This is a genomic window from Halomonas sp. DP8Y7-1 (assembly GCF_019801685.1).
Lineage (GTDB): Bacteria > Pseudomonadota > Gammaproteobacteria > Pseudomonadales > Halomonadaceae > Halomonas > Halomonas litopenaei_A.
In genome coordinates, this window is the sequence record NZ_JAHVIN010000005.1 from 115,343 (window position 1) to 173,013 (window position 57,671).

General features: G+C 63.3%; 47 protein-coding genes and 3 tRNA genes (2 of these 50 running past the window's edge). 38 read left to right on the forward strand and 12 right to left on the reverse strand.

From position 1 onward, the window contains the following. The 7 genes from KUV41_RS06000 to KUV41_RS06030 all read left to right on the forward strand — a co-directional run. Positions 1-467: the 3' portion of a regulatory protein RecX gene (locus KUV41_RS06000; protein WP_222484971.1), read on the forward strand. The gene continues 13 nt to the left of window position 1, outside the view; only the last 467 of its 480 coding nucleotides appear in the window; the start codon falls outside the window, past its left edge; it ends in the stop codon at positions 465-467. A 217-nt stretch (positions 468-684) separates the two neighbouring features. Then, positions 685-3,291, forward strand: a complete 2,607-nt coding sequence (alaS, locus tag KUV41_RS06005) for an alanine--tRNA ligase (protein ID WP_222483404.1) — start codon at positions 685-687, stop codon at positions 3,289-3,291. A 129-nt stretch (positions 3,292-3,420) separates the two neighbouring features. Beyond that, positions 3,421-4,671 carry an aspartate kinase gene (locus KUV41_RS06010; protein ID WP_206940185.1) on the forward strand — a complete coding sequence of 417 codons (1,251 nt, stop codon included), beginning with the start codon at positions 3,421-3,423 and terminating at the stop codon, positions 4,669-4,671. 192 nt (positions 4,672-4,863) lie between these two features. Further along, the gene (gene csrA / locus KUV41_RS06015) at positions 4,864-5,058 is read left to right on the forward strand and encodes a carbon storage regulator CsrA (RefSeq protein ID WP_206940183.1); all 195 of its coding nucleotides are present in this window, start codon (positions 4,864-4,866) and stop codon (positions 5,056-5,058) included. A gap of 85 nt (positions 5,059-5,143) precedes the next feature. Beyond that, positions 5,144-5,236: transfer RNA gene (locus KUV41_RS06020), tRNA-Ser, on the forward strand. Positions 5,237-5,330: 94 nt separating this feature from the next. Then, a tRNA-Arg gene (locus KUV41_RS06025) sits at positions 5,331-5,407 on the forward strand. 95 nt (positions 5,408-5,502) lie between these two features. Continuing rightward, positions 5,503-5,579, forward strand: a tRNA-Arg gene (locus tag KUV41_RS06030). A gap of 247 nt (positions 5,580-5,826) precedes the next feature. On the opposite strand, the gene KUV41_RS06035 is transcribed toward KUV41_RS06030, so the two are convergent. After that, on the reverse strand, positions 5,827-6,825 hold the full coding sequence (locus KUV41_RS06035) for a tRNA dihydrouridine synthase (protein WP_222484973.1): 999 nt from the start codon (positions 6,823-6,825) through the stop codon (positions 5,827-5,829). A 187-nt stretch (positions 6,826-7,012) separates the two neighbouring features. Here KUV41_RS06035 and KUV41_RS06040 point away from each other — a divergent pair, with 187 nt between their 5' ends. The 4 genes from KUV41_RS06040 to KUV41_RS06055 all read left to right on the forward strand — a co-directional run bounded on the left by KUV41_RS06040 (position 7,013) and on the right by KUV41_RS06055 (position 12,476). Next, on the forward strand, positions 7,013-7,255 hold the full coding sequence (locus KUV41_RS06040; protein WP_206940179.1) for an OadG family transporter subunit: 243 nt from the start codon (positions 7,013-7,015) through the stop codon (positions 7,253-7,255). A 128-nt stretch (positions 7,256-7,383) separates the two neighbouring features. Continuing rightward, on the forward strand, positions 7,384-9,207 hold the full coding sequence (gene oadA, locus KUV41_RS06045) for a sodium-extruding oxaloacetate decarboxylase subunit alpha (RefSeq protein WP_206940177.1): 1,824 nt from the start codon (positions 7,384-7,386) through the stop codon (positions 9,205-9,207). 9 nt (positions 9,208-9,216) lie between these two features. After that, positions 9,217-10,539: a sodium ion-translocating decarboxylase subunit beta gene (locus tag KUV41_RS06050; protein WP_206940175.1), complete on the forward strand. Its 1,323-nt coding sequence runs from the start codon at positions 9,217-9,219 to the stop codon at positions 10,537-10,539. A gap of 203 nt (positions 10,540-10,742) precedes the next feature. Beyond that, on the forward strand, positions 10,743-12,476 hold the full coding sequence (locus KUV41_RS06055) for a lysophospholipid acyltransferase family protein (protein WP_206940173.1): 1,734 nt from the start codon (positions 10,743-10,745) through the stop codon (positions 12,474-12,476). 184 nt (positions 12,477-12,660) lie between these two features. Here KUV41_RS06055 and KUV41_RS06060 read toward each other — a convergent pair whose 3' ends face one another. Then, positions 12,661-13,311, reverse strand: a complete 651-nt coding sequence (locus tag KUV41_RS06060) for an IMPACT family protein (RefSeq protein WP_222484975.1) — start codon at positions 13,309-13,311, stop codon at positions 12,661-12,663. Continuing rightward, entirely contained in the window at positions 13,311-13,784 is a 474-nt protein-coding gene (gene lexA, locus KUV41_RS06065) for a transcriptional repressor LexA (RefSeq protein ID WP_206940169.1), read from the reverse strand. Before lexA ends, KUV41_RS06060 begins: the two co-directional genes overlap by 1 nt. A gap of 281 nt (positions 13,785-14,065) precedes the next feature. Here lexA and ccmA point away from each other — a divergent pair, with 281 nt between their 5' ends. From ccmA to KUV41_RS06130, 13 genes are all read left to right on the forward strand, one after another. Then, positions 14,066-14,707: a cytochrome c biogenesis heme-transporting ATPase CcmA gene (ccmA, locus tag KUV41_RS06070; protein ID WP_222484977.1), complete on the forward strand. Its 642-nt coding sequence runs from the start codon at positions 14,066-14,068 to the stop codon at positions 14,705-14,707. Next, positions 14,704-15,438: a heme exporter protein CcmB gene (gene ccmB / locus KUV41_RS06075; protein WP_224908690.1), complete on the forward strand. Its 735-nt coding sequence runs from the start codon at positions 14,704-14,706 to the stop codon at positions 15,436-15,438. The genes ccmA and ccmB overlap by 4 nt, the downstream gene beginning before the upstream one ends. Positions 15,439-15,488: 50 nt before the next feature. Beyond that, positions 15,489-16,229, forward strand: coding sequence for a heme ABC transporter permease (locus tag KUV41_RS06080; RefSeq protein WP_206940165.1), 741 nt, complete (start codon positions 15,489-15,491; stop codon positions 16,227-16,229). After that, positions 16,229-16,438, forward strand: a complete 210-nt coding sequence (gene ccmD, locus KUV41_RS06085) for a heme exporter protein CcmD (RefSeq protein ID WP_206940163.1) — start codon at positions 16,229-16,231, stop codon at positions 16,436-16,438. Before KUV41_RS06080 ends, ccmD begins: the two co-directional genes overlap by 1 nt. Beyond that, positions 16,428-16,898: a cytochrome c maturation protein CcmE gene (gene ccmE, locus KUV41_RS06090; RefSeq protein WP_206940161.1), complete on the forward strand. Its 471-nt coding sequence runs from the start codon at positions 16,428-16,430 to the stop codon at positions 16,896-16,898. The genes ccmD and ccmE overlap by 11 nt, the downstream gene beginning before the upstream one ends. Before the next feature lie 30 nt (positions 16,899-16,928). Beyond that, positions 16,929-18,968 carry a heme lyase CcmF/NrfE family subunit gene (locus KUV41_RS06095; protein ID WP_315900556.1) on the forward strand — a complete coding sequence of 680 codons (2,040 nt, stop codon included), beginning with the start codon at positions 16,929-16,931 and terminating at the stop codon, positions 18,966-18,968. Beyond that, complete coding sequence (locus tag KUV41_RS06100; protein WP_206940160.1) at positions 18,965-19,513, forward strand: DsbE family thiol:disulfide interchange protein; 549 nt, start codon at positions 18,965-18,967, stop codon at positions 19,511-19,513. Before KUV41_RS06095 ends, KUV41_RS06100 begins: the two co-directional genes overlap by 4 nt. Beyond that, positions 19,504-20,001, forward strand: coding sequence for a cytochrome c-type biogenesis protein (locus KUV41_RS06105; RefSeq protein WP_222483410.1), 498 nt, complete (start codon positions 19,504-19,506; stop codon positions 19,999-20,001). Before KUV41_RS06100 ends, KUV41_RS06105 begins: the two co-directional genes overlap by 10 nt. Next, positions 19,998-21,218, forward strand: a complete 1,221-nt coding sequence (ccmI, locus tag KUV41_RS06110; RefSeq protein WP_222484979.1) for a c-type cytochrome biogenesis protein CcmI — start codon at positions 19,998-20,000, stop codon at positions 21,216-21,218. The genes KUV41_RS06105 and ccmI overlap by 4 nt, the downstream gene beginning before the upstream one ends. A gap of 3 nt (positions 21,219-21,221) precedes the next feature. Next, on the forward strand, positions 21,222-24,719 hold the full coding sequence (gene smc, locus KUV41_RS06115; protein WP_222484981.1) for a chromosome segregation protein SMC: 3,498 nt from the start codon (positions 21,222-21,224) through the stop codon (positions 24,717-24,719). 224 nt (positions 24,720-24,943) lie between these two features. Next, a complete protein-coding gene (zipA, locus tag KUV41_RS06120; RefSeq protein WP_222484983.1) occupies positions 24,944-26,965 on the forward strand; it encodes a cell division protein ZipA in 2,022 nt (673 codons plus the stop codon). A 248-nt stretch (positions 26,966-27,213) separates the two neighbouring features. Further along, positions 27,214-29,259, forward strand: coding sequence for an NAD-dependent DNA ligase LigA (gene ligA, locus KUV41_RS06125; protein WP_222484985.1), 2,046 nt, complete (start codon positions 27,214-27,216; stop codon positions 29,257-29,259). Next, a complete protein-coding gene (locus KUV41_RS06130) occupies positions 29,256-29,528 on the forward strand; it encodes a YheU family protein (RefSeq protein ID WP_222237084.1) in 273 nt (90 codons plus the stop codon). Before ligA ends, KUV41_RS06130 begins: the two co-directional genes overlap by 4 nt. A 73-nt stretch (positions 29,529-29,601) precedes the next feature. On the opposite strand, the gene mnmC is transcribed toward KUV41_RS06130, so the two are convergent. Both mnmC and KUV41_RS06140 read right to left on the reverse strand, forming a co-directional pair. Further along, positions 29,602-31,635: a bifunctional tRNA (5-methylaminomethyl-2-thiouridine)(34)-methyltransferase MnmD/FAD-dependent 5-carboxymethylaminomethyl-2-thiouridine(34) oxidoreductase MnmC gene (mnmC, locus tag KUV41_RS06135; RefSeq protein ID WP_222484987.1), complete on the reverse strand. Its 2,034-nt coding sequence runs from the start codon at positions 31,633-31,635 to the stop codon at positions 29,602-29,604. A 285-nt stretch (positions 31,636-31,920) separates the two neighbouring features. After that, entirely contained in the window at positions 31,921-32,220 is a 300-nt protein-coding gene (locus tag KUV41_RS06140) for a YciI family protein (protein WP_222484989.1), read from the reverse strand. A gap of 233 nt (positions 32,221-32,453) precedes the next feature. Here KUV41_RS06140 and KUV41_RS06145 point away from each other — a divergent pair, with 233 nt between their 5' ends. Together KUV41_RS06145 and KUV41_RS06150 are read left to right on the forward strand one after the other, a co-directional pair. Next, positions 32,454-33,392: a PHP domain-containing protein gene (locus tag KUV41_RS06145; protein ID WP_222484990.1), complete on the forward strand. Its 939-nt coding sequence runs from the start codon at positions 32,454-32,456 to the stop codon at positions 33,390-33,392. A gap of 134 nt (positions 33,393-33,526) precedes the next feature. Then, on the forward strand, positions 33,527-34,150 hold the full coding sequence (locus tag KUV41_RS06150) for an L-threonylcarbamoyladenylate synthase (RefSeq protein WP_206940141.1): 624 nt from the start codon (positions 33,527-33,529) through the stop codon (positions 34,148-34,150). Between the two features lie 56 nt (positions 34,151-34,206). Here the strand turns inward: KUV41_RS06150 and KUV41_RS06155 are convergent, their stop codons facing one another. After that, positions 34,207-35,145 (reverse strand): ion transporter, encoded by a 939-nt coding sequence (locus KUV41_RS06155; protein WP_315900571.1) that lies wholly within the window; start codon positions 35,143-35,145, stop codon positions 34,207-34,209. A 215-nt stretch (positions 35,146-35,360) separates the two neighbouring features. Next, the gene (locus KUV41_RS06160) at positions 35,361-36,257 is read right to left on the reverse strand and encodes an inorganic triphosphatase (RefSeq protein ID WP_222483416.1); all 897 of its coding nucleotides are present in this window, start codon (positions 36,255-36,257) and stop codon (positions 35,361-35,363) included. Between the two features lie 134 nt (positions 36,258-36,391). Here KUV41_RS06160 and KUV41_RS06165 point away from each other — a divergent pair, with 134 nt between their 5' ends. The 6 genes from KUV41_RS06165 (at position 36,392) to glrR (ending at position 44,302) form a co-directional block, all read left to right on the forward strand. After that, the gene (locus tag KUV41_RS06165) at positions 36,392-37,072 is read left to right on the forward strand and encodes a TIGR00153 family protein (protein ID WP_206940136.1); all 681 of its coding nucleotides are present in this window, start codon (positions 36,392-36,394) and stop codon (positions 37,070-37,072) included. Between the two features lie 83 nt (positions 37,073-37,155). Further along, complete coding sequence (locus KUV41_RS06170) at positions 37,156-38,421, forward strand: inorganic phosphate transporter (protein WP_206940134.1); 1,266 nt, start codon at positions 37,156-37,158, stop codon at positions 38,419-38,421. A 144-nt stretch (positions 38,422-38,565) separates the two neighbouring features. Beyond that, positions 38,566-39,876, forward strand: a complete 1,311-nt coding sequence (gene argA / locus KUV41_RS06175) for an amino-acid N-acetyltransferase (protein WP_206940132.1) — start codon at positions 38,566-38,568, stop codon at positions 39,874-39,876. An 892-nt stretch (positions 39,877-40,768) separates the two neighbouring features. After that, positions 40,769-42,313 carry a sensor histidine kinase gene (locus tag KUV41_RS06180; protein ID WP_224851862.1) on the forward strand — a complete coding sequence of 515 codons (1,545 nt, stop codon included), beginning with the start codon at positions 40,769-40,771 and terminating at the stop codon, positions 42,311-42,313. Further along, complete coding sequence (locus tag KUV41_RS06185) at positions 42,310-42,897, forward strand: hypothetical protein (RefSeq protein WP_224908694.1); 588 nt, start codon at positions 42,310-42,312, stop codon at positions 42,895-42,897. The genes KUV41_RS06180 and KUV41_RS06185 overlap by 4 nt, the downstream gene beginning before the upstream one ends. Positions 42,898-42,916: 19 nt before the next feature. After that, positions 42,917-44,302, forward strand: a complete 1,386-nt coding sequence (gene glrR / locus KUV41_RS06190; protein WP_206940128.1) for a two-component system response regulator GlrR — start codon at positions 42,917-42,919, stop codon at positions 44,300-44,302. An 81-nt stretch (positions 44,303-44,383) separates the two neighbouring features. Here glrR and xseA read toward each other — a convergent pair whose 3' ends face one another. Further along, complete coding sequence (xseA, locus tag KUV41_RS06195) at positions 44,384-45,775, reverse strand: exodeoxyribonuclease VII large subunit (protein ID WP_222484994.1); 1,392 nt, start codon at positions 45,773-45,775, stop codon at positions 44,384-44,386. 337 nt (positions 45,776-46,112) lie between these two features. Here xseA and KUV41_RS06200 point away from each other — a divergent pair, with 337 nt between their 5' ends. The 4 genes from KUV41_RS06200 to KUV41_RS06215 all read left to right on the forward strand — a co-directional run bounded on the left by KUV41_RS06200 (position 46,113) and on the right by KUV41_RS06215 (position 51,294). Continuing rightward, complete coding sequence (locus tag KUV41_RS06200; protein WP_222484996.1) at positions 46,113-47,849, forward strand: alkaline phosphatase D family protein; 1,737 nt, start codon at positions 46,113-46,115, stop codon at positions 47,847-47,849. A gap of 61 nt (positions 47,850-47,910) precedes the next feature. Then, positions 47,911-48,528: a hypothetical protein gene (locus KUV41_RS06205; protein WP_222161614.1), complete on the forward strand. Its 618-nt coding sequence runs from the start codon at positions 47,911-47,913 to the stop codon at positions 48,526-48,528. Next, positions 48,525-50,096, forward strand: coding sequence for a GMC oxidoreductase (locus KUV41_RS06210; RefSeq protein ID WP_222484998.1), 1,572 nt, complete (start codon positions 48,525-48,527; stop codon positions 50,094-50,096). The genes KUV41_RS06205 and KUV41_RS06210 overlap by 4 nt, the downstream gene beginning before the upstream one ends. A gap of 70 nt (positions 50,097-50,166) precedes the next feature. Next, complete coding sequence (locus KUV41_RS06215) at positions 50,167-51,294, forward strand: alpha/beta fold hydrolase (RefSeq protein ID WP_222485000.1); 1,128 nt, start codon at positions 50,167-50,169, stop codon at positions 51,292-51,294. Positions 51,295-51,321: 27 nt separating this feature from the next. On the opposite strand, the gene KUV41_RS06220 is transcribed toward KUV41_RS06215, so the two are convergent. The 4 genes from KUV41_RS06220 to KUV41_RS06235 all read right to left on the reverse strand — a co-directional run bounded on the left by KUV41_RS06220 (position 51,322) and on the right by KUV41_RS06235 (position 55,497). Beyond that, on the reverse strand, positions 51,322-52,392 hold the full coding sequence (locus tag KUV41_RS06220; protein ID WP_222485002.1) for an AbrB family transcriptional regulator: 1,071 nt from the start codon (positions 52,390-52,392) through the stop codon (positions 51,322-51,324). A 142-nt stretch (positions 52,393-52,534) separates the two neighbouring features. Beyond that, a complete protein-coding gene (locus KUV41_RS06225) occupies positions 52,535-54,040 on the reverse strand; it encodes a tripartite tricarboxylate transporter permease (RefSeq protein WP_222485004.1) in 1,506 nt (501 codons plus the stop codon). Positions 54,041-54,082: 42 nt separating this feature from the next. Then, the gene (locus KUV41_RS06230; protein ID WP_206940112.1) at positions 54,083-54,517 is read right to left on the reverse strand and encodes a tripartite tricarboxylate transporter TctB family protein; all 435 of its coding nucleotides are present in this window, start codon (positions 54,515-54,517) and stop codon (positions 54,083-54,085) included. Further along, positions 54,514-55,497, reverse strand: coding sequence for a Bug family tripartite tricarboxylate transporter substrate binding protein (locus tag KUV41_RS06235; RefSeq protein WP_222483424.1), 984 nt, complete (start codon positions 55,495-55,497; stop codon positions 54,514-54,516). The genes KUV41_RS06230 and KUV41_RS06235 overlap by 4 nt, the downstream gene beginning before the upstream one ends. Before the next feature lie 220 nt (positions 55,498-55,717). On the opposite strand from KUV41_RS06235, the gene KUV41_RS06240 reads away from it, so the two are divergent. Next, positions 55,718-56,383 carry a response regulator gene (locus KUV41_RS06240; RefSeq protein WP_206940108.1) on the forward strand — a complete coding sequence of 222 codons (666 nt, stop codon included), beginning with the start codon at positions 55,718-55,720 and terminating at the stop codon, positions 56,381-56,383. A 34-nt stretch (positions 56,384-56,417) separates the two neighbouring features. Then, positions 56,418-57,671, forward strand: partial view of a sensor histidine kinase gene (locus KUV41_RS06245; RefSeq protein WP_222485006.1) — the 5' portion only. It continues 228 nt past the right edge of the window; 1,254 of the gene's 1,482 nt are visible here — the first part of the coding sequence; its start codon is at positions 56,418-56,420; the stop codon falls past the right edge of the window.

Sequence of the window (57,671 nt, forward strand, 5' to 3'; positions counted from 1 at the left end):
GAACGGAGATGTCGCCACGGGAGCAGGCGGTCGAACTGCTCGCCCGGCGTGAATATGGTCGCCAAGAGCTGGCGACACGGTTGCTGAGCCGAGGGCACGAGCATGATGAGGTCGAAGCGCTGCTGGACGAACTGGCCGAGCAGGGCCTGCAGAGTGATCGTCGCTTCGCCGAGAGCTTTCTGCGTGGACGAGTGCTGCGCGGGCAGGGGCCGGTCAAGATGCTGGCGGAGTTGGGGCAGCGTGGGGTCGACCGGGAGTTGGCCAGAGACGCCCTGAGAGAGATAGAGCAGGAGGAGTCGGTGGACTGGTATCAACTGGCGACCGAGGCCCTCGAGCGTCGATTCGGCAGAGGGCCTGCAAGCGACCCGAAAGAGCGGGCAAGGCGAGAGCGCTTCCTGGCCGGGCGAGGGTTTGATTTTGATCACGTCCGCGAGGCACTGCGCGCCATGTCTGAGGCAGATACCTAGTATCGTTGAAGGCTCATATAAAGCGGTGTGGTTGTCCGCCCATCCCAGGGCTCGTGTGCAGGTGTTTTACGTGACCCACTTTAGTCGCTTGACAACTACGCTATAATGTCCTCTTTTGCGACGGCTCCGGGGTGTGGTGTCATGCCCGGTAGCTGCCGGCGTGCCACGCCAGCTGGCCGGCTCGACGCGCTCTATCGCTCATCGTCACGGGTATTTCATGAAAAGCGCAGATATCAGACAGGCCTTCCTGAGGTTCTTCGAGGAGCACGGTCACACTCGCGTGCCGTCCAGCTCCCTGGTGCCGGGCAACGACCCGACCCTGCTGTTCACCAATGCCGGCATGGTGCCGTTCAAGGATGTGTTCCTGGGGCGTGATCCCCGCGACTATGTCAGGGCCACATCCTCCCAGCGCTGTGTGCGTGCTGGAGGCAAGCACAATGACCTGGACAATGTCGGCTACACCGCTCGCCATCACACCTTTTTCGAGATGCTGGGCAACTTCAGTTTTGGCGATTACTTCAAGCGTGACGCCATCGGCTTTGCCTGGACCTTTCTGACCGACGTGCTGGGGCTGCCTAAGGAAAAGCTGTGGGTTACGGTGCACATCAGTGATGATGAGGCCGAGCGCATCTGGAAGGACGAGATCGGGATTGATCCCGAGCGCTTCTCCAAGCTGGATGAAGACAACTTCTGGCAGATGGGCGACACCGGTCCCTGCGGGCCCAGCTCCGAGATCTTCTACGACCATGGCCCTGAGGTGTGGGGTGGTCCTCCCGGCAGTCCGGAAGAGGATGGCGACCGTTACATCGAGATCTGGAACCTGGTGTTCATGCAGTTCGATCGTGACGCCAGCGGTGAAATGACCCCGCTGCCCAAGCCGTCCATCGACACCGGCATGGGCCTCGAGCGGATCGCCGCGGTCATGCAGGGCGTGCACTCCAACTACGAGATCGACCTGTTCCAGAATCTGCTCAAGGCCGCTGCAGAGGCTACCGGTACCGACGATCTGGCGTCTCCGTCGCTGCGGGTGATCGCCGATCACATCCGCTCCTGCGCCTTCCTGATCACTGATGGCGTGCTGCCTTCCAACGAGGGGCGCGGCTACGTCCTGCGCCGGATCATTCGTCGTGCCATCCGCCACGGGCATAAGCTCGGCGCTCAGGATGCATTCTTCCACAAGCTGGTGGCGGCCCTCGACAGCGAGATGGGCGAGGCCTATCCCGAGCTGCGCAAGGCCCGCGATCAGATCGAGCGCGTGCTGCTCAAGGAAGAAGAGCAGTTTGCACGCACCCTGGACCACGGGATGGGGCTGCTCGAGCAGGCGCTGACGCAACTGGATGGGGACACCCTGGCCGGTGAGACCGTGTTCAAGCTTTACGATACCTACGGTTTCCCCTACGACCTGACGGCAGACGTGTGTCGCGAGCGTGGCGTGACCCTCGATGAAGAGGGCTTCAACCGTGAGCTGGAGGCCCAGCGCGAGCGTGCCCGTGCCGCCAGCCAGTTTGGAGCCGACTACAGCGCCACTATCGAGCTGGATGGCGCGACCGAATTCACCGGTTATGACCGCCTCGACGACCAGGCGCGCGTGGTCGGGCTTTATGACAGCGAAGGCAATGCTCTGGAGCGGCTGACTCAGGAGCAGTCCGGCGTGGTGGTGCTGGATCGTACCCCGTTCTACGGAGAATCCGGCGGGCAGGTAGGGGATACCGGCTATCTGTCCTTTGGTTCGGGACGTTTCCTGGTCAAGGATACCCAGAAGCAGTCCGGCCACCACTTGCATCAGGGGATGCTGCTGGAGGGTGAGCTGGTCGTGGGCGCAGACGTCACGCCGCAGGTGGATTCCAGCCTGCGTGCCGCTACCGTGCGTAACCACTCGGCCACACACTTGCTGCACAAGGCGCTGCGCCTGGTGTTGGGCGAGCACGTTCAGCAGAAGGGCTCGCTGGTGACGCCCGAGCGCCTGCGCTTCGACTTCAGCCACTTTGAAGCGATGACCGCCGAGCAGCTCAAGGAAGTGGAGCGCCTGGTCAACGAGCAGGTGCTGGCCAATGCTCCGACCCGCGTCGAGACCATGACCCTCGATGAGGCGAAGGAGAAGGGGGCCGCGGCGCTGTTCGAAGCCAAGTACGCCGACAGCGTCCGCGTCCTGACCATCGGTGCCGACGATTTCTCGATAGAGCTGTGCGGCGGCACCCACGTGGCACGTAGTGGCGATATCGGCTGCTGCCATATCGTCGCGGAAAGCGGCATTGCCTCTGGCGTGCGTCGTATTGAAGCGATCACGGGAGAGGGGGCGCTGGCCCACTTCGCCGAGCAGGAGGCGCGCCTGTCGCGGGTGGCCGAGCGCCTCAAGGCCAAGCCCGAACAGCTGGAGGAGCGGGTCGAGAGCTTGGTGGAGCGTAATCGCGGCCTCGAGAAGGAGCTGGAGCGGCTCAAGGCCAAGCTGGCCAGCGCGGCAGGCAGCGACATGCTGGCCAAGGTGGTCGAGGTCAAGGGCGTCAAGGTCCTGTCCACCCGCCTGGAGGGCGTATCAGGCAAGGAACTCCGCGGCATGCTGGATCAGCTCAAGAACAAGCTGTCCTCAGGCATCGTGGTGCTCGGTGTGGCGGATGAGGCCACTGGCAAGGTCAGCTTGATTGCCGGTGTCACCGATGATCTGACCGCCAAGGTCAAGGCTGGCGAGCTCGTCAATCATGTCGCCAGTCAGGTCGGTGGCAAGGGCGGTGGCCGCGCGGATATGGCACAAGCAGGGGGGAGTGACGTTCAGGCGCTTCCTGGCGCACTGGAGAGTGTGCCCGCCTGGCTCGATGCCAGGTTGTAGCCCCTGCGGGGTCGTGGACTCGAGAGAGTCCACGGCCCTTTTTTCTGTCTGACACAGCGCTGTGCAGATACAGCTTCGCAGAGACAACAGTTTCATTCATTGGAATCCAACGAGCGAGGATGACGGCATATGGCACTATACGTACAGAAGTTTGGTGGGACGTCGGTCGGCTCGGTGGAGCGGATCAAGGCGGTCGCCGAGAAGGTCAAGGGCTTTAGAGACCAGGGCCATCAGGTCGTGGTGGTGGTATCTGCCATGAGTGGCGAGACCAATCGCCTGATCGGTCTGGCCAACGAGATCAACGACGAGCCTACCCCCCGCGAGATGGACATGCTGGTGTCCACCGGTGAGCAGGTGACCATTTCCCTGCTGGCCATGGCGCTACACAAGCTGGAAGTGCCCGCGACGTCCTACACCGGCTCGCAGGTTGGCATCATGACCGACAGCGCTCACACCAAGGCGCGTATCCAGCGTATCGAGACAGATGAGATGCGCGAGGATCTGGATGCCGGGCAGGTGGTGGTCGTTGCCGGCTTCCAGGGCGTCGATGCGGAAGGCAATATCACGACCCTCGGTCGTGGTGGTTCAGATACCACCGGTGTGGCGCTGGCGGCCGCGCTCAAGGCTGATGAGTGCCAGATCTATACCGATGTAGACGGTGTCTATACCACCGATCCCCGCGTCTGCAGCAAGGCCCAGCGCCTGGATGAGATCACCGTGGAAGAGATGCTGGAGCTCGCCAGCCTCGGTTCCAAGGTGCTGCAGATTCGCGCTGTCGAATTCGCCGGTAAGTACAATGTCCCGCTGCGTGTGCTGTCTAGCTTTGAAGACGGCCCCGGCACCCTGATCGTTGCAGACTCTGACCAAGACGAGGATTCCATGGAAGAACCGCTGATTTCCGGTATCGCCTTCACCGCCAATGAAGCCAAGCTGACCCTGCTGCACACTCCGGACGTGCCGGGCGTGGCCTCGCGCATCCTGGGTCCGATTGCCGATGCCAACATTGAAATCGACATGATCGTGCAGAACGTTGCGCCGGCGGGTGACTACACTGACTTCACCTTTACGGTCGCCAAGGGTGATTACAAGCAGACCATGCGCATCCTCGAGCAGCAGGTTATCCCTGATCTGGGCGGCGGTGAGTTGCGTGGAGACGATAACATCGCCAAGGTGTCACTGGTGGGTGTCGGTATGCGCTCTCACGCGGGGGTCGCTTCGAAGATGTTCCGCGTGCTGGCCGAGGAAAATATCAACATCCGCATGGTGTCCACCTCGGAAATCAAGATTTCCGTGGTGATTGACGAGAAGCAGATGGAGCTAGCGGTGCGCGCCCTGCACAAGGCATTTGGTCTCGATAAGGCAGACATCGAGAGCGAATAAATTCCTCGACGCGGCGCACACCATCTACGCTTTAAGGAGTCCCCGGTACCGCTACGGCGGTAGGGGGCTTCCCTTAAACGGCACAATCAGGTGTCATGAGTCGCTAGTGCTCGCCACCAAGAAAGAGGGCACGTCGTTCGGAGACGGGACGGCGTAGCGGCTCACGTAACAAGTCTGAGAAGGAGATCAGTCATGCTTATCCTGACACGCCGCGTCGGCGAAACTCTGATGATCGGTGACGATATCACCGTTACGGTTCTAGGAGTGAAGGGAAACCAGGTGCGTATCGGCGTCAATGCGCCGAAGGACGTTGCTGTACACCGCGAAGAGATCTATCAGCGCATTCAGCGTGAGAAAGCGGATGACGGTAGCGTTGATGACGAGTGACAGCGCAGAGACCTTGCGCAACTTTTTTTGTCACGGGCTGGACAAAGGCCTTAAGTCTCGGTAGGATACGCACCGTGCCGATGAGGGAGAGGTGGCCGAGTGGCTGAAGGCGCTCCCCTGCTAAGGGAGTATGGGGTTTATAGCCTCATCGAGGGTTCGAATCCCTCCCTCTCCGCCATTTGCCTGTCGTGAAGCGAGTAGCGGCAGTCAAAGGTCTTCATGGGTACTGACAAGAAGGCGTATCTGTCGTCTTGTTATCGTAAGTGTGAAACGCGCCCGTAGCTCAGCTGGATAGAGTACCTGACTACGAATCAGGTGGTCGGAGGTTCGAATCCTCCCGGGCGCGCCATACACTTGCACATCGTGGTTTGTGCTGTCCTGATGTCGCCAAGCGCTGCAGGAAAGAATGAGCACATGTCACCTGCAATACGATGTATTGCTCACGCGCCCGTAGCTCAGCTGGATAGAGTACCTGACTACGAATCAGGTGGTCGGAGGTTCGAATCCTCCCGGGCGCGCCAGAATTTCACCCGCTCTCTCCGGAGGGCGGGTTTTCTGTTTGTTACCGTGCTGCGACGGTTCTGCTTGAGTGTCCTGTTGAGCGCTTGTCGGTCGACGGTGACGTGCACTCGCCTCAGGAGCTAGTGGCAGCGGTCTACTCTCGCGTTTTTTCATGCTGACCGGCTTGCGGGCTCGCCGCCCGGTCGCGATCGTTTGGGCGTCCATCTCTCGATGGACGCCTTTTTTTATGCTCGGCACAAACGGGTGTCAGTCTGCGGCTATCGCCTGTGGTCTGGCGTTTAGTGCCGTGTGGCGGGCAGGCAAGCCGGATTCGGGGGTGTCAGCGGAGAGTCCGGCGATAAAGTCATCGAGATCGGTGATGCGTCTCAAGGCCTTGAAGCGGGCTGCGGACTCCTCGTCACGGGCTCTCATGTGGTTCATCCACTGCTTTAGTAGTGATACCACCACTTTCGCCGGGAGTATGCTACGCTGCATTGCAGCATATTCCATGAGCACTTGTGCGCGCTGTGCCCAGGTCGTGGCTGGAAGGCGTTCGCCGGTGAGCTGCCAATGTTTCAGGCGCGGGGCGAGGAGGGGGTCGGCGAGGGCGCCGCGGCCCAGCATGACGTCGGTGCAGTCCGACAGGGTGCGTGCCTTCCAGTAGTCTTCGAGGGTGAAGATGTCGCCGTTGGCCACGACCGGGATGCGCAGGCGTTGGCGGATCTTGCCGATCCATTCCCAGTGGGCCGGGGGGCGATAGCCTTCGTCGCGGGTTCTCGCATGGACGACCAGCTGTCTGGCGCCGGCGGCTTCCGCTGCCATGGCGCAGTCCAGGGCCAGGCGGCGGTGGGAGAATCCGAGCCGGATCTTGGCGGTCACCGGGATGTCCTCGCCGACGGCTTGATGCACTGCGGCGACAGCAGCGGCCAGTCGGTGAGGGTCGCGCATCAGCGACGCGCCGCCGTCGTGACGGTTGACCAGCTTGGCCGGGCAGCCAAAGTTGAGGTCCAGGCTGATGGCGCCCAGGCGCAGCGCTTGTCGCGCGTTGGCTGCCAGGGCGTCCGGGTCTGAGCCGAGCAATTGCAGGTGTACCGGGATGCGTGACGGCGTCGTGACGCCTTGCGTCGCCAGTTCAGGGCAGTGCTTGTAGAACACTCGGGGCGGCAGGCGTGCGTCAACGACGCGGACAAACTCGGTGACCGTCCAGTCGAAGCCCTGCTGTCGGGTCAGCAGGTCGCGGGTGTTGGCATCAATGACGCCCTCCATGGGCGCCAGCCCTATGCGACCTTCGTCCAACCTATGTCTATGTAGTAAATTAACAACCAAAACTGCTACCTTTAGACCATGGCTATACGCCGGGGGTGTGGCAGGGTATAGCAACAAAAAATATGCGCAAGCCGAATGATCTAGAAAGATCAAGGCAACTTAGTCGTCGTAAAGCGGAGGATCCCGCATGAACGAATCACAGCTTGTTAGCGAGGGTTTGTCCCTCATGGCCCTTGGGATGGGCTTCGTTTTTGTTTTTCTTACGGTTCTGGTGGTCACGACGACACTGATGTCGCGTGTCATCGGGCGCTTCTTCCCGGAGCCGGTAGCCGAGGCTTCCGCTCCCCGCTCAAGAGCGGCGCCGACGCAGGACGACACCCTGATGGCGGTAATCGCTGCTGCTGTTCACCGTCACCGCCAAAAGCGATGAGTCTGCCAGGCGCTGTCAGTGGGCTCGTCAAACCACGTTGTTGATGAGCTCCCTCGCACAGTGCCGGCGGCCGTGATTTTCGACGAAAGCGCTTGGTATCGACAAGCCATAATGATAAGGACTCGACCATGAGCGACACTGCACGCCCACTTGGCATCACCGATGTCGTGTTGAGAGACGCACACCAGTCTCTGTTTGCGACCCGTATGCGCATCGATGACATGCTGCCCATCGCCGAGAAGCTCGACAACATCGGCTTCTGGTCACTGGAATCGTGGGGTGGGGCCACCTTTGACGCTTGTATCCGCTATCTCGGTGAGGATCCGTGGGAGCGGATACGGGCGTTGAAGGAGGCCATGCCACGTACTCCACAGCAGATGTTGCTGCGTGGGCAGAATCTGCTCGGCTACCGTCATTACGCCGACGATGTGGTGGATCGCTTTGTCGAGCGCGCCAAGACCAATGGAGTGGACATTTTCCGTGTCTTCGACGCCATGAATGATCCGCGCAACCTCGAGCGTGCGATCAAGGCGGTGAAGGCCAACGACGGCCATGCCCAGGGCACGATCTCCTATACCAAGAGTCCGGTACACACCCTGGACAGCTGGGTAGAGCTGGCGCAGTCGATCGCTGACATGGGGGCCGACTCCCTGGCGATCAAGGACATGGCGGGCTTGCTGACGCCTTACGATGCCTATGAGCTGGTCACCAAGCTCAAGTCGGCGCTGGATATTCGCATTCACCTGCACTGTCACGCCACGACCGGTCTATCGTCGGCGACGGCCCTGAAGGCGGCTGAGGCGGGTGTCGATAACGTCGATACGGCCATTTCTTCCATGTCCATGACCTACGGTCACAGCCCCACTGAATCCTTGGTGGCCATGCTCAAGGGAACCGACCGCGATACCGGCCTTGATCTTGAAGCGCTCGAGGACATTGCGGCCTACTTCCGCGAAGTGCGCAAGAAGTACGCCGCATTTGAAGGTTCTCTCAAGGGCATTGACTCACGCATTCTGGTGGCTCAGGTGCCTGGTGGCATGCTGACCAACATGGAGAGCCAGCTGAAAGAGCAGGGTGCGGGTGACCGGCTCGACGATGTACTGAACGAGATTCCGCGGGTGCGCGAAGACCTGGGCTTCATTCCTCTGGTGACGCCTACCTCACAGATTGTGGGCACCCAGGCGGTCATGAACGTGATGATGGGGGAGCGGTACGCCTCTATCTCCAAGGAGGTGCAGGCACTGCTGAAAGGGGAGTACGGTGCCGCGCCTGCGCCCTTCGAGCGAGACCTGCAGCAGCGTGTGCTGGAGGGCGCCTCGCCGATGACCGAGCGTCCGGCGGATCGCCTTGAGGCGGAGATGCCGCGCCTGACCGAGGAGCTGCTTGCCAAGGCCAAGCAGGATGGCATTCGCCTGGCCGACGGGGAGCAGCAGGTCGATGATGTGCTGACCTATGCACTGTTCCCGCAGATCGGTCTCAAGTTCTTGAAAAACCGGGACAACCCAGACGCCTTTGAGCCTGCTCCCGAAGCCGAGACGGCGCCGGCCGCAACAGCGCCCGCGGCCAGTGCTCCGGCCAAGTCGGCGGCTCAGTCCGGTGGTTCAGACACCTACACCGTCACCGTCAATGGCACCGCCTATGTGGTCGAGGTTGCCGAAGGGGGAGATATTTCCCAGGTTCAGCCTGCAGCAGCGTCCGCTACGCCAGCTCCGGCGCCCGCCGCTGGCGGCGAGGCCTCATCCGGAGCCACGGTGCAGGCGCCGCTGGCGGGCAACATCTTCAAGGTCAACGTCAAACCCGGTGATAGCGTGGCGGAGGGCGACGTGGTGATCATCCTTGAAGCGATGAAGATGGAAACAGAGGTACGCGCTGCGTCGTCGGGAACCGTGTCCGATGTGAAGGTGGCTGAGGGTGACAGCGTCGCTGTCGGTGATGTACTGGTAGTGCTCTAAGGACGGGTCATGGAGAAGATACTGACGCTCTGGTACGGCTCCGGCCTGTATAACCTGACGCTCGGCCAGGCGGTGATGCTGGTGGTGGGTCTACTGCTGCTGTGGTTGGCCGTCGCCAAGAAGTTTGAGCCGCTGCTGCTGGTGCCGATTGGTTTTGGTGGGATTCTCGCCAATATTCCCGAGGCGGGTCTGGCGCTGTCCGCGGCAGAGCAGGCCGCTCATCTGGGTCGCCCTGAACTGCTGGCGCAGATGGCTCAAGCCTTGGGGATCAGCTTGCCCACCGGTGCTGAGCTGGATATCTGGCGCCACACCCTGTCTGACGCGCTGCACGGGGACATGTCCCCGGCGCTGATTCGCGCGGCCAACGATGTGGCCATGGACGGTGGCTATGCCCACGGCATGTTGTTCCAGTTCTACAACGTGGCGATTGCCTCAGGTATTGCGCCTCTGGTGATCTTCATGGGGGTGGGGGCGATGACCGATTTCGGCCCGCTCCTGGCCAACCCTCGCACCCTGTTTCTCGGTGCTGCGGCCCAGTTCGGAATCTTTGCCACCCTGTTGGGGGCAGTAGCGATGACGGCGATGGGGTGGATGGATTTCAGCCTCAATCAGGCCGCTGCCATCGGCATCATCGGCGGCGCCGATGGGCCGACGTCGATCTACGTGTCGAGCATTCTGGCGCCGGAACTGCTGGGTGCCATCGCCGTGGCCTCCTATTCCTACATGGCGCTGGTGCCGTTGATTCAGCCTCCGATCATGAAGGCGTTGACGACGCAAAAGGAGCGTAGCATCGCCATGACCCAGCTGCGCCCGGTGTCGAAGCTCGAGAAGATCGTGTTTCCTCTGGCGCTGTTGATTCTGGTGGTGCTGTTCTTGCCCGACGCTGCTCCCCTGTTGGGCATGTTCTGCTTCGGCAACCTGATGCGCGAATGTGGCGTCGTCGAGCGTCTGTCGGATACCGCACAGAATGCGCTGATCAACACGGTGACCATCTTTCTGGGGCTGTCGGTGGGCTCCAAGCTGATGGCCGACCGTTTCCTGGCAGTGGAAACCTTGGGCATCCTCGGTCTTGGTATGGTGGCCTTTGCCATTGGCACGGCGTGCGGGGTGCTGATGGCGAAGTTCATGAACCTGGTGAGCAAGCACCCGATCAATCCGTTGATCGGTTCTGCCGGCGTGTCGGCGGTACCCATGGCGGCGCGAGTGTCCAACAAGGTCGGGCTCGAGTCCAATCCTCACAACTTCCTGCTGATGCATGCCATGGGGCCAAACGTGGCAGGCGTCATTGGTTCCGCGGTGGCGGCTGGGGTGATGATCAAGTACCTCGGATAGGTTCCAGCACTACGCCATATGCCCAGGGTCGGCGTGACGTCTGATCCTGGCAGCCACATGCGGCGCCCCTGCTGAAAGGTGGGGGCGCCGCATGCTTTTGCCGTTCAGCTGCGTCGGGCACGTCATCCGCTCAACATCGAATCGCCACGCTTCTGTCATGCTCGCTTCCTAGTCTGACGTTCGACACGTCAGGGGGAATGCGCATGATCGATGTAGAGAAGGCTCTGCTGGCCAAGGCGCCGAAGGTCGGGGGCTGGCCTCGTTGGGGACGACAGCTGTTGATGTCCGGCCTCAAGCGTCTGGTACACGAGCGTGAGATCAATGCCTTCCTCAAGCAGCATCGGCGTGCCGGTGGGCTCGAGTTTATCGATGCGGTGCTTGATCACCTGAATTTCGGCTATTCGCTGTCGTCGCGAGATCGAGACAACATTCCGGTGGCCGGTCGGGTCGTCATCGTGGCCAATCATCCACTGGGCGCCCTTGATGGCCTTGCCCTGGTGCGCATGGTGGCGGACGTGAGGCCGGATGTAAAAATCATCGCCAACGACCTGCTGATGCAGCTGTCTCCCCTGGCGCCGCTGCTGTTGCCGGTGGACAACTTGTCTCGCCGCGGTTTCCGCAAGAGCCTGCAGGGTATCGTCGACGCCCTGGACGATGAGCAGGCAGTGATCGTGTTTCCCGCGGGGGAGGTCTCGCGGGCAGGTCCTGGAGGCATCCGGGATGGCAACTGGCTGTCCGGTTTCCTGCATGCGGCGCGGCGCACCAACGCGCCCATCCTGCCGGTGCATGTGGGCGGCAGAAACTCTCCGCTGTTCTACTCCCTGACGTCGCTGTACTCCCCGCTGGGGACCTTGCTGCTACCCAACGAGATGTTTCGCCAGCAGGGGCGCCATATCACGATCAAGATCGGCGGCGAAATTCCGCTGGCTCGGTTTGATCGAGACGACCTGGCGACTCAGGCGAAGCTGAAGCTGCTGCGCAAGCATATCTATCGGTTGGGCCGCGGCAAGAAGGGGGTCTTTGTCAGCGAGGCGGGGATCGCTCATCCCGAGAACCGCCAGCACCTGCGCGAAGAGCTGGCGCAGGCCGAGGTGCTGGGTAAGACCCCGGATGGCAAGCAGATTCTGTTGTTTGAGCACCAGCCAGATTCCGCCGTCATGCGGGAAATCGGACGGCTGCGGGAGATTGCCTTTCGCCGTGTCGGTGAAGGGACGGGCAAGAAGCGCGACCTGGACGAATACGACGAGCACTATCGTCATCTGGTGCTGTGGGATGACCGCGATCTGGAAATCGCCGGGGCTTACCGCTTGGGGGATGTGGGCCACATCCTCGACAGCATCGGCATCGAGGGGCTTTACAGTGCGACCATCTTTCACCTCGACCAGGCGCCCTGGGAGCAGTGGCGTCATGGGCTGGAACTGGGCCGCAGTTTCGTCCAGCCACGCTACTGGGGACGGCGCAGTCTAGATTACCTGTGGCATGGGTTAGGCGCCTATCTTCGCCACCATCCCGAGGTTCGCTGGATGTTTGGCCCCGTCACCATACCCAACCATTTGCCACCGCTGGCCAAGGACCTGCTGGTCAGCTACTACCGGCACTATCATGCCGATGGCGACAGCCTGATTCGGGCCAAGGCGGTCTGCCCACTGTCCCGCGCCGGGCGCGAAGAGGCGGATCGCCTGTTTGATGGCAATGATGTGGCAGAGGATTTCTTGCGCCTCAAGGCCGCGCTTCAGACCATGGGGGCGGGTGTGCCCGCACTCTACAAGCAGTATGTCGATGTCGCTGAGCCTGGCGGGGTGTCGTTCAAGGCCTTTGGCGTCGACACGGCGTTTGGCTACTGCATCGACGGCCTGGTGGTGGTGGATGTGGCGCGGCTCAAGGCGGACAAGCGCAAGCGCTACATCGGGGCTGCATCAGCCCCTGCCCATGCATAGGCGTGTCACCACCTTGGTGTGCCAACACGAGGTGTGCATAGGTTGGGTGTGCACGTATGACGGGCGCATGCGTGGGCAAATGGATAGGGCGAATGGATAGGGTGGATTGGCAGGGCGCGCCGACAGGGCGGATTGGCAGGGCGCGTCGACAGGGCATGAGCCAAACCGACGGACGGCAAGGGGCCTAGGCCGTGTCGTTTTGCTCGTTGTCCAGGTCGTCGTCCCGGGCAATGGCGATGCGTCCCTTGAGGCGGGTGCTCAACTCACTCAGGTCCACGGGCGCGTCAGTGGGCCAGCCCAGGGTCAGACTGACGCCTTCGGCCGCGTAGTCGACCGCGTCGACAGGAATGTGCCGGGACTCACACCACTGGCGCGCGTCGGCTTCGCCCGCAAAGTCGACCTGGATACGCACCTGGCGGCGCTCTACGCATTCGCGCCTGGGCAGTGTCTCCAGGGCCTTGACCAGGGCCTGGGTGTACGCCCGCGCCAGTCCGCCAGTGCCCAACTTGGTGCCGCCAAAGTAGCGAATCACCACCGCCGCGGTCTGGCCGATTCCGTCACCCTCCAGCGCCTGGAACATGGGACGTCCCGCGGTGCCGCCTGGCTCGCCGTCGTCGGAAAAGCCGATGTGGACCTGCTCGCCGGGAGGGCCAGCCAGATAGGCGCTGCAGTGGTGGCTGGCATTGGGGTGCTGGCGCCGGGCCTCGGCCAGCAGCACATTGAAAGCGTCCACATCAGGGGCGTGAGCCACCCAGGTGATGAAGCGGCTTTTTTCCACCTCAATTTCCGCCACGTGCCATTCGCCTGCCGCGAGATCCGGTATCGGGTAGCGCATCAGGCGACCAGTTCTGCCTGGCGAGCCACGCCCATCACCAGTCCAAGCACCCGAATGTCACTGTTTTTCAGGTAGATGGGCGGCATTGTCTCGTTGGCGGGCTGAAGCCGCACGCCATTCTTCTCGATGTACAGCTTTTTCAGGGTGACCTCCTGGTCATTGATCATCACCACCGCGGTTTCGCCGTTCTCGGCGCTTTCCTGGCGTTCGATAATGATCACATCGCCGTCGAAGATATTGCAATCGATCATCGAGTTGCCGCACACCTTCAGCGCGTAGGTGTTGCGACGCACCATGCGCGAAGGTACCTGCAGAGTCGCGTTGTCGAGGCAGGCTTCGATGGGCATCCCGGCGGAGACATGTCCCAGCAGGGGGATGTCCACCAGCGCATCGGGGGTGTCAATGGGCTCCCAGCTGTCGGCGATGGGCAGGTTGGGCAGGCGTTGAAGGAACTGGCAGGTCGCGATATCCATGGCACGGTGTCTCCCTGGTGGTAAGGGTCGGGCTGTCACGGGTACGGAAGTGCGGCGCGGGCTGGGCTCCGGCGGCGGGTCATACTGGATACTGTCGATTCATACAGTACACGAGAAAGATAGCAGGGCCTAGCGTTCGCGCAAGTGCCATGGATCAACGAAAGGTGCATTGGCTGTGCGATTGCGCTGGTACGAGGGGCCGGCTGTCTGGTTCGGATGTAGCAATCGGTGTAAAGTCTGTGCGTGTTTTCCCCCTCTCGGTCCTGGCAGTGGAGTGCCCTTTGCGTCTGTGTCTTGAAGCCCGACAACTGGCCTGTGAGCGCGACGGTCGCTGGCTGTTTCATGGGCTCGACCTCATTCTCGGGGCAGGCGACGTTCTGCGGATCGAGGGCCCCAACGGCAGCGGCAAGACGACGCTGCTGAAGGTGCTGTGCGGCCAGATCAGCGACGTGGAAGGGCAGGTGTTATGGGACGGCAGAGCGCTGTCCAAGGCACGCGCCGACTTGCTGGCCAATCTGCTCTACCTTGGCCACGCGCCGGGTATCAAGGCCCACCTGACGGCGATGGAAAATCTGCGCTGGTATCAGGCCTTGGCAGGTCGCCGATGTAGCGATCGCGAGCTTGGCGCAGCGCTGGCCGAGGTCGGCCTGGCGGGCTTCGAGGATGTGGTGGCCTCCCAGCTGTCCGCTGGACAGCAACGCCGAGTGACCTTGGCCCGCCTTGTGCTCAGTCGTCATCCACTGTGGATCCTGGATGAGCCTTTCACGGCCATTGACGTCGATGGCGTGTCGGCGCTGGAGCAGCGTCTGGTCGAGCACGCCGGCCGGGGCGGTGCCGTACTGGTCACCACCCATCATGCCCTGGCCAATGTGCCTGGTCTGCGCAGGCTGTCCCTGTCAGGCCCTGCCCGGGAGGTGGCATGAGCGCTTGTTCCACTGACGTCGAGCCCGCGGTGGTGGCGGTCAAGGAGGCCGGCGCGGGTCTGGGGATGGCGCTATGGGCGACCTTTCAGCGAGATCTCGTCGGCGTGGCCAGGCGTCCCGCTGACGCGCTGACCCCGCTGGTGTTCTTCGCCATGGTCATCACCTTGTTTCCCCTGGGAATTTCGCCGGAACCGGAGCGTCTGGCCTGGATAGCCCCCGGCGTGCTGTGGGTGGCGGCTTTGCTGTCCGCGCTGCTGTCGCTGGATGGATTGTTCCGCGCGGATTATGAAGACGGCACGCTGGAGCAGCTGTTGCTGGCTCCCCACCCGCTGTCACTGTTGGTGGTGGCGAAGGTGCTGGTGCACTGGCTGACCACAGGTCTGCCGCTGGCACTGATGGCCCCGTTGCTGGGAGTGCTGCTGGCCTTGCCCCAGGGCAGCTACCTGGCCTTGAGTGTCACCCTGGCCGTGGGCAGCGGCTGCATCAGCCTGATCGGGGCCATTGGCGCTGGATTGACGGTAGGGTTGGCCCGCGGAGGCATGCTGTTGTCGCTGTTGGTGCTGCCATTGTTCATGCCGGTCCTGATCTTCGGTACAGGAGCCATGGGGGCGGCGCTGTCGGGGGGCGAGTGGCTGCCTCACCTGGCGGTGATCGGCGCCATGCTGGCGCTGGCACTGGCCAGTGCACCGTTGGCGATTGCCGCGTCACTGCGCATCAGCGTGCATGGCTGATGCGCTGATGTCGGCGACACGATTTCACGCTTGATCGAGGTACAACGCTCATGTGGGCCTTCTTTCACAAACTGGGGTCGCCGCGCTGGTTCTACGGCATCGCGGCCAGGCTAGCACCATGGTGCTGGGGCCTGGCGCTGGCGTTGATTGTGGTGGGTAGCGTCTGGGGACTGGCGTTTGCGCCATCCGACTACCAGCAGGGCAACAGCTTTCGCATCATCTACGTCCACGTGCCGGCTGCGTTTCTGGCCCAGTCGATCTTTATCGCCTTGGCCGCGTCGGGCTTCGTGTTCATGGTCTGGAAGGTCAAGATCGCCGACATGGCCGCGGCGATGATGGCGCCCCTGGGCGCCGCCATGACCGCGATTGCGCTGCTGTCAGGCTCCGTCTGGGGCAAGCCGACCTGGGGCACCTGGTGGCAGTGGGACGCGCGCCTGACCTCAATGCTGATTCTGCTGTTCCTGTACGTGGGCGTGATGTTGATCCGGCGCGCCTTTCCGCGTCCACTAAGTGGCTCGAAGGCGGCCTCGGTGCTGGCCATGGTCGGGGTGATCAATATTCCGATCATCAAGTACTCGGTGGAGTGGTGGAACACGCTGCATCAGCCGGCCAGCTTCACCCTCACCGAACGGCCGGCCATGCCTACCGAGATGTGGCTACCGCTGTTGATCATGGTGCTGGGTTTCTATGCCTTTTTTGCCGCTTTCACCCTGACCCGTACGCGCACTGAAATTCTACGCCGCGAAGGCAGCAAGCGCTGGGTCAAGGAGCTGTTCAAGGAGGATGCGTGATGGCATTCGAATCATTGGCTGAGTTGTGGCAGATGGGCTCCCATGGCCCCTACGTCTGGACGGCCTGGGGTGCCACCCTGGGGGTGTTGCTGCTTAGCGTGTTGCTGGTATGCGGTGAAAGTCGTGACGTTCGGCGCACCCTGCGCCGTCGACTCAGGCGAGAAGGCGCCGCGGCGCTGAAGTCCACGGAGGGTCGCCATGAGGGCTAAGCGTCGAAATCGGATGTTGCTGGTGCTCGGGCTGGTCGCGCTGTGTGCGGTGGCGGTGGGGCTGACGCTGTATGCGTTGCGCTCCAATATCAATCTCTTCTTCAGTCCAGTGCAGATTGCCGCGGGAGAAGCTCCCGTCGACCGCCAGCTGCGGGCCGGAGGCATGGTCAAGGAAGGCAGCGTGCGGCGTGATAGCGACAGCCTGGACGTCAGCTTCGTGGTCACTGACTATGTCGACGACGTTGAAGTGCGCTACAGCGGCATTCTGCCGGACCTGTTTCGCGAAGGGCAGGGGGTCGTGGTGGTCGGTAAATTGACCGGTGATGGCATCATCGCTGCCGACAAGGTACTGGCGAAGCACGACGAGAACTACATGCCGCCCGAGGTTGCCGAGGCGCTTGAAAAGGCCGGCTATTCCCCCGCCGACTACAAGCAAGCCGCGCCGGGTTCCCCCCAGTGACGCACAGACCGGGCAGACCAAGGTGATGTCATGCTGATCAAGATGATCCCCGAGATCGGACACTATGCGCTGGTTATCGCGCTGTTGATGGCAGTGGTGCAAGCGGTGCTGCCTCTGGCGGGGGCTGCCACGCGACGTCCCTTGTGGATGGCGTATGCCAGGCCCATGGCGGCCGGCCAGCTGGCCTTTCTGCTGATCGCCTACGGCTGCCTGACAGCCAGCTACCTGCTGGATGACTTCAGCGTGGTCAACGTGGCCAACAACGCCAACTCATTGCTGCCCTGGTATTACAAGTTCAGCGCGGTGTGGGGCAACCACGAGGGCTCGGTCCTGCTGTGGAGCCTTATTCTGGGAATCTGGACCTTCGCGGTCGGTTGCTTCTCGGGACGCCTGCCGCCTGACATGGTGGCGCGGGTGCTGGGGGTGATGGGACTGGTCAGCGTCGGCTTTCTGGCCTTCGTGCTGATCACGTCCAACCCATTCGAGCGCTCGCTGCCCAATATTCCGGCGGACGGTGCAGACCTCAACCCGTTGCTGCAGGACGTCGGCCTGATCATTCATCCGCCGATGCTGTACATGGGCTATGTCGGTTTCAGCGTGGTCTTTGCCTTTGCCATTGCGGCCCTGCTGGGGGGGCGTCTCGACAGCGCCTGGACCCGTTGGGTGAGACCCTGGACCAACATCGCCTGGGCTTTCCTCACGGTCGGCATCGCCCTCGGCAGCTGGTGGGCGTACTACGAATTGGGCTGGGGCGGCTGGTGGTTCTGGGACCCGGTGGAAAATGCTTCCCTGCTGCCGTGGCTGGCCGGCACTGCGTTGATCCATTCGCTGGCGGTGACCGAAAAGCGCGGGACCTTCAAGAGCTGGACGGTATTGCTGGCGATCACCACCTTCTCGCTATCGTTGATGGGGACCTTTCTGGTCCGCTCCGGCGTTCTGACCTCGGTCCATGCCTTTGCCAATGATCCGTCGCGGGGACTGTTCATCCTGGTCCTGCTGGGTATCACCGTCGGCCTGTCGTTGCTGATCTTTGCCCTGCGTGCGCCGCGGGTCAGCCAGCCAGGCGGATTCAATTGGCTGTCTCGGGATGCGCTGTTGCTGGTCAACAATATCCTGCTGGTGGTGATGACGGTGACGGTGCTGCTCGGCACGGTCTATCCGCTGCTGCTGGATGCGCTGAACCTCGGCAAGATCAGCGTGGGGCCGCCTTACTTCAATGCCTTGTTCGTGCCGTTGACGGTATTGCTATGCGTGTTCATGGGGCTGGGGCCCAGCGCCCGCTGGAAGCGCATGAGTGGTCGCGAGCTGCTGTCGCGGCTGTGGCTGGCGGGAGCCGCGGCGCTGGTCATTGGTGTGCTGGCACCGCTCGCCTATACCGGGGTATGGAATCTCAAGGCGTCCATTGGCCTGGTGGCGGCCCTGTGGCTGGTGCTGTCGCTGGCACGGGACCTGTGGGACAAGACCTCCCGCGGCGCTTCCCGACGCCAGGCAGTGATGCGCCTGACGCCAGCTTACTGGGGTATGGTGCTGGGCCACCTAGGCCTCGCGGTCACGATTGTCGGTGTCGCTCTGGTCTCCAACTATTCGGTGGAGCGCAATGTGCGGATGAATGTCGGCGATAGCGTCGATGTCGCTGGCATCCGTTTCCACATGACCGCTCTGGATGAGCGCAGGGGGCCCAACTTCGTCTCCGATGCTGCGACCATCGAAGTGACCCGCCAAGGCGCCACGCGGAGCTTCGAGATGCATCCAGAAAAGCGCCTCTATATTGCCAGGGGGATGCCGATGACCCAGGTCGCGCTGCGTCCGGGACTGTTCCATGACCTGTATGTGGCCATGGGCGAAGAGCTCGACGATGGCAGCTGGGCGCTGCGGGTGCAGATCAAACCCTTTGTTCGCTGGCTGTGGCTGGGGGCGTTGCTGATGGCGGCAGGCGGCATGATGGCCGTGGCGGACCGTCGCTATCGACGCCAGCTCAGCACCCGTGCACCTGAGCGCGAGTCGAGCAGTACGGCCAGCTCCGGCGTGGTCAGCGCCAGTCAGGTCACCTCCAAGGATGTGCGGGCATGAAACGACGGCTACTACTATTGGTGCCACTGGTGCTGTTTCTGGTGTTGGGAGCCTTCCTGTATCAGGGGCTGTCGATCAACCCCTTCGACAGAGAGTCGGCGCTGATGGCGCGCGAGTTTCCCGCCTTCGAGCTGACCACGCTGGATAATCCCCAGCAACGCGTGGATGAAGGGGATATCAAGGGAGAGGTGACCTTGGTCAACGTCTGGGGCAGCTGGTGCCCCACCTGTCGCCAGGAAATGCCGCAGCTTCTGGACCTGGCGGACCGAGGCGTGCGCTTGATCGGTGTCGACTACAAGGAGACCGCTGCCAGCGATGCGGAAAAGCGTGCGCAGGGCCAGGCGTTCCTGACCCAGTTCGGTAACCCTTTTGCCTTCAACGTGTTTGATCCGCTGGGCAGCCTGGGCTTTGATCTCGGCGTTTACGGGGCTCCTGAGACGTTTCTGGTGGACGCAGACGGTATCATTCGTTACCACCACACCGGTTACATCACCGCTGATGACGTGGAGAGCATCATTATGCCGGAGGTGGAGAAATGGCGCTGAAGGCACCTTCGCAAGGGCACCCTTGGCTGGCCAGCGTGCTGCTGTTGACGGGCTGGCTACTGGCCCTGCAGGTCATGGCAGAAGCGATTGAAGTGCGTCGCTTTGAGAGTGCGGTGACGGAGCAGCGCTATCAGTCGCTGACGGCGACCTTGCGCTGCCCCAAGTGCGAGAACCAGGCCATTGGTGACTCCAACTCGCCGATTGCCGCGGACATGCGTGACAAGGTCTATGAACAGCTGAATGATGGCAGGTCTGACAAGGAAATTATCGACTTCATGGTCCAGCGGTTTGGCGACTACGTGCTCTACAACCCCCGGCTGGAAGGTCGCACCCTGCTGCTGTGGGGACTGCCTGGGGCGTTGGTGGTGGTCGGCGGGCTGGCGCTGTGGGCCATCATTCGCTCTCGCCGTCGGGTGAGTGTCCGGCAGCTGTCTGCCGAAGAGCAGGCCCGTCTGGACGAACTGATTGATCGAGAGAGACGCTCATGACGCTGCTGTGGCTCGCCTTTGCCCTGTTACTGTTACCGGCTGCCTGGCTGCTGATCCTGCCTCTGCGGCGAGCGGCGTCTCTGGAGCAACGTCAGCGCGAGCTGGAAGCCAACGACGGTGCGGCTGCCCAGAACGTGGCGGTGTATCGCCGGCGCCTGGCCTCGCTTGAAGCCGCCAGGTCTCGCGGCGACATTGACGCTACCCGTTTCGATGAGGATGTCAGCGAACTGAAGCGAGCGCTGCTCGACGATACCGAACGGCTAAAGCGGGCTCCGCTCAAGTCAGCGGGATCGGGCAAGCTGGCGATTCCCGTGGTGTTGCTACTGGTCATCGTGACCAGTGTGGCGTGGTACCAGCGCGAAGGTGCCGAAGGCGATCTGGTGCTTTATCACACCATCGAAGAGGTGCGTAACGACCCCGCGGCCAGCCTGGCGCTGATGCTGGAGCGCCTTGAGGCCCTGGCCGAGCGCCAGCCCGACAATCCCCGCGTGTGGCAAACCCTCTATCCCCTCTACCGAGATAGCGGCGCCTACCGCGAGGCCGGTCAGGCCATCGAGCGGGTGCTGGCGCTGGAAGGGCGCTCCCCCTGGTGGCTTGGTGAGCTGGCCAAGATGGAGTACTTCACCAACGAAGGGCGGTTGAACGAGCGTATCCTGGCGCTTTCACGAGAGGCCAGTCGTGAGGCGCCGAACCTGCCCTCCGCCATGTGGTTCCTGGGAGTCGAGGCCTTTCAGCAGGATGATTATCAGGCGGCCCTGGGGTACTGGCGCAGAGGACTTTCCGCCGCAGACGGCTCCCCCCTGGAGGAAGCCATGCGGCAGGGCGTGGCCCAGGCGGAGCAACGTCTCGCTCCGGCGGGTCAGCACGCCATTCGCATTCACCTGTCGCTGGCACAGGCGCTGAAGAGCGACCGGCTGCCCCCATCCACCACCGTGTTCGTGGTGGCCCGTGACAGCGACGGCAAGCTTCCTCCTCTGGCGATCCAGCGCCTGACCCTGGCCGAGCTGCCAGCGAGCATTACCCTGGATGCCGGTGATGCCATGTCGCCGATGGCCAGCCTGGAGGATGTCGACCAGGTACGCCTGTTGGCACGGGTCTCACCCAGCGGTCAGGCGCAGCCGCAGCCCGGTGACCTGATGGGACAGCGTGAAGGGGTTGCAGTGGGGGCCTCGGATCAGGATCCTGTCACGCTTGTCATCGATCAAGTGATTGAATAACCCATGCGTCTGACGTCGATCCGGCTGGCCGGCTTCAAGTCTTTTGTCGACCCGGTCACGGTGCCCTTCGACAGCAACATGACCGCGATTGTCGGTCCCAATGGCTGCGGCAAGTCGAACATCATCGATGCCGTGCGCTGGGTCATGGGGGAATCCTCGGCCAAGACCCTGCGCGGCGAGTCGATGACCGACGTCATCTTCAATGGCTCCACCGGGCGCAAACCCGTGGGCATGGCATCTATCGAACTGACGTTCGATAACCGTGACGGGACCATGGGGGGCGTCTACGCCCAGTACGCCGAAATATCGGTCAAGCGTCAGGTCACGCGTGACGCCCAGTCCAGTTACTTCTTCAACGGCCAGAAGTGCCGTCGCCGCGATATCGCCGATCTGTTCCTGGGGACCGGCCTTGGTCCCAGATCCTACGCCATCATCGGCCAGGGAATGATCTCGCGGCTGATCGAAGCTCGCCCCGAGGAGCTGCGTTCTACCCTCGAAGAGGCGGCCGGTATCTCCAAGTACAAGGAACGACGACGCGAGACGGAAAACCGCATGCGTCGGACCCAGGAAAACCTGGATCGTCTGGACGATATTCGGGAAGAGCTCGACAAGCAGCTCGAGCGACTCAAGCGACAGGCAGAAGCCGCCAAACGGTATCAGTCGCTCAAGCAGGAAGAGCATCGGGTCAAGGGGGAGCTGGCGCTGTTGCGGGGGCGTGCCCTGCGAGCCGCCCAGACCGAGCAGGACAGTCGAGTACGCGAGCTGGAAACCGCCGTCGAGCGCGAGGTGCTGGGCATGCGCCAGTGCGAGACCCGCCTGGAAGAGGCGCGTGCCGAGCACGACGGCCTGGCCTCTGAGCTGGACCAGCGTCAGGCGAGGTTCTACGAGACCACCACCGCCATCGCTAGATTGGAACAGGAGCTCGAGCATACCCGCACCCGGGATCAACAGCTCGCCCGAGATCTTGAGAGTGCCAGGCGCGAGCTAGGTGAGCTGGATCGCCTGGGGGAGACCGACAGCGAACGTCTGGCGGCCCTGGATGACCGGCTAGAGACACTGGGACCCGAGCAGGAAGAGTTGGCCGAACAACTGGCCGAGCTCGAGGCAGCGCTTGAGGAAGCCGAGCCCGCGGTAGAAGACGCCGATGCCGAGTGGGAAGCGTTCAACGAACGCTGGCGTGGTGACAGTCATGAGGCCGAGCGCACCCAGGATCGGCTGCGCGAACTCGAGGCGCGGCTGGAGCGAATCGCTGGCGATCAGACCAAGCGACGTCAGCAGCTGGGTGAGTTGCCCGACCTGTCCGAACTGAGTGCTCAGCGCGACGAAGTGCGTGCGCAGCTGTCCGAGCACGACGCCCGCGCCCAGGAGCTCGAGCAACGTCGAGAGAGTGTCAGTGAGCAGCGTGACGTCAGTCGCCGCCAGATCGCCGAGCATGATGCCTCCCGGGAGCAGGCTCGCTCACGCCACAGCGCCCTGACCGGCGAGATCGCCTCGCTGGAGGCATTGATCGAGGCCGCCCTGGCCGACCACGACGAAGGACTCGACCGCCATCTCGCCGCCTATCAGCTTGACCAGGCCCCGCGCCTGGGCGAGCAGTTGGTGGTCGAGCCCGGCTGGGAGGAGGTGGTGTCATGGGTGCTGGCGCCCTGGCTCAAGGCTCGGCTAGCGCCCGACAGCAGCCTGCGCAATGCCCTGGGCGAGCCCCTGGACGCGGAACTCGCCTTGCTGTCGCCTGCCTCCCCAGGGTCGCCTCCGGGCGATAGCCTGGCAGCCAAGGTGTCCGGAGCCGGTGCCGCGGCCAGCTGGCTGTCGCGAATTCGCTGCGTCGAGTCCCGTGACGCCGCTTGGCAGGCTCGGTCCCAGCTTGATCCCGGCGACAGCCTGATGTCGGCTGACGGTCTGTGGCTAGGACCTGACTGGGCGCGCCAGCGCGGTCACGGGGAAGGCCCTGACGCGTTGCTGGTCAGTCGCGCACGGCTGAGTGAGGCCAGCGAGTCGTTGGCGCAGGAAGCGCAGCGGTTGGAGGCGCTGGACGAGGCACGGGAAGGCGCCCAGCAGGCCATGGACCAGGCCGAGCACGAGCTTGAGCAGCTGCGTCTTGCCGAGCGCGAGCTCGACCAGCAGCGGCAGCAGCTGGCGGTTCAGGACAGCGGCCTGGCCAGCCGGCTGGAGCACCTTTCACGTCGGGGTGCGGAGATCCACGAAGAGCTGGAAGGACTCAGTGAGGCAGATGAAGAGGCGCGGCTCGCCATTGAGGAAATGCGCGAGCAGTGGCAAACGGCGATGGCCCGCCTCGAAGACGGCGCCAGCGTACGCGAGCGCCTCGAGCGCTCCCGCAGCGAGGCCCGCGAGCGTCTCGCCACGTTGCGTGCTCGCCAACGCCCGCTGGCCGAACGGGCTCAGCAACTGACGCTGGAGCACCAGCGGCTGACCACCGAAAGAGCCGGCCTGGCCGAGCAGCAGGGCCGTGCGGGGGATACCCGTGCACGCCTGGAAGAGCGTGTGGCAGAGCTTGAAGAGGCCCGCGAAGGCCTGCATGAGCCTGATGAAGAGCGTCGTGAGCAACTGGATGAGTTGCTGCATCGGCGTGAGCAGGAGGAGCGTCAGCTCAACGAGTCCCGGGCCAGAGCGGCCGCGCTGGTCGAGCGCCTGAGGGATGACGAGCAGGCGCGACAGTCTCATGAACGTAACCTGGACGGGGTGCGTGAGCGGCTGCAGGAAGCGCGCATGCAGGTGCAGGCGCTGGCGCTGAAGGCCGAGACCCAGGACGAACAGCTCAAGGAGCTGGGACACGATGCGGCGGCATTGACCGAGCAGCTCGACCCGAATGCCACCGAATCGGCCTGGCAGACCCGGTTGGAAGAGCTGGGTGAGAAGATCCGGCGGCTGGGTGCCATCAACCTGGCGGCCATCGAGGAGTACGAGCAGCAGGCCGAGCGGCGCGACTATCTGGAGGCGCAGCAGGCCGAGCTGAATGAAGCGTTGGAGACACTGGACAAGGCGATTCGGCGCATTGACCAGGAGACCCGTGCCCGTTTCCGCGATACCTTCGAGCGGGTCAACGCCGGGCTGCAGTCTCTTTTTCCTCGAGTCTTTGGGGGCGGAGCCGCATGGTTGACCCTGACAGGCGAGGATTTGCTGGAGACCGGCGTGGCGATCATGGCACGACCACCGGGCAAGAAGAACAGCACCATTCATTTGCTGTCAGGGGGAGAAAAAGCCCTCACCGCGCTGTCGATGGTATTTGCGATCTTCCAATTGAATCCGGCACCGTTCTGCATGCTGGATGAAGTGGATGCACCTCTGGACGATGCCAATGTTGGCCGCTATGCCAAGTTGGTGAAGGAGATGTCCGACAGCGTGCAGTTTATCTATATCACCCATAACAAGATCGCCATGGAAGCCGGGGAACGATTGATGGGTGTCACCATGCAGGAGCCCGGTGTCTCTCGTCTGGTGTCTGTTGGCGTTGACGAAGCTGCGGCTTTGGCAGAAGCATGATGCACTTTAAAGGCGGTTATAATAGGGTGTCCCAATAAGACCATGATGCTGCATGGCAAGGTAAGCAAAGGGAGTTGGAAGGGCGAATGCGAAGGGCATTGTCGAGAAGAGCGGAAAAAATCCGACGCTTGACAAACAAAAAAGTGGCCCTTTTTTTCGCAATCACGCTATGCTGTTGACGGACAACCATCAGGCATGGCGCCTTAGCAAAGGCATGACGACCCATGGAACTAAGAGAGTGGCTGATCATTCTGGGGCTGGCACTGGTGACCCTCATCGTTATCGATGGGGCGCGTCGCCTGCAGCGCCAACGTCGCACTCCCCGCCTGGATGAGGTGCAGGGAGACGTTCTCGATGACGCTGGCTTGGATCGAAGCCAGACACAGGAGGCCGCCGTTGCGGGCCATCCTGGCGTCAATGTGTCCGCCAGACGTGACACAGTAGACGGGGGCACTGATCTGGATGACCCCGAAGAGAGAGCGCGCGAGGAAGAAATCAATTGGGAGCTGCCCAACGGAGGGGCTCGGGTGATCAAGCCCGCGGATTTCTCCAGTGTGCAGCCCAAACCCAAGCTTGAGCGCCAGGAGCATCCTGGACCTTCTCGGGTATTGTCCGAATTCCGCTCCAGTCAGGCCCACCGTGGTAGGGCTGGGGTGACGACTGCTGAAGCGCCCGCGGCTGGTGTTGAAGAAAAAGCGCCTGCGGCCGGGGTGGATAGAACAGCGCCTGCGGCTGGGGTTGACTCTGAGGTTGAAAGGACAGCGCCTGCGGCTGGGGTGGATAGAACAGCGCCTGCGGCCGGGGTTGACGCCGAGGTTGAAACGACAGCGCCTGCGGCTGAGGTCGAGAAGAAAGCGCCCGCGGCGGGTGTTGAAGAGAAAGCGCCTGCGGCCGGGGTTGAAGAAAAAGCGCCTGCGGCTGAGGTTGAAGAAAAAGCCCCTGCGCCCGCTATTCCGAGCGAGGCCCCAGAAGCGTCAGAGGCTCCACCCGCCAACACCCCGAGCGTTGCCAAGACACCGGCGGCGCACGTGGACGCAGAAGCGGCTGGTCCGGCCGATGCTGGGGATCGTCGCGAGCCGGTGCTGTCTGCCACCGCTGACGATAGCGACACCACTGGTGAAGCTGGCGTCAAGGGTGCGGAAGAGCGCACTGCAAAACGCGACCCGAACGCCATGCACCTGGCTGCCGATCCTGAAGATCATGAAGACTTCGACGAAGATCAGTATCGCCTGGTCGACTTCGAGGGCATGGGTGACTCGCTCAAGGATCGCTCACGCCGCATGGGAAGCTCCATGCAGCGCTTTGGCGCCTCGTTGCAGAAGAGCGTCAGCGAGCGCCGCGAACGGCGTGAACAGCAGAAAGCGGAAAAGGCCCGCCTCAAGGCTGAGCAGAAAGCAGAAGCTGCCAAGCGCAAGGCCGAGCAGGATGCCGAAAACGCCGCCAAGCGGGAACGCGAGCAGGCAGAGCGACAGCACCTGGCCGCAGAGCGGGAAGCTGCGCTGAAGCAAGCCGAGCGCGAGCGGACAACAGCCGAGCGCGAGCGGACAACAGCCGAGCGCCAGCGGGCAACAGCCGAGCACGAGCAGACGCTTCAGGCCTCCCACCAGGCACCAGCGGCCGAGCCGCGCTGGGAAGCAGATGTTCCCGAGCCCGAGTTTGACGTCGAGGATGGTAGTGGTTATGCCGCTTACGACGAAGGTTTCGATAGCGGGCACGGCGGCAAGGTACGCCCGCATCCTGTGCTGGAAAAGGCGCTTCGTCATGATGTCAATGCCGAGCACGCCCGTGACAGTCTCAGCAACGCCGAGGAAATCATCGTCATCAGCGTCATGTCCCGTGATGAGAACGGCTTCCCCGGCACAACGCTGCTAGAGCTGATGATGGCCTGCGGCCTGCGCTACAGTCGTGAGATGGGGATCTTCCACCGGTTCGAGACCGAGGACGAGGGCAGCGCCCTGCAGTTCTCCATGGTGAACGTGCTCAAGCCGGGCACCTTCCCGATCGAGGCGATGGACGACTTCACGACCCCGGGCATCACCCTGTTGATGCCGCTACCCAGCGCCAAGGACAGCTCGGCTGCCTTTGAGGCCATGGTCGAGACCGCCATGGTGATCGTGCGCCACATGGGGGGCGAGCTGAAGGATGAAAACCGCAGTGTAATGACCGCTCAAACCGTGGAGTTCGCTCGTCAGCGCGTGCAGGAGTTCGAGCGCAGGCATCGTCTGCATCGCTACCAGGTCAACTGAGAGGAGCGGCGACGCTCGTTCTCCATCGACCGACGGCTACGGCGTGATGCATGGCGAAGACTGCCTCCGTGACAGCGATACCAGACAGCCGGTCAAGTCAGCAGTAAAGAGAAAGCGGCCCCGTGAAAACACGGGGCCGCTTGCATTTGCGTCGTCTGGCGAGAGCGGTCCCGCAGCGGTTTTTTCCCGAGGGGCATGGGGTAAAATGGTGCCAGACCAAGACGTTTGCTATTCGCCAAAGGGCTGACATGACCACCGACGCTTCGATTCGCGACGAGGTGGCGCAACTGCGCACCGAACTCGATGACGCCAACTATCGCTACTACGTGCTGGATGATCCGCGTCTGCCGGACATCGAGTATGACCGCAAATTGCGTCGATTGAGCGAGCTCGAGCAGGCGCACCCCGACCTCGCCAGCCCGCAGTCCCCGACCCAGCGGGTCGGCGCCAAGCCTGCCGATGGTTTTCCTGAAGTCACCCATGCGCTGCCGATGCTGTCCCTCGACAACGCCTTTGACGATGAGGAGCTTCGCGCCTTCGTGAACCGCGTGGCCGAACGGCTGGAGCTCTCGCCTGAGGCGCTGTCGTTTGTCTGCGAGCCGAAGCTGGATGGCGCCGCCGTGTCGCTGGTGTACGAGCAGGGTGTGCTGGTCAGCGGGGCCACCCGCGGAGATGGCCGTACCGGCGAGGGAATTCTGTCCAACCTCAAGACCCTCAAGTCGATTCCGCTGCGCTTGCGCGGTGACCAGGCGCCTAGCCTGATGGAGGTGCGTGGCGAGGTGGTCATGCGCCACCGGGAGTTCGAAGCCATGAACGAAAGGGCGCGGGAGCAGGATGGCAAGGTCTTCGCCAATCCCCGCAACGCCGCTGCCGGTAGTCTGCGTCAGCTCGATCCCAGAGTGACGGCCAAGCGTCCCCTGGAATTCAGCGCTTATCAGGTCGCCAGGCTGGAGCCGGATCAGGGCGCCAGGACCCACAGTGAGCTGATGCACTCACTGGCAGCGGTGGGGCTTCCGGTCAGCCGTGACCTCGAGGTGGTCACCGGCGCCGAGGGGGTGATCGACTACTGCCGGCGCCTTGGCGAGCGCCGCGATTCCCTGGATGTGGACATCGATGGCGTGGTGATCAAGGTGGATGAATTGCGCCTGCAGCGGGAGCTGGGGTTCGTCTCCCGCGCGCCACGCTGGGCGATAGCCTTCAAGTTTCCCGCCCAGGAGCAGACCACCACCTTGAAGGATGTCGAGTTCCAGGTCGGCCGAACCGGCGCCATCACTCCGGTGGCGCGACTGGAGCCTGTCAGCGTGGCAGGCGTCACGGTGTCCAATGCGACCCTGCACAACGCGGACGAGATTGCGCGCCTGGGAGTGCGTATCGGTGATCGTGTCGCTATTCGGCGCGCAGGGGACGTTATACCTCAGGTGGTTCGGGTGGTCGAGGCTGCCGCCGACGGCGATGGCCAAGACATCGCCTTTCCCCAGCATTGCCCGGTCTGTGAGTCCGAGATCGAGCGTATCGAGGGCGAGGCGGTGGCTCGCTGCTCCGGCGGGCTTTACTGCGCTGCCCAGCGCAAGGAAGCGCTCAAGCACTTCGCCTCACGTCGCGCGCTGGATATCGATGGGCTTGGGGTGAAGCTGATCGAGGCGCTGGTGGATCGTGACATGGTCAAGACGCCGGCGGACCTGTTCTCGCTGACGACACCGGAGCTTGCCGGGCTGCCTCGCATGGCGGAGAAGTCCGCGACCAATCTGGTTAAGGCGCTCGAGCGCTCGAAAGACACAACGCTGGGTCGGTTCATCTATGCGCTAGGGATACGCGAAGTGGGTGAAGCCACCGCGGCCAACCTGGCTAGCCACTTTGGCAGCCTGGAGGCCCTGATGCAGGCCGATGGGGAGGCCCTGGAAGCCGTCGAGGACGTAGGACCGGTGGTGGCGAAGCATGTGGCCACCTTTTTCGACCAGGAGCACAACGTCGATACCATCAAGGCGTTGCTGGAGGCTGGAGTCCGCTGGGACGAGATCAGCGTCAGCGAGCAGGCAACACCGCTGGAAGGCCAGACCTGGGTATTGACCGGCACCCTGGAAACCATGACGCGGGATGAGGGCAAGGCGCGCCTGCAGGCGCTCGGTGCCAAGGTCTCGGGTAGCGTCTCGAAGAAGACCCATTGCCTGGTGGCTGGCCCCGGTGCGGGAAGCAAGCTAACCAAGGCCGAACAAGCCGGTGTCCCGGTCATCGATGAAGCCACGTTTCTCGAGCGTCTAGCGCAATGGGAAGCTAGCGATAAGGAGGACGCATGAGTCGATTCGTGGAAGTGCCGTATCGGATGCTGCCTGGCGAGACCCTCGATGCACTGCTCGAGAGCTTTGTGACTCGTCAGGGCTACGACACCACAGACACAGGGGAAGGCATGCACGGCTGGGTCAAGCAACTCAAGGCCCAGCTGGAGCGCTCAGAGTTGATCATCGCCCACGACCTGGAGACCGAGAGTACCGAAGTGCTGACACTGGCCCAGTGGCGTGCCTTTGGCAGGGATCTGGCTGACGACGAGGAAGAAGGCGATATCTAAACAGCGAAGGGACGCTCGACTCACGTCTAGCGCCCCTCCGCTGCCGCTTCCCCAGTGAAGCAAGGGCGGGGTATCAGTGGCGACGCTTGCCTTGGATGATGTCTCTGATCACCCTGCGTCCCGGGTGCAGATGGTCGGCCAGTGGCGCTTCTAGTGGCAGCGGTTCGTCGCAGATCCGTGATGCCAGCACCTCAGCGCACAGTGGCGCGCTGGCCAGGCCACGGGACCCGTGGGCGGCGCTGATCCAGAGCCCTCGATGGTGACGACCTGGTGTATCAGGCACTCGGGTGGCGTCCTTTTCCAGTACCGCATAGTCCTCGACCCAGGCCTGCTGGTCGGGCAGCGGGCCTGCGTAGGGGCTCTTGTCAGGGCTGGCACAACGTACGCCACCTCTACCGTCGAGAGACTCGGTACTTGGCGTGATTCCCTGTGCACGCAGCCGGTCGGTGTAGCCAGGCAAGGTCTGGTCGAGTTCTCTTAGATTGGCCGCATGATCCTCTGGCAGCGTGTCGGCATCGCTGCGGCCGGGGACGAAGGTGGCGCCAAAGGTCAGTACGCCCTCCAGGGGCGGAGCCACATAGCCGCCTGCGCACACGACCCGTTGCGGCGCCGGCGCGTCAGGGGGCAGTCGCCAGCGACTGACCTGGCCTCTGACCGGCTGCAGCGGCAGCCCCTGGGTATACTCGAACTGGTTCGCCTGGTGGGCAGTGGCGATGACGACCTGGTCTGCGTCAACTGTCACCTGACTGCCATCCGCTGCGGTGCCGAGCAGACGCCAGCCCTGGTCTGAGGCCTTCAGGTCATGGATCTGGGCCTTCACGAAGTTCACGCCAGGACGCGCGACCAGAAACTCGCACAGGGCGCGTGGCTTGACCCAGCCCGCTCCGGGATAACAGAGCCCACCCGCTGTCACAGGCACTCCTGCCAGTTGTGATGCCTGCGCGGCATCGATCGAATGCACCACCGAGTGCGGCAGCGGGTGATGCTCGAGGAAGCGCCGCTGACGACGAGCCTCGCGGTCCCCATGAGCCAGCTGCAGCACGCCACAGGGTGACCACAGCTGATCCTCGCCGTCGAGCCGAGCCAGCCAGCGCTGGCTATAGAGCAGACCAGCCAGGTAGACCCTGCTCTGGTGGTTGGTGTCGGCCGCCAGCTTGACGTAGAGGGCGCCCTGTTCGTTGCCCGACGCCCCGGCCCCGGGCGCAGTGCTGTCGATCAAGGTGACCTCGATACCACGGCGAGCCAGCGCTTCGGCGGTGGCACAGCCGGCGATCCCGGCGCCGATGATGGCCACCCGGCGATGGGGCAGAGCTGGCGGTGGGCTATACCAGGGGGTGGCCTGACGCCGCTTGTCGGCTGGGGGCGTGTCGATCTCGCCTGCCAGCATCTCGCGTTTACGTCCATGGCCTGGGACCTTGCGCCACTGAAAGCCCGCTGCCTTGAGGCCGCGCTTGACGATACCCGCGCAGGTGAAGGTGGCAAACGTCGCGCCTGGGCGCGAGCGCGCCGCCATCTGCTCAAACAGCGCGGGTTGCCACATGTCAGGGTTCTTGGCCGGGGCGAAGCCATCCAGGAACCAGGCATCCACTCGGCCATCCAGCAATGCCAGGCGCTCGCTACTGTCCCCGATGTGGAGGTCCAGAGTCACCCGCGGGGACAGCGTCAATCGGTGAACGCCGATGACCGGTTCAGGCCAGGCCTCGATGAGCGCGGCGGCGCGATCCGCCAGGTCTGGCCACCCCGCCAGCGCTTGGGCAAGGTCAGCGGCGGACATGGGGTAGCGTTCAGTGGACACCAGGTGAAGGCGGGCACCGGCGGGGGCATGCTGGTCAAAGGCTTGCCAGGCACACAGCATATTCAAACCCGTACCTAAGCCTGTCTCGCCGATCACGAAGGGCCGCTCCAGAGTCCATTCCCGGAATCGCTGGGGCAGGTGATTGGCGTGAATGAACACGTGCTCGGTCTCAGCGCGACCGTCATGGCGGGAGAAGTAGACGTCGTCGAAGACGCGTGAGTGCGGGCTCAGGCCGCTGCTTTCCTCACGCCATTCAAGCTCGGCCGGCGTTGCGGAGGTCAGGGCGGGAAGGCCGTCGGGAGCGTGGGTCACGGCTATCGGTTCCTGCGGATGAGAGCTGGTCAAGAAATGATCATCTTGCTGTCATAAGCGTGACAGCAGGGCTGCAGCAATGCGTCCGCGGCGTTTCAACAGACTTTTCCACAGTCTCTGTGAACAAGCTGCTGTGGATAATGGCGTCTGCGCCGTCGCAGCGAGGGGCCCCAGGTTCTGGGGAGCGGAACGCCTGACACATTGGCTCGCTGGCTGACAGGGTGCTGCGTTGGATTCAGGGGTGATGGCGCCCCGACCGACGTGTCGGGGTCGCGCGTGCCTGGTTCAGGGCAGGACCTTCTTGAAAGGCTTGACGCTGACGTTGGCGTAGACGCCCGCGATCACGTAGGGATCGGCGTCCGCCCAGGCCTGGGCGGTGGCCAGGTCGGCAAATTCGGCCAAGACCAGACTGCCGCTGAATCCGGCATCTCCAGGGTTGTCGCTGTCGACGGCGGGGTGCGGGCCAGCCAACACCAGTCGTCCTTCGTCACGCAGCGCTTCAAGGCGGGCCAGATGGTCCGGTCGCGCGGCCAGGCGCCGTTCCAGGCTGTTATCCACATCTTCACTGATGATAGCGTAGAGCATCGCATCTTCCTCGATTAGGGCCCGAGCGTGACAGCTGGGGCAGGCTAACTGGCATCACCGGATGGCGTCGGCGCGGACAGGTAAATGCCCGTTGAACCGGTCACGGGAGCGGCAGCACAGGCTGGCGTTCAGGGCGTCAGCATTGACCGTGGCGGGCGCCACGCGCACCATGGACGGCATATTCTGTCAAAGTCGCCGCCCGGCGTCATGTCGAGGAGCCAGTTTCCTGTCCCATGCCTTCCCTTTTTGATACCCCTGCGCTTGCTGATACGCCGGCGCTGGACAGCCGCGCTGCGCTGGTTGATACCTTCGAAGGCGCGCCCCTCGCCGTTGACCTCCACATGCATTCCACGGCCTCGGATGGCGCTCTCGCACCCACTGCGCTGATGGACCTTTGCCATCAGAAAGGGCTGAGCCACGTCGCTCTCACCGATCATGACACCCTGGCTGGGGTGGATGAGGCGGACCAGCGTGCCCGCGACTTGGGCATGTCACTGCTGCCGGCCACGGAGCTTTCCTGCCAGTGGCGGGGGATCAATATCCATGTGGTGGGCTTGCTGCCTGGTGGCGCCGGTCCCCTGCTCGAAAGCGGTTTGGCCGGGCAGGCGCTGGCGCGGGAAAAACGCGCCGACACTATCGCCAAGCGGCTGGAGCGCATCGGGCTGAGCGACGGGCTGGCCAAGGCGCGTGCCTGGGCCGGTAGTGATCGTCCGCTCAATCGCCCGGACTTTGCCCATGTCATGGTCGCCGAGGGACTGGTGGCCGATCTGCCGACCGCGTTTGGCAAGTATCTGGGTAACGGCAAGATAGGTGACGTGAAGTCGCATTGGCCGTATCTGTCGGAAATCGTCGAATGGATCCTCGATAGTGGCGGCGTTGCGGTGCTGGCTCATCCCTTGCGCTACAAGCTGACCCGGCGCAAGCGTGGTCTGCTGCTGGATGAGTTCTGTGCGGCTGGCGGACAGGCAGCCGAACTGGTCAGCGGTTCCCAGAATCCAGACGTCACGCGGGATCTGGCGCGACAGCTGATGGAACGCGACATGTATGGATCCCTCGGCAGCGATTTTCATTTTCCTGGGGGGCATCTGGCGCCAGGTACCATGACGGCGGTCCCGCGCACTGCCGTGCGGCCGGTCTGGACCCATCCGCAGCTGTCTCGGTGGGCCGCTTAAGCGGCGTGAGCGAGGACGCCGTCCGGAGCAATTCGGTCTAGGCTCACAGCAAGGCCTGAAAGACAGCGGATGCCCGGGATGCCTGATGCGCTGCTGTCATTACATACGCTCTATTGCATCGCCAGGGAGGCGACATGACTCAGTATTTTCAGATTCACCCGGACAACCCCCAGAAGCGCTTGATCGATCGCGCGGTGGAGATCATCCACAAGGGGGGCGTGGTGGCCTATCCGACGGATTCGGGCTATGCCCTGGGCTGCCATCTGGGTGACAAGAAGGCCATCGAGAAGATCAAGTGGCTGCGCTCGTTGGATGACAAGCACAATTTCACCCTGGTGTGTTCGGACCTGTCCGAGATCGGTACGTATGCCAAGGTGGACAATGCCGTCTTCCGCTTGCTCAAGGCTCATACGCCTGGTGCTTACACCTTTATCCTCAACGCCACCACGGAAGTGCCCCGGCTGTTGCTGCATCCCAAGCGCCGCTCGATCGGCGTGCGGGTGCCGGACCACGAGATATCGAGAGCGCTGTTGGAGCGGCTGGGCGAACCCTTGATGAGCGTGACCCTGATTCCCGTGGACGAGACGCTGCCTATGACCGATCCGGAAGAGATTCGTGACCGCTTCGGTGCGCATCTCGACCTGATCATCGATGCCGGGGCCTGCACGCTCGAGCCTACCAGCGTCATCGACCTGCGCGAGATGCCGCCCGTCATCGTGCGTGAAGGTCGTGGGGATGTGGCGCCGTTCACCGAGTAGGCGAGCCGGGGTTGTCCCGGGGAAGCCTGCACCGAGGCATGGTGAGTGCGAGCTGGCTATTTGTCGTCAGCAGGGCTGGGCGTTTGTTCATCGCCCGCGTCGCCCTCTGGTTCAGGTTCAGACTCAGGTTCGGGTTCTGGCTCTGGGGCGTTGGGGTCCGGCGTTTCCTCGTCCAGCCAGGTGCCACAGATTAGGCAGTACTTGGCCCGCTGCTCATGACGGTCATGGCCGCAGCCAGGGCAGGCCTCGTCCGAGTAGCGGTCTGATCGGATCGAACGGATGACCTCGGCGGAGAACACGCCGGTGGGCACCGCGATGATCGAGTAGCCGATCAGCATGACCACCACACTGATCGCCTGGCCCAGCGGTGTGACCGGAGAGATATCGCCATAGCCGACGGTGGTCAGCGTGACCACCGCCCAGTAGATGGCGACGGGGATACTGGTGAAGCCCGCTTCCCTGGGCTCTATCAAGTACATCAGGGAGGCGAAGATCGTGACCAGCATGAACACGGTGAACAGAAACAGAAAGATCTGATGGCCGCTGCGTTTCAGGGCATCGATCAGCAACCTGCCTTCGCCGACGAACTCCATCAGTCGCAGTACTCGGAAGATACGCAGGCTTCTGAGCAGACGAATCACGATCAGCGACTGTGCGCCGGGAATCAGGAGCGCCAGCCAACTTGGCAGGATCGCGATCAGGTCAACGGCGCCGTAGAAGCTCTTCAAGTAGTTGAGCGGGCGCTCCAGGCAGTAGAGCCGCAGGCCAAGCTCGATAGTGAAGAGAATCGTGAAGGTCCATTCCAGCGAGCGAAACAGCTCTCCATGCTCGGCGCGCAGTCCATCCACACTCTCAAGCACCACTACCAGCACGCTGAGGAGAATGGCCGTGATCAGGGCGATATCGAAGCCTTTGGCAAGGCGCGTGTCGGACTCGAAGATGATCTGAAACACGCGAGTCTTGAGGCCTTCGGCAGCCGGCTTATGGCCATTGATCACGGGCGCTTTCCTTTCGCTGTAGTGGGAGATAGGGCTGATAGATAGGGCTGAGAGATAGGGCCGAGAGACAGTGGTACGAGACATAAGCGTGATCATGATCTGTATCGGCCAGGGTCTGTTCGATACAAGGGCTGCTCGACACAGGGCCTGATCGATCGGGACACAGGCCTGGGGTGGCGCGCCGTAGACGGCGCGCCACCTCGTCACTGACGTTACTCCATCTCGACGCTCTGGGGTAGCCGGCGACCCAACCGCAACAATAGTGCTCCCATCTCCGAGGTGAGCCAATCCTGCTCCTGCGGTGCCTGCTGCAACGCGTCGCGCAAGCAGTGAGCGTCGCGGCTGATGTCGGCACTGTCGCTGTCCTCGGCTAGGTGTCCAAGCGCCTCGCAGGCGGCCTCGCGCCAGCGCTGCTGCTGGGTATCTGCGTAGGCATCCAGAGCAACGACCACCTGGTGCAGGCGATCCTGTGGTCCTCTGCCAGGGGGCAGTTGCCAGCCTTGGGTGAGGGCGGTGCCGCGTGCAGCCTTGCTCGAGTCCGAAGGCCGCAGCGGCACGCTTTCAGCGAAGCCCTCGGCCAGTTCGAGCAGGCGCGACGCCTCACCCTGCTTGAGTTCGAGCTCCAGCTCACGAATGACGCAGCAGGCCTCGCCCACCTCGATGGAGCCCTCGTCGAGGGCGACTTCGATCTGGCTGCCATCGCTGTCTACCCACCACAGCTGGCGCTGGAAGTTGGTGGTGAAGCGAGGCCTCAGGCGCGACAGCAGCACATCGATATCGACGTCATCGGCCAGCGCCTGAAAGGGCGGCAAGTCACGCAGACCGTCGAGGTCCAGCTGGTCGCCGTCTACCTGCCACTCCCACTCGCCACGGGTGGACAAGCCGGAGCTGCCCTGGCCACTGGTTTTCAAGGTCTGCAGCCACTGGTCGCCGATCTTTCTGAGCCGGAGGGCGACGCGTGCCTTTTTCAGGTCATCTTCAGGGGTGTCGAAGTAGGTATTGATCAGCGTCTTGCGCTGGCTGTCGGCGCCGGCCAGGCGAGGGTGGCGGCGCAGCGCGTCGGGGCCATGCTGTCCGAGGGCGAGCTTCAGTTCGATTTCATGGCTCATAGTGGTGTCCTGGCGTGCCAAAGGGAATGTGGACCGGGTCAAGGTTACGCGGTGATGACGGTAACTTTTCCATGACGTGACAGTTTGGGGTCACTATACTGTCGCCGCCATTTCTCCAGTGTCTGTGACTCCCTATGGTGACATCAAATCCGTTTTCGGCGATGTTTGGCCGCTCCCCGTTTCAACCGCTGCTGGCCCACATCGAAAAGGCCCACGACTGCTCTGCTGAGCTGTTGCCGTTCTTCGAGGCAACGCTGCAGGGTGACTGGGATGCTGCCGCCGCGCACCGCGAAGTGATCACTCGACTCGAGCATGAGGCCGACTCGCTCAAGACCGAGCTGCGTCTCAACTTGCCCAATACCCTGTTCTTGCCGGTATCTCGCTCTGACCTGCTCGATCTGGTCAGCGTGCAGGACAAGATCGCCAACAAAACCCGCGATATCACCGGCATCATGCTCGGGCGTCAGATGCAGGTGCCTGACTCCCTGGCGACGCCGATGCGCGAGTACATCGCCACATCGGTGGACTGTGTCGCCCAGGCACGCCAGGCCCTGGAAGAGCTCAAGGACCTGCTCGAGTCCGGCTTCGGCAAGAACGTGACCGAGCTGATGCAGAAGCTGATTCGTGACCTGCACGCGCTGGAACAACGTGCCGACGAGCAGCAGATCGCCATTCGCCGCCAGCTGTTTGTCCTCGAGAAGGACCTGCCGCCGGTTGACGTGATGTTCCTCTATCAGATCATCGAATGGATCGGTGAAGTGTCGGACCGCGCCGAGCGGGTCGGCAGTCGCCTCCAGATCATGACGGCGAATTGAAGACCGTCGCCCCGACAGGCCGCGCCAACGCGGCCTGACGTCATTCAGAGTTTCCTCAGTCAGCAATCAAGGGATCTTCTCCCATGTCGATCATTGCCCAGCACGGTGACATCTTCATCCTACTGGCCTGCGTGTTTGGTTTCTTCATGGCCTGGGGTGTCGGCGCCAATGACGTCGCCAACGCCATGGGGACCTCGGTAGGGTCTCGGGCGGTCACCATCAAACAGGCGATCATTATCGCCGTCATCTTCGAATTCCTCGGCGCCTGGCTGGCCGGTGGCCAGGTCACGGAAACGATCCGCAAAGGCATCATCAATCCGGCGCTGCTCGAAAACGACCCACAACTCCTGGTCTACGGCATGCTGGCTTCGCTGCTGGCGGCAGGGACCTGGCTGTTGATCGCCTCGATGAAGGGCTGGCCGGTGTCCACCACCCACTCCATCGTCGGCGCGATTGTCGGTTTTGCCCTGGCCGGCCTTGGTATCGAGGCCGTCGGTTGGAGCAAGGTCGGCCAGATCGCCGCCAGCTGGATCGTGTCCCCGCTGCTGGCGGGTTCCATTGGCTTCATGCTGTTCAAATCGGTCCAGCGCCTGGTCTTCGAGGCCGACGATCCGTTCGTCGCGGCCAAGCGCTACGTGCCCATGTACGTGTTCCTGGTCGGCTTCATCGTCGCCATGGTGACCTTGACCAAGGGCCTCAAGCATGTGGGTCTGCACCTGGCGCCCTTCGAGAGCCTGCTGATTGCCTTGGCCTTTGGTGTGGCGCTGGCGGGTCTGGGTGTCTGGCGTGAGCGCAGCATCGATCGCAGCCAGCGCAAGACCGATGCCTTCGGCTTTGAAGGGGTCGAGCGAGTCTTCGGCGTACTGATGATCTTTACCGCCTGTGCCATGGCGTTTGCCCATGGCTCCAACGACGTGGCCAACGCCGTGGGCCCGCTGGCGGCGGTCATCAGCGTGGTGCATGAGCACGGCAGCATTCAAGGGGCGTCGGCTGTGCCCTGGTGGGTGCTGGTGCTCGGCGGCGGGGGTATCGTCGTCGGCCTGGTGACCTATGGCCACAAGGTCATCGCCACCGTGGGGACCGGCATCACCGAACTGACGCCGAGCCGTGGCTTCGCCGCGACCCTGGCCGCCGCCACCACGGTGGTGCTGGCATCGGGCACCGGTCTGCCGATCTCGACCACCCATACGCTGGTAGGTGCGGTGCTTGGTGTGGGACTGGCACGCGGTCTGGCCGCGCTCAACCTGCGCGTCATCGGCACCATCGTGATGTCTTGGCTGATCACGCTGCCGGCGGGTGCGGGTCTTGCCATCATGTTCTTCTTCATGTTCAAGGGCATCTTCAACTGATCTCAGTGTCTGCCCTGGATATCGACGGCGCCTGCGGGCGCCGTCGTCGTTTGCGACCCTGGGCGCGCAGGTGTGGAGCGCCAGCAGGCTCTGATATAGTGATGACTCCATCATTCCCCTCGTCCGCTGCAGCAGGTTCGGTCCTTGACTACCTCTTTCTCCTTCGTTGACTGGTTTCGCCACTCATCCCCCTACATCAATGCCCACCGAGGCCGAACCTTTGTGGTGCTGGTCGAAGGGGAGGCGATGGCGGCCGGCCGAGGCGAGTCCCTGATTCAGGATCTGGCACTGCTGCATACCCTGGGGGTCAAGCTGGTGGTGGTCTTTGGCATTCGTCACCAGGTGCACGCCGTGCTCGACAGTGAGGGCATCGTTCCGGTGCGCCACCAGGCACGTTGGGTGGCCGACGACACCATCATGGCTCGGGTGGAGCGTGTCGCCGCCGAGCAGCGTCTGTGGCTGGAAGCACGGCTGTCGCTGGGGCTACCCAATACGCCGCTGCATGGCATCGAGCTGACGACCGTGTCCGGCAATCTGGTCATGGCCAAGCCGCTGGGCGTGCGTGACGGTGTCGACTTTCAACGCTCCGGCGAGGTGCGCCGGGTGCGCTCTGGTGCGGTGCGGGCCTTGCTCGACCAGCAGTCGCTGGTGTTGTTGCCACCGCTTGGCTTCTCCAGCACCGGCGAAGTGTTTGACCTGGATGCGGCAGAAGTCGCCCAGCAGGTCGCTGTGGCGCTCAAGGCCGACAAGCTGATCCTGCTGGGGCAGTCCGACGGCCTGTGCGATGAGGGCGGGCAGCTGTTACGCCAGCTCACCCCTGCCCAGGCGCGCCCGCTGTTGGCCGAGGCTGATCCGGCGGAAGAGCGCTCGCGACATCTGGAGGCCGCCTGCGAGGCGGCCACCCATGGGGTGGCGCGCACCCACCTGCTGTCCTGGCGTGATGCGGATGCATTGCTGGCCGAGCTGTTCACCCGTGATGGTGTCGGCACCATGATCACCGAGCATCGCTATGAGCAGCTCCGAGCGGCCGAGATCGATGATATCGGTGGGTTGCTCGAGCTGCTGGAGCCCCTCGAGAAGCGCGGTATGCTGGTGCCACGTTCCCGCGAGCGACTGGAGCATGAAATTGATGACTACCTGGTCATCGAGCGGGATGGCATGGTGATCGGTTGCGCCGCACTGCACCGTTTCACTGACGCAAGCGTCGCCGAGCTGGCCTGCGTGGCGGTGCATCCTGACTATCGCAGTGGGGCCAGGGGGGAGCGCCTGCTGGCGGAGATTGAGCGTCTGGCTCGGCGGCAGGGGATTCAGCGTCTGTTCGCACTGACGACGCATACGGCCCACTGGTTTCTGGAGCATGGTTTCGTGCCATCGGCGCTGGACGAGCTCCCACCGCTCAGGCGCGATGCCTACAATCATGCGCGGCAGTCTAAGGTTCTCTGCAAGGGGTTATAGCCTAGGCAAGCTCCGGGTGAGTAGCTGACCGGTCACGATGATCGCCGTGCGTGCATTCGCGGGGAGATTGACCGTCGGCACCGACAAGCGCTGTTGGTCAGCCCGGTTTATCCGCCCTAGCGACAAGCCCTGTTGTTGGTAGGGAGTCTCAGAAAAGACGCGGCGTCTCCAATAGGAGACGCCGCATCTTTTTGTTTTTCCAGGTTTTCTGAAAAAATCCTGAAATTGCGTCGGCAAACAGAGACGTTTTTGGTCGTGGGCGACATGTCGATCGACGCTGATTGAGCTTACAGCACAGTTTGGTGACGTTTCTTATTTTTTATCTTGTTGATATTAATGGCTTTTATGTTTTTTTGGCACAGCTTTCGCTATGTATTTAACGAGCGGGGAGGACTAGCCGGATAGCCGTCTAATTCTCCGAGGTTGGCACAGAATCACTGCCCTGTGCGTCTATGTCGATCTCTGCGTCTGCTCCGCGTGATGTGCGACACGCTATGTGAAACACAAGGTTGCGATGAGACGGTACCGGCCTTGTTGGCATGGACAGGTATCGTGAAGAGCAAGGATGCTCTGGCAAGGATGCCGACCCCTTCGGGGGAGTATGTTGCTCCGGCGCTGCGGCGACGGGGCCAGAACGAGGCGGGATGGGAGACCATCCGCTGAACACCGTAAGGTCCCTGGTGACGACGGCGGTGTTCTGGCTTCGGGCCTTCGGGCCAACGGAAAACCGTTCAATGGGCGGACCAGGCCATCGATTGATCTGTTTTTCGACCCTTCAGTTCCCTGCGTATTCGGGCCGGCTCAGCCGGCCCCTTTTTTTTCGCAAGCGATGCCGAATGAGAGGTTGACGCGGGGCGAGTGGCCTAACTCTGGTATCCTTCTGGATGGATTGATGGACGCTTCATTCACCTTCCTTCACAGAACTCTGGTCATGACCACTGCCGCTACGCGCCGTTGGCGCCCCCGTTCGTTGTTGCAACTGGTATTGCTGGCCTTTGTGGTGGTGATGCTGCCGCTTGGTGTACTGATGTACCAGGCAGGTCAGGCGCTGTCCGAATTGTCGCGCCTTGCCGAAGTCAGCGCTCGTCAAGCGGTGTCGGAGACACGGCGTGCCCGCACCCTGGGCTCCCTGGCGGTGGAGATGGAGCGTGGGGCGCGCCAGTACGCCGTGGTTCAGGAAGAGAGTCTGCTCGACATCTACGCCGAGAGGGTGGCGGAATTCCGCCAGTTGCTGGCGCGCCAGCGCCTGCTGCTGCCTGAGGATCCCGACATCCTGGCACTGGAACGGCTGTTGAATCAGCTGGCGACCCTGCCCGAGAAGGAGCAGGACGCCTTCATCGGTTCGCTGGACACCTTTGTCCCCTTTTCCCGACACGTCGAAGGCATGCGCCAGGCCACCAACCTGCGCATCGATCAGCGCCTGGATGCCATACGCGAAAGGGCCGAGCAGGTGCAGCAGCGGCTGTGGTGGCAGACGGGGGCGCTGGTGTCATCCAGCCTGCTGTTGATGCTGCTGTTCACGCGGCTGATCATTCGCCCGGTGCGTCAGTTGGAGCGGCGTATTCTCGGCATTGGCAGTGGTCATCAGGATCGTCTCGCTGGTCGCGTTCAGGGTCCCGCGGAGCTGGTCGCCCTGGGTGAGCGTCTGGACTGGCTGACCCACCGCCTTGAAGAGCTCGAAGCCCAGAAGCAGCAGTTCCTGCGGCATATGTCCCACGAGTTGAAGACGCCGCTGGCCAGTGTGCGAGAGGGCTCTGCCCTGCTGTCTGATGGGGTGGCAGGTGAGCTCAGCCCACGTCAGCGAGAAGTGCTGGAGTTGATCGACGCCAGTGGCGCCGAGCTTCAACGGCTGATCGAGCAGCTGCTGGACTATAATTTGCTGCAGCATCACCGCAGTGCCTCCATCGAGCGCATCGACATGGCGACCGTGGCGCGAGAGGTGCTGGCCAAGCACAGGCTCAGCCTGCAATCGAAGGACATGCAGGTCGAGGTGTTTTCCGGTCCGCTGCAGTGGAACGCCGATCACCAGGCCACCGCCAGACTGCTGGATAACCTGGTATCCAATGCGGTGGCATATGGAGAAGACGGCGGCAAGCTGCTTATTCGTGCTCGGACCCGCCAGGACCGCCTGGAACTTGAGGTGGCCAATACCGGCGATCCGATCGCAGAGCAGGATCGCGAGCATCTGTTCGAGGCCTTCTATCAAGGCCGGGCTCGCCGCAAGGGCGCCCTCAAAGGCTCCGGGATTGGCCTGTCGGTGGCGGCAGACTGCGCACGGCTGCAAAATGGCCGGCTCGAACTGGTCGACGATCCAGACTGGCCGGTGTGCTTTCGCCTGAGTCTGCCCGTGGCGCCGCCACAGGGTCGCGGTAGCGACCCCTATAACGATACAAGGCCCGCATTGACGGGCCAGCACGCAAGGAACCTGACGCTATGACCTCTAGGGGTGTGACCCTGACACCCCGGCGCTCGCGATATCGCGCCGCCGGCCCCGCTGCTGTTGTCGCCCTGGTGGCGCTACTCAGCGGCTGTGAGTACCTGCCTATCGAGCCTGGTGGCGTGACCGCACCCAAGGTCGAAACGCTCGACCTGAGCGCATGCCATGCCGATATTCCCACCTTCGCTGAGTCAGAGTGCATGCTGACGGACTGGGTCGCCTTTGGGCTTGCCTCCCAGCGGGGAGACCGCGAGTGGCGCAATACCATGCTGGCCCTGCTGGAGGGACACGCGCCGGAACAACGCCTTGGCCGTGCCGTGGTGCTTGCCTGGGGCAGCGAGGCGCAGTGGAACCAGGCCTCCGAATTGTACAAGGCCGACCTCAGCATGGCCCCCAGCGAATTGCAGCCGCTGATGCGCTACTGGCTTAACGAGCTGGAGGGTCGCCGTGCCCTCAGCCAGCGGGCCGGACGTCGCCATGGCGAGCTATCGCGACTGCGTGAGGAGAATCAGGCGCTGGCCGACAAGCTGGACGCGCTGACCAAAATCGAACAGAACATCAATCTGCGCCAACAGACGGAATGAAACCTGTGGAGACGGCGATATGAAGCAAGTCGCAGCAACCCTGAGTGCCAAGACGAGTGCCCATGTACTGCTGGTTGACGATGATGTCAGCCTGCTGAAACTTCTTGGCATGCGCCTGGAAAGCCGCGGCTATCGCGTTACCACTGCCGAGAGCGGTCGTGAGGCGCTCAAGCGACTGGAGGAAGGGCGCCCGGATCTGGTGTTGTCGGATTTGCGCATGGATGAAATGGACGGCATGGCGCTGTTTCAGGAAATTCAGCGGCGCATGCCGGGTCTTCCGGTGATCATCCTCACCGCCCATGGGTCGATTCCGGATGCGGTCAGCGCCACTCGCCAGGGTGTGTTCAGTTTCCTGACCAAGCCGGTGGACCGTGAAGAGTTGTTCGGTGCCATTGACGATGCATTGTCGAACACCGCCAGCGGTGTCGAAGGTGATGACAGTTGGCGCGAGGCCATCATTACCCGTAGTCCCGAGATGGAGCGGATCCTCGAGCAGGCCAGGATGGTGGCAGGCTCCGACGTCAGCGTATTGGTCACCGGACCTTCTGGCTCCGGCAAGGAGCTGTTGGCCAACGCGATTCACAAGGCCAGCGCGCGGGCCGACAAGCCTTTCATTGCGATCAACTGCGGTGCCTTGCCGGAACAACTGCTGGAAAGCGAGCTGTTCGGCCACGCCAAGGGCGCCTTTACGGGCGCCATCAGCGAACATGGTGGTCTGTTCCAGGCGGCAGATGGCGGTACCCTGTTCCTGGACGAAATCGGGGACATGCCCCTGGCGATACAGGTCAAGCTGCTGCGCGTGCTGCAGGAGCGTCAGGTACGGCCAGTGGGTTCCACCACGTCGGTACCGGTGGATGTGCGGGTGCTGTCAGCGACCCACCGGGATCTCGACCAGGCCATGCACGAAGGCGAGTTTCGTGAAGACCTCTACTATCGACTGAACGTGGTCAACCTGAAGCTGCCGGCGCTCAAGGATCGCGCCGAGGATGTGCCGCTGCTGGTGAAGCACCTGGTTGCCCAGGCGGCGTCGCGCCACAAGCCGTTCGTCAAGGGCTTCTCGCCGGAAGCGCTCAATCTGCTGGCAACCTGCGCCTGGCCTGGCAACGTGCGTCAGCTGGTCAACGTGGTCGAACAGTGCGTGGCGCTGTCCAGTGCGCCAATGATTCCCGAAGCCTTGGTGGCCCAGGCGTTGGCGGCGGAAGACAATGCAATGCCGACCTTCAACGACGCGAGGGCAGGCTTTGAGCGTAGCTATCTGGTCAAGGTGCTGAAGATCACCGAAGGCAATGTGACACAGGCGGCGCGTATCGCAGGCCGCAACCGTACCGACTTCTACAAGCTGCTGTCCCGTCACGAGCTGGAACCCGCCTCGTTCAAGCCGGGAACGGCCGATCAGGCGCGCTAGCCTGGCGTAGGAGCGCCAGCCGGCGACGGCTTCCGCAGTCAGTCGGGCTCCGTCGCCAGAAGCCGTTGTCAGTCCCCGTTGTCAGGAGCTGCCAGGATCGATGACGGTGGGGGAGCGCTCGCTGGCCGGGGCGGTATCGATCACCTCGAGATGCAGGACCCCCTCCTGCAGGCGAGCCTGCAGGTGCTCCCCTGGGTGCGTCTGGCTCGCCTGGGTCAGCGCCTCACCCCGTGGATTGGTCAGGATGCTGTAACCACGAGCCAGCACGGCCAATGGGCTGACAGCCTGCAGCTCGCGCACAGTGGCGCTCAGTCGCTGGCGCTGTCGCGTCAGCTGCTGGTGCTGGGCAGCCACAAGCCGTCGCTTCAGATCGGTCAGCTGTTTGTGATGCTCCGCCAGAGCCCGTTGTGGAGAGCGTAGCGCCAGTCGCCGGGTCAGGTCGAGGTATCGTTGCTGCTCGCCGTTCATCCTCCCGGCCATGGCCCGCGCCATGCGTGAGCGCAGCTGGTCGAGTGTCTGGCGCTGGCGCACGATGGCCTCCCCGGGATGGCGTAGCCGCGCCCGCAGGTGATCCAGTCGCTGTCCTTCCCGCTGCAAGTGGCGTAACTGGGCGCCCTTGAGTCTCCCTTCGAGTTGCCCGAGCTGGCTGACCAGCTCCTGTTTCGATGGCACCAGCCGTTCGGCCGCGGCTGAGGGCGTCGGCGCGCTGGCATCCGCCGCCAGATCGGACAGGCTCTGGTCGGTTTCATGACCTACCGCTGACATCACCGGCAGACGGGAATGATGAATGGCTCTGGCCAGATGTTCGTCATTGAAGGCCCACAGGTCCTCCAGGCTGCCGCCACCACGGGTGATCAGTACCACATCTTGTGCGGGATCGAGCGCTGGCTGGCGATTGAGCAGGCCAAGGGCGGCAATGATCGCCGGTGCCGCCTCGGCGCCTTGCACCGGCACGGCAATCAACGTCACCGTGGTCAGCGGCCAGCGTTTGCTCAGCACCGCCAGCACGTCGCGCAGGGCGGCTCCCGTGGCCGACGACAGCACCAGCAGATGACGGGGAGGGTAGGCGAGGGGGCGTGCGTTGGTGAAGACGCCCTCGTTGGCCAGGCGGGTCTTGAGCGCTTCGAGTGCCGCCAGAAGCGCTCCAGCGCCCGCGGCCTGGACTGCCTCCACGATCAGCTGATAGTCCCCTCTTGGCTCGAACAACGACACCCTGGCGCGTACTCGAACCAGGTCACCGTCGCGCATGGGCGTCGAGACGAATCGCGCCCGAGTGCGGAACAGCACGGCTTTGACCTGGGCGCGCTCGTCCTTGAGGGTGAAGTAAAGATGGCCCGAGGCCGGCCTGGAGACCCCAGACAGCTCGCCTTCGATCCACTGTTCGCCAAGATCCGCTTCCAGTGCCTGCCGCGCGCGCAGGTTGAGATCGCTGACCGATAGCACGTGCTGGGGGTCGTCCGAAGGATCCAACATGACGGCAATTCCTGAAGGGTGGGGCGTGAACCAGACCTGTCACGACGACTCCACCAGAAGACAGGCAGTCGGAACAGGCATGGCAGCAGTGACGCCACAGGGTAGCAGAGGCCAGGTCGCCGCTTCATCAAAGGCGAACTATCTTTACTCTCAGTGTGTGATGTCAGCGTTTGCACAACGTTGAGCGATGGCGGAGGTGGGAGCCGTAGCGAACCGCACCGCGCAGGCGACGTCGTGATGTAGACACACTGACCTAGATACAGTGAGCTGGACAGATCGTGACGCGGACACAGGGACTGGACACACAGGGACGAGACATCGTGACGCAGGAGGCCCCATGTCGGGACTGCGCTCGCCCGATATCGGGCCTATCGTCGGACATACCACCGCCCATAGTTGCCGGCTGTGGGTGCGTGGCATCGCCCCCAGCGATGACGGAGTCGATCTTAGCGCCTCGCTGAGAACCGTGGGGCTGGTAGCCGTGGTGGAAGACAACGGGATGCCGTGTCGGCTGGCAGGCAGCCCACCCCGGGCGCATGCTTTCTACTTCCGCCTGCATCGTGAATTTGACCGCACCGGCACCTTCGAGCTGGGTGCCGAGCAGGGCCTTGGCGCAAAGGACGGTGTCGCTCCGTTGGGGCAGCCAGATGGCGTGGTGCCCCTGGCGCCGGACACCCGCTACCGGGTGCGTGTCGCCACCCTGACCCTGGATGACACCACCCCAGACGTCGAGAGTCTCAGCGATAGCGAGATCGTGGCGCGGCTGCCGGATATCGGTGGCATGTCCAAGTTGCTGGCCAGCCTGGAGGGCGCTCACTGCGAGGCGGAATTCACGACCTTTCCGGAGCAGCCGTCAGCCCGTCTGGCCTTTCTGTTGGGGTCCTGTCGCTATCCAGGCACGCTATGGAAGACCAAGGAGTCGGACCGCATCTTCGGTCCCATGCAGCAGCACCTGCGCCCCCGAGGCAGCCGAGCGGCTGCGCGCTTCAGCCTGCTGGTCGGTGACCAGATCTACGCCGACCAGTACAGTCGCTACCTGCCGATCGGTCGGGCCGATACCTTCGCGGAGTTCCAGGAGCGCTATCGCACGGCCTTTGGCTCGCCGCTGGCGCGGCGTTTCCTGCGCCAGGCCCCGGTGTACATGATCCTCGACGACCACGAGATCGAGGACAACTGGCATCGCGACCGGCTGAGCGCCAAGCGCGAGCTGTTCAACGTCGCCATCGGTGCTTACATGAGCTACCAGTGGTCCCACGGGCCACGCAGCTTCGGTCGCCATCTGCACTATCACTTTGACTGCGGCGGTTATCCCTTCTTCGTCTGCGATACCCGCACCCATCGCACCTACGGGCGCGAGGGGCGGGTGATGGACAATCACCTGCTGGGGCGGCCCAGTATCGACCCCCTGCACCCCTCTCAGCTGGATCTGTTGCTGCAATGGCTGAGCGACCAGCAGGCGCGGTGGGGAGCGGTCCCCAAGTTCATCGTGACCTCCACGGTGTTTGCCCCCAGCCCGTTGGACGAGCGACTGGACCCCAGCCTAGATGGCCACGACGACCAGGCGGCGGTGGACCTGGCGCGCACCAACCTGTCACGCCGAGCCGACAGCGACAGCTGGTCCGGTTTTCCAACGACCCGCAAGGCCTTGATCGAGCACATCGTCACCGCCGGTATCGACAACGTGATCTTTCTCAGCGGCGACGTTCATTGCGCCAATATCGCTGAGATGCATGTTGAAGAAGAGGGAGGCGGCGGCGGTCAGCGGCTCTACGACATTACCTCCTCGGCCCTGTACTGGCCGTTCTTCTGGGCCGATGGAGACCCCAACGGCTTCGTGCACGACTCTCGGGTGGCGGGACAGCGCGATGGCTTCCCGCTGTTCGACGGTGCCATGACCCTGCACTACCGGGCATACGGCTTCTATCAGCAGGAGAACTTCTGCCGCCTCGAGGTGGATCGCCAGCGCCATCGGCTGAGGGTGAGGGTGCTGGACAGGGACGGTCACGAGGTAAAGGTAGCGGGACCGAATGGCCAGACCGTGGCCTATAACGACCTCGAGCTGAGTCCCTGGTAGCCGATGACCGTTGGCAGTTGAGGCGAGCCAGGGGAGCAACCATCGTGGCAGGGAGGTGCGTGTGAACAGAATCACCATGGCGCCAGGCTTGACCTTCGAGGAGACCATGTCCGGCCACTTCTCGCTGGATAGCCAGATGCCCGAGCGCGGTGAGCGGTTGGGACATCGCGAAGGCACCGAGCTTGCGCTGCACGCCAAGATCCAGATCGACGACATGAATGCCTTTCTGGCCGACGAGCATCACCACGGCAAGCTGGGTGGCGTGGTTGACTTTGCCCCTCTGGGGCTGGGCCTGGTCATTCTGGAAGGCGATTTTCAGCTGTTTTCCCAGGGGCCCGGAGCCGGGCGTCAGATGGTCTACGATGCGTTGCTGGAATACGGCCACAGGCGACTCTTTCTGCATGGCGTCAAGCGCGTACACGATGATCCTGGGCCCGATCTGTGGAGAGACACCACGACGCTGTATACCACCTTGCATGAAGGTGTCAGCGACACCGCCGACATCATAGGGGCGGGGGTACTCCACCTGGGGGTAGCGGAGCTGATGGCCATGCTCGGGACATTGACGCCCAGCGGTCGGGGGGACCTGGCGACGGTCGCGGACTTTGGTCGCTTCTTCTTCGGTGAACTGTGGCACCTGTATGCCCCCTGGGTGATCCGCCGGGAGTCCGACGCATGAGCTACGACGCGATTGTGGTGGGCTCCGGATTTGGTGGCGCAGTGGCGGCCTGTCGTCTGGCCGAGGCTGGCCAGCGGGTGCTGGTGCTGGAACGAGGACGGCGTTGGGAGCGCGAGGACTTCCCGCGGGGGCCTGACGATGACTGGTGCTTCGACGTTGAAGAACCGCGGGGCCGCCATGGCTGGCTCGACCTGCGCTTTTTTCCGCGCATGGCGGTGGCCCAGGGGGCGGGGGTCGGCGGTGGCTCTCTGGTCTACGCCAATGTCTCGGTGCCTGCCCAGCCGTTTGCCTTCGACAGCGGCTGGCCGGAGGCGATCAGCTACAGCGAACTTGCGCCCTACCAGCAGCGCGTCGGGCAAATGCTGGAGGTCTGTGAAGTGCCCTCGGCTCAGGTCAGCGAGCGCCACAAGCTGCTGAAGCAGGCGGCGGAGGCCAGCGGGCACCCTGAACGCTTCCGCTCGCTGCCCTTGGCGGTGCGCTTTGACCCGGACTGGCATTACCGGCTGGAAGAGCCGCATCATCGTCGGCACAGTCGGCAGAGCCTCAATGCCTACGGCAAGTCCCAGGGGACCTGCATCCACTGCGGTTACTGCGACATCGGCTGTCCCGTGGGAGCGCGCAATACCCTGGACCTCAACTATCTGGCCAGGGCAGAGCAACTTGGCTGCGATATTCGCCCGCTGAGCCTGGTCCGCTCGCTGGTGCCAGAGGGCGATGGCTACCGGGTCACCTTTCAGCATCTCGAGGGCGCGCCAACCATCCGCCACGAGCGAGCCGAACGGGTGATCCTGGCGGCGGGCTCGCTGGGTTCCACCGAGCTTTTGCTGCGGGCACGCGACCAGTACCGCACCTTGCCGGAACTGTCGCCCCTGTTGGGTCATCGCTGGTGCGCCAACGGCGACTTCCTGACGCCCGCGATGTATCCGAATCGGCGTATCGATCCCTGTCGCGGCCCGACCATCAGTGCGGCTATCGACTTTCTGGACGGTATCGACCAGGGCCGGCGCTACCTTGTCGAGGACGGCGGCTACCCGGACCTTATAGGCCATGCGCTGTCGCGGCTGCTGGCCCATTCCTCTGTCGCCGGCATGCTGCGAAGCGGCTGGCGTGCGGTGTTGGCGGAAGCGCTCAAGCACAACGACCCGGATCGTTGCCTGATGCCGTGGTTCGGCCAGGGCGTGGATGTTGCCGATGGCGTGCTGCGGCTCTCGCGCCGTTGGCTGGAGCGAGAGCCCGCGCTGTCGCTGGATTACCGCGTGGATGCGTCACGCTCGGTGGTTCAGGCCCTGTGCGATCGACACAAGCAGTTGAGTGAGCTCACCGGAGGCGTCGCCATCGAGCCACCCAGCTGGCGCCTGTTGGATTACCTGGTGACGCCTCATCCCCTGGGAGGCTGCCCCATGGGCGAGAACCGTTGGGACGGGGTGGTCGACCACGCCGGCGAGGTATTCGGATATCCGCGGCTGTACGTGCTCGACGGTGCCATCGTGCCGCGCGCGCTGGGGCTGAACCCATCACGCACCATCGCTGCCCTGGCCGAACGTGCCATGGCGCGGATGTTGGCCTGAGAAGACATTGCTGCCTGGGCAGGATGAGGCTCTTCGGTGGCGGCAGGGTCGATGATAGAGAGGTGACCCCATGGTCCGGGAAATCGCACTGCACACCCTGGAAGGCGTGACCGATGCCGAGATCAGCCAGCATGGCTTCTGTACCGGTGACGGCCTGGGTCTGTCGCTGCTGCGTTTTGTCCGAAGTAGCGGTTCCAGTTCCTGCGCCAAAGGGCGCCGGGCGGTCATGATCGTGCATGGGCTGACGACATCAAGCGACATGTTTATCCAGCCCGAACACCGCAACCTGGTGAGCTTTCTGCTGGACGAAGGGATCGACGAGGTGTGGACGCTGGATTTCCGCATGAGCAACCGCCACCCCTACAACCTGCAGCCCAGCCGCTATTCCATGGATGACTGCGCGGTGTATGACATACCGGCAGCGGTAGCGGCGATTCGTCGCCTGACCGGCGATCCCGCCGGGGATGAGCTGCAGCTGCATGTCATCGCTCATTGCCTGGGGTCGATGAGTGTCGCCATGGCTCTGTTTGGTGGCACCATCCGGGGGATTCGCTCCTGCGTGCTCAACAGTGTGGCGTTGACGCCCCACGTGCCACGCTGGTCGATGGTCAAGGGCCACGTGTTTCCCTTTATCGTTGAGCGCATCCTGCAGCAGCCTTATGTCAGCCCGCGCTGGAGCGACGACCCTCGCCTGACCCTGGGCAAGCTGCTGTCGAAGGGCGTCTCGCTGTTTCACCGGGAGTGCGACGTGCCTGCCTGCCATATGCTGTCGCTGATGTGGGGCACCGGCTGGCCGGCGCTATATCACCATCACAACCTGGACGAGCGCACCCACCGGCGAGGCGGAGACCTGTATGGCCCGGTAGGGCTCAACTATCACCGTCACGTCATGAAGATGCTGCGCCGAGGGCATCGCACCGTGAGAATGCGCAAGGCGCCCGAGTATGACGTCTTGCCCGATGACTACCTGGTCGCCGCAGAGCGCATCGAGACGCCATGCCTGCTGCTTACCGGCCGCGATAACCGAGTCTTCAGCGACAGCAATCTGCACTGCCACCGCGCACTGGAGAAGGCGGCGCCTGGTCGCCATCGCCTGGACATTGTCGAGGGCTATGGCCACCAGGACGTGTTCATGGGGGCGCGGGTTGACCGAGACGTGTTCCCGCGCTTGATGGACTTTCTCAGCGCCAATGCATGAATCGCAGGCGGTGAGAGACCAGGCGGCCTAGCTCTTGAGTCGCCGGTGGGCCCATGTCACCAGCGGCGGCAGGGCGATCAGCAGCACGGTGATGCGCAACAGATGGTGGGAGGTGACGAACGCCGGCTCGATGTTGAGCGATAGTGCCACCAGGCTCAGCTCTGGCGCGCCACCCGGCATGTAGGCCAGCAGGGCCGCGGCGACGGACATGCCGGTCAGGGCCTGGCCGACCCAGGCGGCGATGACCGCCAGAATCACCAGAATCAGCGCCTGCACCACGGCCAGCCCTAGATGTCTGGCCATCTCCGACAGCGCGACCCCGACGAAGCGCACGCCGACCGAGGTGCCTATGACGACCTGGGCCAGGGCGATCAACGCAGGCGGAAGCACCGCGTGGGTCATGCCTGAGAAGTGCAGTATCGACGACACCAGGGCGGGGCCGAACAGCAGGGCGTTGGGCAGGCGCAGGACCTTGCCTACCAGTGCGCCCAGAGCCGCCGCTGCCACCAGCCACGCGGTTCCGCTCAGGGTGGGTAGTTCACTCCAGCGGGTTGGCCCGTTGCTGGCGCCGGCCAGATCCACATGGCCCATGATGGTGAGGATAGGAGGAATCGCCAGCAGCAGCACCAGGATGCGCACGGCGTGGGTGATGCCCACCGCCTTGAGATCCGCGCCGGACTCATGGGCCATCATCAGCAGCGCCGACAGTCCACCAGGGGCTCCAGCATATAAGGCCGTGTCCAGCGAGTGCCCCGCCACCTTGTAGCTGAAGGCGACCGCGACCACCATCATCACCGCCGTGGCGGCGAGCATGATGGCGGCACTGGCCAGCCAGGCAGAGAGATTGCCTGAAAGCTCCGGGGTGAAGGCCGAACCCAGCATGACGCCGATCACCACCAGAACTCCCTTGCGCAGGCGCCCGGGGGAACCCAGTTTGATGCCGGTCAGGCTGATCAGGGTGGTGGTGATCAGCGCCCCCAGCAGCCACGGGAGCGGCAGATCGATGAGGAAGGCCAGGTAGCCGCCCACCGAGCCCAGGGCCAGGGTGGGAAGGAATCGCCAGGCGCCGGAGGGAAGAGAAGAGGGAATGGCGGGCATGGCGTCTCCTGGCAGGGCGACCGGCAGTGGGTCGTGGGTAAGTAACGATATCGGGGATAGTGGTCGATCGGTTCAGATGGCCGTCGATGTGGGTCGTGGTTAAACGGCGCGCGGCGCCATCAGGCGCCGCGCAGGGATAGCGTCAAGACTGTGCCGACGGACGCTGTTTCAGCAACATCGGCACCAGCCACGGCAGCACCAGCAGCGCGATGGCGGCGATCCACAGTCCCAGCGAGATGCCCGACTGCCACAGGATGGAGGTATCGCCTCCGCTGATCGCCAGAGCACGGCGCAGGTTCTCTTCCATCAAGCCGCCCAGCACATAGCCGAGAATGACCGGGGCCAGCGAGAAGCCCAGCTTGCGCAGCAGGTAGCCGAACACGCCGATGATCAGCATCAGGTAGATGGCGGTCAGGTCGGAATGCAGCTGATAGACCCCGACGAAGGATAGCACGGCGATGGCGGGCACCAGTACCCAACGGGGGATCGTCAGCACCTTGGCGAACACCCCGGCCAGGGGCAGGTTGAGAGCCAGCAGCACCAGGTTGCCAATATACAGCGACGCAATCAGACCACCGGCCACTTCCGGGTTCTGCGAGAACATCATCGGGCCCGGCGTGATGTTGTAGAGCATCAGGGCGCCGAGCAACACGGCGGTGGTGCCGGAGCCGGGAATGCCAAGGGTCAGCATGGGCACGAACGAACCGGCGGCAGAGGCGTTGTTGGCGGCCTCGGGGGCGGCCAGGCCGCGCATGTCACCGGTGCCAAAGGTGTTGTCCTTGTCGACCAGGCGCTTTTCGGTGGTGTAGGAGACGGCACCAGCGACCGAGGCACCGGTACCTGGCAACACCCCGATGATGAAACCCAGCACCCCTGAGCGCAGCATGGTGCCCTTGCAGGCCAGCACTTCCTTGAGGCTGACGAACACGCGTCCCAGCGGTGGCAGCTCGCTGTCCACGTCCTTGCGATGGGCGTGTTCCAGCATCAGCAGGATTTCGCTGATGGCGAACAGGCCGATGATCATCACCACAAAGTCGATGCCATCGTAGAGCTCCGGCATGCCGAAGGTGTAGCGCATGACGCCGGTACCGGAGTCGACGCCAACGGTGCCGATCAGTACGCCCAGCACGGCGCCGATGGCGGTCTTGATCGGATCCTTGCCCATCATTACGGACATGGAAGAGAAGGCGAATACCATCAGGGCGAAGAATTCAGCGGGACCGAACATCACCGCGACCCGGGCCAGTAGCGGGGCAAACAGGGTCAGGCCGATGATGGCGATGGTGGCGCCGATGAAGGAAGCCACGGCAGACAGGCCGAGAGCCGGGCCGGCTAGGCCTTTCTTGGCCAGCGGGTGGCCGTCCAGGGTGGTCATGACGGCGCCGGCGTCGCCCGGCACGTTGAGCAGAATGCTGGACATCCGGCCGCCATATTCGGCGCCGGTGTAGATACCCGCCAGCAGAATCAGTGCGGACTCGGCCGGCAGGCCCAGGGTGTAGGCCAGCGGCATCAGGATGGCGATACCGTTGATCGGTCCGATCCCCGGCAAAGCCCCGAACAGGGTGCCCAGCAGGGCGCCAAGAAAGGCCAGGCCAAGGTTGAGTGGCGTCAGGGCAACGCCGAAGCCTTCGATAAGGAAGTCGAACATGGGGATACCTTGAGCAGGAAGCGGTCGCGTCGGTGGCCTGGCTTACCAGGGCAGGCCGGGCAGGGTGATGCCAAGGCCGTGGGTGAACAGCCACTGGCCGCCGAAGGCCATCAGCACACCGGTGGCAATGGCCTTGGGCCAGCTTGCCTCGAACAGCCGGGCGAGGGCGGCGATCACCAGCATCGAGCTGATGGCAAAACCGAGGCGCGGGAACAGCAAGGCGTAGACCAGCAGCAGGGCCAGGACGCCGATCAGGCGCAGCGCCAGGCGCTTGTCCGGCCAGTGGCCGTTCTCGCCGGGACGAATCACCAGCACCACAGACAGCAGGCCCAGCAGGATCGAGAGCCCCAGAGGAAAGGCCTTGGGGCCGACGGGGTCGTAGCTGAACGGCACCTCGAGGGACAGGGCGTTGACGGCGGTAAACGCCGCCAACCCCATCAGGGCAATCCCCAGACAGCGGTCGGCGGCAAGACTCATTGTGTCAGACCCACATCAGCGGCCAGCTGCTTGAACTCCGCAACCTGATCCTTCACGTAGCCGTCGAAGTCATCTCCGAACAGCGCCATGGGGAACAGGCCACGAGCTTCCCGCAGCTCGGCGAAGGTGTCGTTCTCGGCCAGGTGTTCGAACTTCTCGACCCAGGCCTGGTAAGCCTCATCGCTGACCTCGGGGCCCATGTAGTAGCCGCGCCAGATCGGCCACTCGACGTCATAGCCCTGTTCCGCGGCGGTGGGGATGTCGGCGTAGGGGCCCTCGACGCGCTCTTCGGCCAATGCGGCCAGGACTCGGATATCACCGCTTTCCAGCTGCGACTTGAGCTCGGAGAGGTCACCGGTGAAGACCTGGATGTGATTGCCCAGCAGAGCCGCCAGGGCTTCGCCGCCGCCTTCGAAGGCCACGTAGCGAAGGCTTCTGGGGTCGACGTCTGCGGACTTGGCGGTGAGGGCTGCCTTCATCCAGTCCTGGCTGCCGACGCTGCCGCCGGCACCGAAGGCGACCTGGGTTGGATCTTCCTGCAGCGCGGTCATCAGCTCTTCCAGGTTCTGCCAGGGAGCATCGGCCTTGACCACGATGGCACCGTAGTCGACGCCGAGCGCGCCGACCCAGCGCACTTCGCTGGCGTCATACTGGCCAAACTTGCCCAGCGCCAGGTTGACGGCGGCGCCTGTGCTGGCAGCGACGATCAGGTTGGGGTCATCGGTACGCACGCCGTTGACGTGGTTGTAGGCTACCGCGCCGATGCCGCCGGGCATGTAGGTCACCAGCATCGGGTCTTCGATCAGCCCCGTCTCGAGCAGGCCATTGGCGGCCAGACGGCAGGTCAGATCGTAACCGCCACCGGGCTTGGCCGGAGCGATGCACTCGGCGTCGTCGGACGCCTGGGCCGTGCCGGTCGTCAGGCTGGCACCCAGCAGCAGTGCAGCAAGGCCTGCGGGAAGGGCTATGGTAGTCTTCATGCGTACTCCTGATCAGATATTATTATGAGTCGACGAAAGTGATGGGTGTTGCCGACGGCGGCTGGCACGGCGCTGGCGCAAGCTAGCGCAAGATAGTGGCGTGCAGCACTGGCCAACCGGAGCGAAGCGTACGGCGCGTATCGTCAGCCCAACGGATGCTAGGCCTTCTAGCTTTCATCAACCTGTCATCCACCTGATTTACGGATAAGACATTAGTCTCATGCGCCTTCTCGTCGTTGAAGATGATGCCCTCATCAGCCGCTCCTTGGTGGAGGCCCTGACACCGCTTGGCAACACTGTCGAGGTGCTGTCGACCCGTGCCGCTGCGCGTTCAGCGTTACGCCAGGGTGGCGTCGACCTGGTGCTGCTCGATATCGGGCTGCCCGACGGTGATGGCCTGTCGCTGCTGGCCGAGATGCGTGATGGCGGCGATCGCACGCCGGTCATCCTGCTGACGGCCAGGGATGCTCTCGATGACCGAGTCAGGGGACTCGACCTGGGGGCCGACGACTACCTGGCCAAGCCCTTTCAATTGGCCGAGCTGGAAGCGCGCGTGCGCGCCTTGCTGCGGCGCAGCCAGCAACGTGCCGATAACCGCCTGAGCCTTGGCCCACTGACCTTCGACCCGGCCAGCGGTGCCGCCAGCCTGTTCGGTGAGCCCATGGCCCTGCCTCATCGCGAATTGCTGTTGGTCGAGAGCCTGCTGCTGCATGCCGGGGCCATTGCCCCGCGGGAAACCCTGGAAGGGCGTCTGTTTGGTTTTGGTGAGGTCGGCTCCAATGCCCTTGAGGTCTATGTCAGCCGTCTGCGCAAAAGGCTCAAGGACTCTGGACTGCGGATTCGCACGTTTCGTGGGCTGGGATATCGTCTGGAAGATGACGCGTGATGTCGTCTCGACAGTCTAGCCATGGAGCGATGCCGTGATCACCCTCGGGAGCTCGCTGAAACGGCAGTTGCTCGGGTGGTTGTCGGTCACCGTGTTGCTGTTGGGCCTGGCGTTGATGGCCGAGGCCTGGATCAGCAGTCAGCGCGCGGCGAATCGCGCCTTCGATGCCCAATTGCAGGCGGCTGCACTGACGATCGCGGAAGCGGTTCGCTGGCGAGAGGGGGTGCCCCATGTGGTGGTGCCCGAAGCGGCGCTGCAGATACTCTCCACCGACAGTCAGGATCGCGTGTTCTACGCGGTGCTCGACGAGGACGGCGGCGTATTGTCGCGCAACTGGCCGGTGGTGATCCCCTCGGCCTGGCAGGACAGGCTGGATGCCGGTGGCCTGTCCCGCGACTTGATGACCTCCCGGGGTGATCTGCGGGTCCATGGGCAGCGGGTGGCCTCGGCGGGTTGGGTCAGTCAGCTGCCGGTACAGGTCTGGGTCGGTCACACCCTGGAAGGCCGCAAGGCGCTCGCCTGGGCGCTGTTCCGCGGCTCCCTGTCGCGGTTCGTGGCCATGGTGCTGATGACCAGCGCGCTGATGGGGCTAACCGTGCGCGCAGTGCTGCTGCCGCTGCGACGATTGCGACGACAGCTCAGGTCACGAAGTGCCGATGACTTTCGGCCATTGTCGGCCAAGGTACCCCAGGAGCTGCACGAATTGGTCCAGGCCCTGGATCACCTGTTTGCCCGCCAGCGCCAGGGACGGGAAGACCTGCTGCGTTTTACCGCCGATGCCAGCCACCAGTTGAAGACCCCATTGGCCGGGTTGAAGACCACCTGTGAACTCGGGCTTCGCAGTCATTCCCCGGAGCACTGGCACGATGCGCTGGTACGGGTGCACCAGCGGGTCGACGATACCAGTCGCCTGGCGGGACAGTTGCTGTCATTGGCGCGCCTTAGGCACCTTGACCAGGGTCAGGGATGCCCGGCGCTGGAGCTGACCGCGCTGGTGCGCGATGTTGCGCTGGACTGGGCGGGTCGAGACCAGGCCCGGGATCACGACCTGGGGCTGGGCGAGGTGCCCGCCGGGCCTGTGCTGGTGCGCGTCGAGGGTTGGGCGCTGCGAGAAGCGCTGGGCAATCTGATCGACAATGCGCTGCGCTATACCCCGGCAGGGAGCGCGATAACGGTGATGATGGAACGAGAGACCCCGTCCAGGGACTTGGCATCTCGGCGTGTTCAGGTGTCAGTGGTGGACAATGGCCCCGGCGTCAGCGCCATGGCGCTGGCTACCCTCGGCCAG

What these genes read in the sequence shown, in the direction of transcription:
- alaS (WP_222483404.1), top strand. Translation starts at nt 685, where the DNA reads ATGAAAAGCGCAGATATCAGACAGGCCTTCCTGAGGTTCTTCGAGGAG.
- KUV41_RS06010 (WP_206940185.1), top strand. Translation starts at nt 3,421, where the DNA reads ATGGCACTATACGTACAGAAGTTTGGTGGGACGTCGGTCGGCTCGGTG.
- csrA (WP_206940183.1), top strand. Translation starts at nt 4,864, where the DNA reads ATGCTTATCCTGACACGCCGCGTCGGCGAAACTCTGATGATCGGTGAC.
- KUV41_RS06035 (WP_222484973.1), bottom strand. Translation starts at nt 6,825, where the DNA reads ATGGAGGGCGTCATTGATGCCAACACCCGCGACCTGCTGACCCGACAG.
- KUV41_RS06040 (WP_206940179.1), top strand. Translation starts at nt 7,013, where the DNA reads ATGAACGAATCACAGCTTGTTAGCGAGGGTTTGTCCCTCATGGCCCTT.
- oadA (WP_206940177.1), top strand. Translation starts at nt 7,384, where the DNA reads ATGAGCGACACTGCACGCCCACTTGGCATCACCGATGTCGTGTTGAGA.
- KUV41_RS06050 (WP_206940175.1), top strand. Translation starts at nt 9,217, where the DNA reads ATGGAGAAGATACTGACGCTCTGGTACGGCTCCGGCCTGTATAACCTG.
- KUV41_RS06055 (WP_206940173.1), top strand. Translation starts at nt 10,743, where the DNA reads ATGATCGATGTAGAGAAGGCTCTGCTGGCCAAGGCGCCGAAGGTCGGG.
- KUV41_RS06060 (WP_222484975.1), bottom strand. Translation starts at nt 13,311, where the DNA reads ATGCGCTACCCGATACCGGATCTCGCGGCAGGCGAATGGCACGTGGCG.
- lexA (WP_206940169.1), bottom strand. Translation starts at nt 13,784, where the DNA reads ATGGATATCGCGACCTGCCAGTTCCTTCAACGCCTGCCCAACCTGCCC.
- ccmB (WP_224908690.1), top strand. Translation starts at nt 14,704, where the DNA reads ATGAGCGCTTGTTCCACTGACGTCGAGCCCGCGGTGGTGGCGGTCAAG.
- KUV41_RS06080 (WP_206940165.1), top strand. Translation starts at nt 15,489, where the DNA reads ATGTGGGCCTTCTTTCACAAACTGGGGTCGCCGCGCTGGTTCTACGGC.
- ccmD (WP_206940163.1), top strand. Translation starts at nt 16,229, where the DNA reads ATGGCATTCGAATCATTGGCTGAGTTGTGGCAGATGGGCTCCCATGGC.
- ccmE (WP_206940161.1), top strand. Translation starts at nt 16,428, where the DNA reads ATGAGGGCTAAGCGTCGAAATCGGATGTTGCTGGTGCTCGGGCTGGTC.
- KUV41_RS06095 (WP_315900556.1), top strand. Translation starts at nt 16,929, where the DNA reads ATGCTGATCAAGATGATCCCCGAGATCGGACACTATGCGCTGGTTATC.
- KUV41_RS06100 (WP_206940160.1), top strand. Translation starts at nt 18,965, where the DNA reads ATGAAACGACGGCTACTACTATTGGTGCCACTGGTGCTGTTTCTGGTG.
- KUV41_RS06105 (WP_222483410.1), top strand. Translation starts at nt 19,504, where the DNA reads ATGGCGCTGAAGGCACCTTCGCAAGGGCACCCTTGGCTGGCCAGCGTG.
- ccmI (WP_222484979.1), top strand. Translation starts at nt 19,998, where the DNA reads ATGACGCTGCTGTGGCTCGCCTTTGCCCTGTTACTGTTACCGGCTGCC.
- smc (WP_222484981.1), top strand. Translation starts at nt 21,222, where the DNA reads ATGCGTCTGACGTCGATCCGGCTGGCCGGCTTCAAGTCTTTTGTCGAC.
- zipA (WP_222484983.1), top strand. Translation starts at nt 24,944, where the DNA reads ATGGAACTAAGAGAGTGGCTGATCATTCTGGGGCTGGCACTGGTGACC.
- ligA (WP_222484985.1), top strand. Translation starts at nt 27,214, where the DNA reads ATGACCACCGACGCTTCGATTCGCGACGAGGTGGCGCAACTGCGCACC.
- KUV41_RS06130 (WP_222237084.1), top strand. Translation starts at nt 29,256, where the DNA reads ATGAGTCGATTCGTGGAAGTGCCGTATCGGATGCTGCCTGGCGAGACC.
- KUV41_RS06140 (WP_222484989.1), bottom strand. Translation starts at nt 32,220, where the DNA reads ATGCTCTACGCTATCATCAGTGAAGATGTGGATAACAGCCTGGAACGG.
- KUV41_RS06145 (WP_222484990.1), top strand. Translation starts at nt 32,454, where the DNA reads ATGCCTTCCCTTTTTGATACCCCTGCGCTTGCTGATACGCCGGCGCTG.
- KUV41_RS06150 (WP_206940141.1), top strand. Translation starts at nt 33,527, where the DNA reads ATGACTCAGTATTTTCAGATTCACCCGGACAACCCCCAGAAGCGCTTG.
- KUV41_RS06160 (WP_222483416.1), bottom strand. Translation starts at nt 36,257, where the DNA reads ATGAGCCATGAAATCGAACTGAAGCTCGCCCTCGGACAGCATGGCCCC.
- KUV41_RS06165 (WP_206940136.1), top strand. Translation starts at nt 36,392, where the DNA reads ATGGTGACATCAAATCCGTTTTCGGCGATGTTTGGCCGCTCCCCGTTT.
- KUV41_RS06170 (WP_206940134.1), top strand. Translation starts at nt 37,156, where the DNA reads ATGTCGATCATTGCCCAGCACGGTGACATCTTCATCCTACTGGCCTGC.
- KUV41_RS06180 (WP_224851862.1), top strand. Translation starts at nt 40,769, where the DNA reads ATGGACGCTTCATTCACCTTCCTTCACAGAACTCTGGTCATGACCACT.
- KUV41_RS06185 (WP_224908694.1), top strand. Translation starts at nt 42,310, where the DNA reads ATGACCTCTAGGGGTGTGACCCTGACACCCCGGCGCTCGCGATATCGC.
- glrR (WP_206940128.1), top strand. Translation starts at nt 42,917, where the DNA reads ATGAAGCAAGTCGCAGCAACCCTGAGTGCCAAGACGAGTGCCCATGTA.
- xseA (WP_222484994.1), bottom strand. Translation starts at nt 45,775, where the DNA reads ATGTTGGATCCTTCGGACGACCCCCAGCACGTGCTATCGGTCAGCGAT.
- KUV41_RS06200 (WP_222484996.1), top strand. Translation starts at nt 46,113, where the DNA reads ATGTCGGGACTGCGCTCGCCCGATATCGGGCCTATCGTCGGACATACC.
- KUV41_RS06210 (WP_222484998.1), top strand. Translation starts at nt 48,525, where the DNA reads ATGAGCTACGACGCGATTGTGGTGGGCTCCGGATTTGGTGGCGCAGTG.
- KUV41_RS06215 (WP_222485000.1), top strand. Translation starts at nt 50,167, where the DNA reads ATGGTCCGGGAAATCGCACTGCACACCCTGGAAGGCGTGACCGATGCC.
- KUV41_RS06220 (WP_222485002.1), bottom strand. Translation starts at nt 52,392, where the DNA reads ATGCCCGCCATTCCCTCTTCTCTTCCCTCCGGCGCCTGGCGATTCCTT.
- KUV41_RS06225 (WP_222485004.1), bottom strand. Translation starts at nt 54,040, where the DNA reads ATGTTCGACTTCCTTATCGAAGGCTTCGGCGTTGCCCTGACGCCACTC.
- KUV41_RS06230 (WP_206940112.1), bottom strand. Translation starts at nt 54,517, where the DNA reads ATGAGTCTTGCCGCCGACCGCTGTCTGGGGATTGCCCTGATGGGGTTG.
- KUV41_RS06235 (WP_222483424.1), bottom strand. Translation starts at nt 55,497, where the DNA reads ATGAAGACTACCATAGCCCTTCCCGCAGGCCTTGCTGCACTGCTGCTG.
- KUV41_RS06240 (WP_206940108.1), top strand. Translation starts at nt 55,718, where the DNA reads ATGCGCCTTCTCGTCGTTGAAGATGATGCCCTCATCAGCCGCTCCTTG.